62 protein-coding genes, 1 pseudogene and 1 riboswitch (1 of these 64 running past the window's edge) are annotated in these 57,404 nt (G+C 33.8%); of the genes and pseudogenes, 49 read left to right on the top strand and 14 right to left on the bottom strand.

All coding sequences use genetic code 11. The annotated features are described in order from the left end of the window. The 5 genes in view from LC095_RS14230 to LC095_RS14210 are tightly spaced (at most 15 nt apart) and all read left to right on the top strand, a layout consistent with a single transcriptional unit that may run on beyond the window. Positions 1-1,623: the 3' portion of an IucA/IucC family protein gene (locus LC095_RS14230; protein ID WP_226528774.1), read on the top strand. 96 nt of this gene lie to the left of the window's left edge; the window shows 1,623 of its 1,719 coding nt (coding positions 97-1,719); its start codon lies off the left edge, out of view; its stop codon occupies positions 1,621-1,623. Positions 1,624-1,638: 15 nt separating this feature from the next. Then, complete coding sequence (locus LC095_RS14225; RefSeq protein WP_226528773.1) at positions 1,639-2,871, top strand: AMP-binding protein; 1,233 nt, start codon at positions 1,639-1,641, stop codon at positions 2,869-2,871. Further along, positions 2,868-3,140: a petrobactin biosynthesis protein AsbD gene (gene asbD / locus LC095_RS14220; RefSeq protein ID WP_226528772.1), complete on the top strand. Its 273-nt coding sequence runs from the start codon at positions 2,868-2,870 to the stop codon at positions 3,138-3,140. Before LC095_RS14225 ends, asbD begins: the two co-directional genes overlap by 4 nt. Continuing rightward, positions 3,137-4,114, top strand: coding sequence for a DUF6005 family protein (locus LC095_RS14215; protein WP_226528771.1), 978 nt, complete (start codon positions 3,137-3,139; stop codon positions 4,112-4,114). Before asbD ends, LC095_RS14215 begins: the two co-directional genes overlap by 4 nt. After that, complete coding sequence (locus tag LC095_RS14210) at positions 4,111-4,944, top strand: sugar phosphate isomerase/epimerase family protein (protein ID WP_226528770.1); 834 nt, start codon at positions 4,111-4,113, stop codon at positions 4,942-4,944. The genes LC095_RS14215 and LC095_RS14210 overlap by 4 nt, the downstream gene beginning before the upstream one ends. Positions 4,945-5,475: 531 nt before the next feature. Here LC095_RS14210 and LC095_RS14205 read toward each other — a convergent pair. From LC095_RS14205 to LC095_RS14195, 3 genes are all read right to left on the bottom strand, one after another. After that, complete coding sequence (locus LC095_RS14205) at positions 5,476-6,570, bottom strand: GerAB/ArcD/ProY family transporter (protein WP_226528769.1); 1,095 nt, start codon at positions 6,568-6,570, stop codon at positions 5,476-5,478. 1,359 nt (positions 6,571-7,929) lie between these two features. Further along, a complete protein-coding gene (locus LC095_RS27265; RefSeq protein WP_226528884.1) occupies positions 7,930-8,073 on the bottom strand; it encodes a substrate-binding domain-containing protein in 144 nt (47 codons plus the stop codon). Between the two features lie 487 nt (positions 8,074-8,560). After that, complete coding sequence (locus tag LC095_RS14195) at positions 8,561-8,923, bottom strand: winged helix-turn-helix transcriptional regulator (RefSeq protein ID WP_226528768.1); 363 nt, start codon at positions 8,921-8,923, stop codon at positions 8,561-8,563. A 283-nt stretch (positions 8,924-9,206) separates the two neighbouring features. Here LC095_RS14195 and LC095_RS14190 point away from each other — a divergent pair, with 283 nt between their 5' ends. Next, positions 9,207-9,740: a type 1 glutamine amidotransferase domain-containing protein gene (locus tag LC095_RS14190; RefSeq protein ID WP_226528767.1), complete on the top strand. Its 534-nt coding sequence runs from the start codon at positions 9,207-9,209 to the stop codon at positions 9,738-9,740. Positions 9,741-9,797: 57 nt separating this feature from the next. Here LC095_RS14190 and LC095_RS14185 read toward each other — a convergent pair whose 3' ends face one another. After that, positions 9,798-11,687, bottom strand: a complete 1,890-nt coding sequence (locus LC095_RS14185) for a hypothetical protein (protein ID WP_226528766.1) — start codon at positions 11,685-11,687, stop codon at positions 9,798-9,800. Between the two features lie 446 nt (positions 11,688-12,133). On the opposite strand from LC095_RS14185, the gene LC095_RS14180 reads away from it, so the two are divergent. The 9 genes from LC095_RS14180 to LC095_RS14140 all read left to right on the top strand — a co-directional run bounded on the left by LC095_RS14180 (position 12,134) and on the right by LC095_RS14140 (position 19,310). Beyond that, on the top strand, positions 12,134-12,487 hold the full coding sequence (locus LC095_RS14180) for a winged helix-turn-helix transcriptional regulator (RefSeq protein ID WP_226528765.1): 354 nt from the start codon (positions 12,134-12,136) through the stop codon (positions 12,485-12,487). A gap of 249 nt (positions 12,488-12,736) precedes the next feature. Continuing rightward, complete coding sequence (locus LC095_RS14175) at positions 12,737-13,756, top strand: zinc-binding alcohol dehydrogenase family protein (RefSeq protein ID WP_226528764.1); 1,020 nt, start codon at positions 12,737-12,739, stop codon at positions 13,754-13,756. A 116-nt stretch (positions 13,757-13,872) separates the two neighbouring features. Beyond that, positions 13,873-14,841 carry a DMT family transporter gene (locus LC095_RS14170; RefSeq protein ID WP_226528763.1) on the top strand — a complete coding sequence of 323 codons (969 nt, stop codon included), beginning with the start codon at positions 13,873-13,875 and terminating at the stop codon, positions 14,839-14,841. 421 nt (positions 14,842-15,262) lie between these two features. Beyond that, on the top strand, positions 15,263-15,712 hold the full coding sequence (locus tag LC095_RS14165) for a RidA family protein (protein WP_226528883.1): 450 nt from the start codon (positions 15,263-15,265) through the stop codon (positions 15,710-15,712). A gap of 278 nt (positions 15,713-15,990) precedes the next feature. Next, positions 15,991-16,974, top strand: a complete 984-nt coding sequence (locus tag LC095_RS14160; RefSeq protein ID WP_226528762.1) for a ketoacyl-ACP synthase III — start codon at positions 15,991-15,993, stop codon at positions 16,972-16,974. 24 nt (positions 16,975-16,998) lie between these two features. Then, on the top strand, positions 16,999-17,583 hold the full coding sequence (locus LC095_RS14155; RefSeq protein WP_226528761.1) for a lysophospholipid acyltransferase family protein: 585 nt from the start codon (positions 16,999-17,001) through the stop codon (positions 17,581-17,583). A gap of 255 nt (positions 17,584-17,838) precedes the next feature. Beyond that, the gene (locus LC095_RS14150) at positions 17,839-18,195 is read left to right on the top strand and encodes a DUF4440 domain-containing protein (RefSeq protein WP_226528760.1); all 357 of its coding nucleotides are present in this window, start codon (positions 17,839-17,841) and stop codon (positions 18,193-18,195) included. Positions 18,196-18,353: 158 nt separating this feature from the next. Further along, a complete protein-coding gene (locus tag LC095_RS14145; RefSeq protein ID WP_226528759.1) occupies positions 18,354-18,629 on the top strand; it encodes a DUF3986 family protein in 276 nt (91 codons plus the stop codon). A 177-nt stretch (positions 18,630-18,806) separates the two neighbouring features. Next, positions 18,807-19,310 carry a hypothetical protein gene (locus tag LC095_RS14140; RefSeq protein ID WP_226528758.1) on the top strand — a complete coding sequence of 168 codons (504 nt, stop codon included), beginning with the start codon at positions 18,807-18,809 and terminating at the stop codon, positions 19,308-19,310. A 38-nt stretch (positions 19,311-19,348) separates the two neighbouring features. Here LC095_RS14140 and LC095_RS14135 read toward each other — a convergent pair whose 3' ends face one another. After that, positions 19,349-19,678 carry a hypothetical protein gene (locus tag LC095_RS14135; protein WP_226528757.1) on the bottom strand — a complete coding sequence of 110 codons (330 nt, stop codon included), beginning with the start codon at positions 19,676-19,678 and terminating at the stop codon, positions 19,349-19,351. Between the two features lie 344 nt (positions 19,679-20,022). Here LC095_RS14135 and dfr point away from each other — a divergent pair, with 344 nt between their 5' ends. The 3 genes from dfr to LC095_RS14120 all read left to right on the top strand — a co-directional run bounded on the left by dfr (position 20,023) and on the right by LC095_RS14120 (position 22,006). Then, positions 20,023-20,523, top strand: a complete 501-nt coding sequence (gene dfr / locus LC095_RS14130) for a DfrD/DfrG/DfrK family trimethoprim-resistant dihydrofolate reductase (protein WP_226528756.1) — start codon at positions 20,023-20,025, stop codon at positions 20,521-20,523. A 213-nt stretch (positions 20,524-20,736) separates the two neighbouring features. Further along, the gene (locus LC095_RS14125; protein WP_226528755.1) at positions 20,737-21,264 is read left to right on the top strand and encodes a hypothetical protein; all 528 of its coding nucleotides are present in this window, start codon (positions 20,737-20,739) and stop codon (positions 21,262-21,264) included. A 166-nt stretch (positions 21,265-21,430) separates the two neighbouring features. After that, the gene (locus tag LC095_RS14120) at positions 21,431-22,006 is read left to right on the top strand and encodes a hypothetical protein (RefSeq protein WP_226528754.1); all 576 of its coding nucleotides are present in this window, start codon (positions 21,431-21,433) and stop codon (positions 22,004-22,006) included. 756 nt (positions 22,007-22,762) lie between these two features. Here LC095_RS14120 and LC095_RS14115 read toward each other — a convergent pair. Continuing rightward, positions 22,763-23,197: an Lrp/AsnC family transcriptional regulator gene (locus tag LC095_RS14115; protein WP_226528753.1), complete on the bottom strand. Its 435-nt coding sequence runs from the start codon at positions 23,195-23,197 to the stop codon at positions 22,763-22,765. A gap of 368 nt (positions 23,198-23,565) precedes the next feature. On the opposite strand from LC095_RS14115, the gene LC095_RS14110 reads away from it, so the two are divergent. The 4 genes from LC095_RS14110 (at position 23,566) to LC095_RS14095 (ending at position 27,210) form a co-directional block, all read left to right on the top strand. Continuing rightward, a complete protein-coding gene (locus tag LC095_RS14110) occupies positions 23,566-24,126 on the top strand; it encodes a cysteine hydrolase family protein (RefSeq protein WP_226528752.1) in 561 nt (186 codons plus the stop codon). A 415-nt stretch (positions 24,127-24,541) separates the two neighbouring features. Continuing rightward, entirely contained in the window at positions 24,542-25,135 is a 594-nt protein-coding gene (locus LC095_RS14105) for a DJ-1/PfpI family protein (protein WP_226528751.1), read from the top strand. A gap of 149 nt (positions 25,136-25,284) precedes the next feature. Beyond that, the gene (locus LC095_RS14100; RefSeq protein ID WP_226528750.1) at positions 25,285-26,109 is read left to right on the top strand and encodes an AraC family transcriptional regulator; all 825 of its coding nucleotides are present in this window, start codon (positions 25,285-25,287) and stop codon (positions 26,107-26,109) included. 138 nt (positions 26,110-26,247) lie between these two features. Continuing rightward, complete coding sequence (locus LC095_RS14095; RefSeq protein WP_226528749.1) at positions 26,248-27,210, top strand: proline dehydrogenase family protein; 963 nt, start codon at positions 26,248-26,250, stop codon at positions 27,208-27,210. A gap of 229 nt (positions 27,211-27,439) precedes the next feature. Here the strand turns inward: LC095_RS14095 and LC095_RS14090 are convergent, their stop codons facing one another. Both LC095_RS14090 and LC095_RS14085 read right to left on the bottom strand, forming a co-directional pair. Continuing rightward, on the bottom strand, positions 27,440-28,591 hold the full coding sequence (locus LC095_RS14090) for an MFS transporter (protein WP_226528748.1): 1,152 nt from the start codon (positions 28,589-28,591) through the stop codon (positions 27,440-27,442). Positions 28,592-28,731: 140 nt separating this feature from the next. Beyond that, positions 28,732-29,034, bottom strand: coding sequence for an ArsR/SmtB family transcription factor (locus LC095_RS14085; RefSeq protein WP_047940192.1), 303 nt, complete (start codon positions 29,032-29,034; stop codon positions 28,732-28,734). A gap of 376 nt (positions 29,035-29,410) precedes the next feature. Between LC095_RS14085 and LC095_RS14080 the strand changes: the two genes are divergently transcribed. Further along, the gene (locus tag LC095_RS14080; RefSeq protein ID WP_226528747.1) at positions 29,411-29,845 is read left to right on the top strand and encodes a hypothetical protein; all 435 of its coding nucleotides are present in this window, start codon (positions 29,411-29,413) and stop codon (positions 29,843-29,845) included. Then, a complete protein-coding gene (locus tag LC095_RS14075) occupies positions 29,845-30,378 on the top strand; it encodes a hypothetical protein (RefSeq protein WP_226528746.1) in 534 nt (177 codons plus the stop codon). The genes LC095_RS14080 and LC095_RS14075 overlap by 1 nt, the downstream gene beginning before the upstream one ends. 305 nt (positions 30,379-30,683) lie before the next feature. Here LC095_RS14075 and LC095_RS14070 read toward each other — a convergent pair whose 3' ends face one another. Beyond that, positions 30,684-31,271, bottom strand: a complete 588-nt coding sequence (locus LC095_RS14070; protein WP_226528745.1) for an ECF transporter S component — start codon at positions 31,269-31,271, stop codon at positions 30,684-30,686. A 251-nt stretch (positions 31,272-31,522) separates the two neighbouring features. Between LC095_RS14070 and LC095_RS14065 the strand changes: the two genes are divergently transcribed. The 11 genes from LC095_RS14065 to LC095_RS14015 all read left to right on the top strand — a co-directional run bounded on the left by LC095_RS14065 (position 31,523) and on the right by LC095_RS14015 (position 39,979). Further along, positions 31,523-32,113: a DedA family protein gene (locus tag LC095_RS14065; protein WP_226528744.1), complete on the top strand. Its 591-nt coding sequence runs from the start codon at positions 31,523-31,525 to the stop codon at positions 32,111-32,113. A gap of 513 nt (positions 32,114-32,626) precedes the next feature. Further along, on the top strand, positions 32,627-33,334 hold the full coding sequence (locus LC095_RS14060; RefSeq protein WP_226528743.1) for a nucleotidyltransferase domain-containing protein: 708 nt from the start codon (positions 32,627-32,629) through the stop codon (positions 33,332-33,334). A 91-nt stretch (positions 33,335-33,425) separates the two neighbouring features. Continuing rightward, entirely contained in the window at positions 33,426-34,217 is a 792-nt protein-coding gene (locus LC095_RS14055) for a phosphotransferase (RefSeq protein WP_226528742.1), read from the top strand. Positions 34,218-34,421: 204 nt separating this feature from the next. Then, positions 34,422-35,942, top strand: a complete 1,521-nt coding sequence (locus LC095_RS14050) for a hypothetical protein (protein ID WP_226528741.1) — start codon at positions 34,422-34,424, stop codon at positions 35,940-35,942. Positions 35,943-36,076: 134 nt separating this feature from the next. Further along, the gene (locus LC095_RS14045; RefSeq protein WP_226528740.1) at positions 36,077-36,214 is read left to right on the top strand and encodes a hypothetical protein; all 138 of its coding nucleotides are present in this window, start codon (positions 36,077-36,079) and stop codon (positions 36,212-36,214) included. 103 nt (positions 36,215-36,317) lie between these two features. Continuing rightward, on the top strand, positions 36,318-36,599 hold the full coding sequence (locus LC095_RS14040) for a hypothetical protein (protein WP_226528739.1): 282 nt from the start codon (positions 36,318-36,320) through the stop codon (positions 36,597-36,599). Positions 36,600-37,064: 465 nt separating this feature from the next. Then, on the top strand, positions 37,065-37,418 hold the full coding sequence (locus tag LC095_RS14035) for a peptidoglycan-binding domain-containing protein (protein ID WP_226528738.1): 354 nt from the start codon (positions 37,065-37,067) through the stop codon (positions 37,416-37,418). Further along, positions 37,412-37,912, top strand: coding sequence for a peptidoglycan-binding domain-containing protein (locus tag LC095_RS14030; RefSeq protein WP_226528737.1), 501 nt, complete (start codon positions 37,412-37,414; stop codon positions 37,910-37,912). The genes LC095_RS14035 and LC095_RS14030 overlap by 7 nt, the downstream gene beginning before the upstream one ends. A gap of 299 nt (positions 37,913-38,211) precedes the next feature. After that, positions 38,212-38,577, top strand: coding sequence for a hypothetical protein (locus LC095_RS14025; protein WP_226528736.1), 366 nt, complete (start codon positions 38,212-38,214; stop codon positions 38,575-38,577). Next, the gene (locus tag LC095_RS14020; protein WP_226528735.1) at positions 38,574-38,795 is read left to right on the top strand and encodes a hypothetical protein; all 222 of its coding nucleotides are present in this window, start codon (positions 38,574-38,576) and stop codon (positions 38,793-38,795) included. Before LC095_RS14025 ends, LC095_RS14020 begins: the two co-directional genes overlap by 4 nt. Before the next feature lie 890 nt (positions 38,796-39,685). Beyond that, complete coding sequence (locus LC095_RS14015; RefSeq protein ID WP_226528734.1) at positions 39,686-39,979, top strand: CPBP family intramembrane glutamic endopeptidase; 294 nt, start codon at positions 39,686-39,688, stop codon at positions 39,977-39,979. A 167-nt stretch (positions 39,980-40,146) separates the two neighbouring features. Here LC095_RS14015 and LC095_RS14010 read toward each other — a convergent pair whose 3' ends face one another. After that, on the bottom strand, positions 40,147-40,326 hold the full coding sequence (locus LC095_RS14010) for a DUF4083 family protein (RefSeq protein ID WP_226528733.1): 180 nt from the start codon (positions 40,324-40,326) through the stop codon (positions 40,147-40,149). 359 nt (positions 40,327-40,685) lie between these two features. Between LC095_RS14010 and LC095_RS14005 the strand changes: the two genes are divergently transcribed. From LC095_RS14005 to LC095_RS13985, 5 genes are read left to right on the top strand one after another with little or no spacing between them, the layout of a single operon-like run. Beyond that, positions 40,686-41,048, top strand: a complete 363-nt coding sequence (locus LC095_RS14005; RefSeq protein ID WP_226528732.1) for a GntR family transcriptional regulator — start codon at positions 40,686-40,688, stop codon at positions 41,046-41,048. Between the two features lie 18 nt (positions 41,049-41,066). Further along, on the top strand, positions 41,067-41,756 hold the full coding sequence (locus LC095_RS14000; RefSeq protein WP_226528731.1) for an ABC transporter ATP-binding protein: 690 nt from the start codon (positions 41,067-41,069) through the stop codon (positions 41,754-41,756). After that, complete coding sequence (locus tag LC095_RS13995; RefSeq protein WP_226528730.1) at positions 41,753-42,589, top strand: hypothetical protein; 837 nt, start codon at positions 41,753-41,755, stop codon at positions 42,587-42,589. The genes LC095_RS14000 and LC095_RS13995 overlap by 4 nt, the downstream gene beginning before the upstream one ends. Before the next feature lie 13 nt (positions 42,590-42,602). Further along, a complete protein-coding gene (locus LC095_RS13990) occupies positions 42,603-43,802 on the top strand; it encodes a hypothetical protein (RefSeq protein WP_226528729.1) in 1,200 nt (399 codons plus the stop codon). 41 nt (positions 43,803-43,843) lie between these two features. Beyond that, positions 43,844-44,104 carry a polymer-forming cytoskeletal protein gene (locus LC095_RS13985; RefSeq protein WP_226528728.1) on the top strand — a complete coding sequence of 87 codons (261 nt, stop codon included), beginning with the start codon at positions 43,844-43,846 and terminating at the stop codon, positions 44,102-44,104. A gap of 300 nt (positions 44,105-44,404) precedes the next feature. Here LC095_RS13985 and LC095_RS13980 read toward each other — a convergent pair. Beyond that, positions 44,405-44,611, bottom strand: a pseudogene (locus LC095_RS13980) (pyridoxamine 5'-phosphate oxidase family protein); the annotation flags it as partial. Positions 44,612-44,891: 280 nt separating this feature from the next. Continuing rightward, positions 44,892-44,999, top strand: a riboswitch (SAM riboswitch). Between the two features lie 205 nt (positions 45,000-45,204). Here LC095_RS13980 and LC095_RS13975 point away from each other — a divergent pair. Beyond that, complete coding sequence (locus LC095_RS13975; RefSeq protein ID WP_226528727.1) at positions 45,205-46,485, top strand: Na+/H+ antiporter NhaC family protein; 1,281 nt, start codon at positions 45,205-45,207, stop codon at positions 46,483-46,485. Between the two features lie 718 nt (positions 46,486-47,203). After that, positions 47,204-48,388 carry an MFS transporter gene (locus LC095_RS13970; RefSeq protein ID WP_226528726.1) on the top strand — a complete coding sequence of 395 codons (1,185 nt, stop codon included), beginning with the start codon at positions 47,204-47,206 and terminating at the stop codon, positions 48,386-48,388. A gap of 179 nt (positions 48,389-48,567) precedes the next feature. Here the strand turns inward: LC095_RS13970 and LC095_RS13965 are convergent, their stop codons facing one another. Beyond that, positions 48,568-49,056 (bottom strand): pyridoxamine 5'-phosphate oxidase family protein, encoded by a 489-nt coding sequence (locus tag LC095_RS13965; RefSeq protein ID WP_226528882.1) that lies wholly within the window; start codon positions 49,054-49,056, stop codon positions 48,568-48,570. Between the two features lie 268 nt (positions 49,057-49,324). Between LC095_RS13965 and LC095_RS13960 the strand changes: the two genes are divergently transcribed. Beyond that, complete coding sequence (locus tag LC095_RS13960) at positions 49,325-49,588, top strand: hypothetical protein (protein ID WP_226528725.1); 264 nt, start codon at positions 49,325-49,327, stop codon at positions 49,586-49,588. A 118-nt stretch (positions 49,589-49,706) separates the two neighbouring features. On the opposite strand, the gene LC095_RS13955 is transcribed toward LC095_RS13960, so the two are convergent. After that, a complete protein-coding gene (locus LC095_RS13955) occupies positions 49,707-50,615 on the bottom strand; it encodes an endonuclease/exonuclease/phosphatase family protein (RefSeq protein WP_226528724.1) in 909 nt (302 codons plus the stop codon). Positions 50,616-51,077: 462 nt separating this feature from the next. Here LC095_RS13955 and LC095_RS13950 point away from each other — a divergent pair, with 462 nt between their 5' ends. Beyond that, positions 51,078-51,836, top strand: a complete 759-nt coding sequence (locus LC095_RS13950; RefSeq protein WP_226528723.1) for a GNAT family N-acetyltransferase — start codon at positions 51,078-51,080, stop codon at positions 51,834-51,836. Between the two features lie 394 nt (positions 51,837-52,230). Next, positions 52,231-52,839 (top strand): transglutaminase-like domain-containing protein, encoded by a 609-nt coding sequence (locus LC095_RS13945; protein WP_226528722.1) that lies wholly within the window; start codon positions 52,231-52,233, stop codon positions 52,837-52,839. 39 nt (positions 52,840-52,878) lie between these two features. On the opposite strand, the gene LC095_RS13940 is transcribed toward LC095_RS13945, so the two are convergent. Continuing rightward, complete coding sequence (locus LC095_RS13940) at positions 52,879-53,817, bottom strand: helix-turn-helix transcriptional regulator (RefSeq protein ID WP_226528721.1); 939 nt, start codon at positions 53,815-53,817, stop codon at positions 52,879-52,881. A gap of 160 nt (positions 53,818-53,977) precedes the next feature. On the opposite strand from LC095_RS13940, the gene modA reads away from it, so the two are divergent. The 4 genes from modA to LC095_RS13920 all read left to right on the top strand — a co-directional run bounded on the left by modA (position 53,978) and on the right by LC095_RS13920 (position 57,231). Beyond that, the gene (modA, locus tag LC095_RS13935; protein ID WP_226528720.1) at positions 53,978-54,763 is read left to right on the top strand and encodes a molybdate ABC transporter substrate-binding protein; all 786 of its coding nucleotides are present in this window, start codon (positions 53,978-53,980) and stop codon (positions 54,761-54,763) included. Further along, positions 54,760-55,428 (top strand): molybdate ABC transporter permease subunit, encoded by a 669-nt coding sequence (modB, locus tag LC095_RS13930; protein ID WP_226528719.1) that lies wholly within the window; start codon positions 54,760-54,762, stop codon positions 55,426-55,428. Before modA ends, modB begins: the two co-directional genes overlap by 4 nt. Before the next feature lie 206 nt (positions 55,429-55,634). Continuing rightward, positions 55,635-56,177, top strand: a complete 543-nt coding sequence (locus LC095_RS13925; RefSeq protein ID WP_226528718.1) for a sigma-70 family RNA polymerase sigma factor — start codon at positions 55,635-55,637, stop codon at positions 56,175-56,177. Further along, positions 56,161-57,231 carry a DUF4179 domain-containing protein gene (locus tag LC095_RS13920; RefSeq protein ID WP_226528717.1) on the top strand — a complete coding sequence of 357 codons (1,071 nt, stop codon included), beginning with the start codon at positions 56,161-56,163 and terminating at the stop codon, positions 57,229-57,231. The genes LC095_RS13925 and LC095_RS13920 overlap by 17 nt, the downstream gene beginning before the upstream one ends. The last annotated feature ends 173 nt before the right edge of the window (positions 57,232-57,404 follow it).

The raw sequence follows: 57,404 nt of genomic DNA, 5'->3' as shown, positions 1-57,404 counted from the left end.
GAAGAGGTAAGAAATGGAGTTTTTCACCTTTATGGGAAGAAGCAGACATATTGTTGCAATGGTAGAAGGAGTGCATTTGATCGAATTCGCCTAAACGAAGCAAGCATCTTTCAACTTTTACCTGATGATCAGGAAAAAGAAGTAACAATTGATGAGCTGCTTAGAGAGTGTATAAATGACGAATACATTCATAAGCGTGTTTTCCATGAGCTCTCACAGACGATAAAGCTTTGTGAATGGAATGAAACGCACCTAGCAATGCCATTATCTAGAAGGCATTCAAGTTATGAGGAACTGGAGTCTGAGGTTGTTGAAGGACATCCTTATCATCCATGTTTTAAATCTCGAACAGGCTTCACATTAGATGATCATAAAGCATATGGCCCGGAGGCAAAACAGGTTTTTACTCTAAAGTGGACAGCTGCAAAAAGAAACAATGTACATGTGTCATTACTTGAGGATGAACAAAAATTTTGGAAGCGGGAGCTGGGGGAAGACATGTGGCATGAGTTGAATGAACAACTTACTCAAGCAGGTGCAACATATAAAGAGTATACGTTTCTTCCAATCCATCCATGGCAATGGCAATCTCTATATCCGCAATTATCACATTTACTAGCAACAGGCGAGCTCATTCTATTGTCTGAAAAAGGTGATCAATACAGAGCTACACAATCAGTCCGTACACTATGGAATCAATCCAATCCGAACAAGGCGTACCTTAAATTGCCGATGAATATGGTCAACACTTCATCGTTAAGAACGATATCATCTCCTTCTATTTGTGCAGCACCTTTTATTTCAGAATGGCTGGAAAAGGTTCTACAATCTGATCCTTATTTAGCTCGTGATGCTTCACTTGTCGTGTTAAAGGAATATGCCGGAATTAGTGTTGAATGTGAGGAAGGCTCTAAGTTACATGGTCAGCTTGGCGTAATTTGGCGGGAAAGTATTAGAACATATATGAATGTAGACGAAGAGGCTGTCCCATTTACAGCCCTTATGATGAGTGAACAGGATGGACAATTATTTATTGAGAATTGGCTGGCTCACTATGGAGTTGAAAACTGGGTAGAGCGTTTAGTGGAAGTGAGTGTAGTTCCAATATGGCATTTGTTAGTCGCACACGGAATTGCCATTGAAGCACATGCTCAGAATATGATTTTGCTTCATAGAAACGGTTGGCCAACACGAATTGTGTTACGTGATTTTCATGAAAGTATCGAATATACACAAGAATTTGTCTCAGATACCAGGTTTGTTCCAGATTTTGAGAAGATTCATAGAGAATACCGAAATGCCCCTGCAGATCACTATTATTGGATGTCATCTGTAGAAGCATTGAGAGAATTAGTGATGGATACACTGTTTGTTTTTCATTTAAGTGAGCTGGCGTATCTTCTTGAAGAAAAAACTAGCCTCCATGAAGAATTGTTTTGGAAGAAAATAAAAATGGCGATCTCAAACCATTTGAAGAAACATCCGGGATTACAAGAACGTCATCAAAAAATCCAGTATGCAAAACCAGATATTTATGTTGAATCTCTAGTAACAAAGAAGCTTCAAAACGAGCAAAAAGAATATCGTCATTTAGTAAAAAATGTGTTTAGTCAAATTCATTAGCAGGAGGAATAATTCATGTTCTATGTGAATGACCAACATTACACGATAAAAGATGTACAAGAGCAGTTCCGTTTATTTGATCAAATACCATATATAAGAGATTGTAAGAATCACCTTTTAGCAGTTTGTCTGACAGATGCTTTTCAGTGGCTGTCGCTTCTCTTGTATATTCGGGAAAAAGGGGCATCTGTGTTTCCTATTCATCCATCCACCCCAAAGGACGGGGCCATTCGTCTAGCAGAGAAAGCCGGTAGAGATCTATTATTCTTCCAAACCCTTGATTCGGTTATTGATCTATCAAGTGTTAGGTATGAAGCAGCTGGGGGGCTTATTCAAATGAGCTCAGGAACAACAGGATCTCCAAAAATAATTGAACGTACGTGGCGTTCAATTGAGGAAGAGATAAATAGCTATGTTGCCTCATTACCTGTTGAACAAGGAACATCTTCGATTGTGGCATGTCCGATTACCCATTCATATGGACTAATTAGCGGTGTGTTGGCTTGTTTAAAAAGAGGAGTAGAGCCTATCGTGATCACAAATTTGAATCCAAAATATGTGATCAAAAAACTGCAGCAACACAAAAAACATATTCTTTATGCTGCACCTCCTTTGCTTCATACATTAAGTCGTTTAATGAAGAATGGTGAACAAATGGATTGTGTGATGACTTCCGGTACAGTTATGCCGTCCAATTGGCTGAATTCCATAAAAGCTGTATCACAGAAGGTTTTTCAGCAGTATGGTTGTTCTGAAGCGGGATGTGTTGCCATTCATTCTGACTTAATACATCCGGCTGAAATGGGGAACCCGCTGCCACATGTGAGAATAGAAGCTGGTGAAGAATACAACCCTGGAGAAGTTGTCATTCATACCTATGATAAGTCCATTTATACACGTGATTTGGGCTATCTAAAAGAAGGAATTCTCGTTTTTCTATCTAGAATCGATGACACCATCAATGTTGCTGGCTTAAATGTGTATCCACATGAAGTTGAAAATATACTACTTGAGGAACCGAGAATCAGCGAGGCTGTTGTTTACAAAATGAAAAACAAACTCTCAGGTGAGCGGGTATGTGCGCAATATGTTTCAAATGAAAGAATTGAAGAGTCTGAATTAAGAGATTGGTGCAGCCGATTTCTTGCTCCACATCAAATACCATTGGAATTTAAACAGGTAGAGGAGATTGGGAAGCTGCAAAACGGAAAGATTAGCAGAAATCAATTAGCGGAGTTACATATATGAAGAGAGAAGAAATGATGGAGATGATTTATCACATTTTAAAAGATAACCTGGAGCTTCCTACAATGACGTCATTTCATGAGGAAGCACGTTTAAATGAAGATCTATATATGGATTCGGTCATGATTCTTGAGCTCATTTTGTATATCGAATTGGACTTCGGCATTAAAGTTCCAGATGAAATGCTCGTTCCAAAGGATTTTCAAACCGTTCATACAGTAATTGAGTTTATTAAACGTCAACAATGTGAAGCACATGGAGGAATAAAATGATAAAGGTTCATTGCTTTGTTAGCTGTGTTTGTGAAGTGATCAAGAAAACGAAAGGAGTCGATCATAGACCCTATTATTTTGGTGTGTGGGATGCAGATTTTGATGTGGTAAACGGAAGGTTAACCTATCATTCCGATCAAATTGACCATGAGTTCTTTCAGACATGGTATGAACTGCTTTATGGAGTGAAGCTGTTTAAATGGTATGACGAAAAGAAGTCTAAATCTGCAAATATAAAAGAACTCCAAAGGTTGATAGAACAAAAAAACAACCACACATATGTCATGGTGATGCTTGATTTATCGATGCTGCCGGAACGGGAGAATAAATTTCATCAAAGACCGTTTCCTCATTATGTCATGCTTGAAAAGACAGAGAGAGAAGATGAGTGGTTCATGTATGACCCTGACTTTCGATGGGAAGGCATCCTCCCAAAAGAAAAAATTCTTCAAGCCATTAATGAACCGAGTGTTGAAGGTGGTTATTATTTTCACGCGTCACATATTCAACCGCCAACGAAAGAAACAATCCAAGCCTATTTTCATACATGCATCAAACATGATGTAAATCCGATAACAGAGGCAATTGGTGAGATCATACGTGATGTTGCGACAGGAAATCCTCACCAAATCAAGCTTGCGCAAGCTTTAAAACAGCTGCCTGTTTTAGCAATTAGAAAATATGCCTATGAACATGCTTTTGCCTATTTCTGGGAAGCACTCGATCTAGAGGAAGAAGGATTTGAACAGTGGTGTACAGAAATCGAACATCTTGTTAAAGGCTTTACCACGATTCAATACCGCGCAATGAAGTATGAAGTAACGAAAGAGCCTTTTATTCTTGATTTGATAGAAGAAAAACTGCAAGAACAAAATGAACTGGAGTTTAAAATAAAGAAAGGTTTGCAGATTTGTTTCAACAAATGGTTGCAAATGCAAAACCTTTCTCAAAAAGTAGGTGAACCAGTGCGATGAAGCTTTCAATTTGTACGATCTCTTTTCGACACCATCTGTATTCAATTGATCAAATTGCTCATTGGGCGAAGTCACATCAGTTTGACGGAATCGAGCTTTGGGGAGTACATGCCAAAAATTTGCGGGACGATACCCATTATGGAGAAGCATGGCTCAACGCCTATGGGTTAGAAACAAGTATGATAAGTGATTACCTTCCTTTAGATGCCGATATTGACACAATGATCAAAGAGACAAACGATCTTTCAAACATCGCGAAACATTGGGGCACAAACAAAATTCGAACATTTGTCGGACGAAAGGGAAGTGAACAAACAAGCCGTCAAGAGCGAAAAGAGTTTGTACAAAAGGTTCGTCTTATTTGTGAAGAATTACACGCAAAAGGACAATATCTTCTAGTAGAAACTCATCCCAATACACTGGCAGATCAACTTGATTCTACATTAAATCTATTACAAGAGGTTCATCATCCGGCACTTCGGATTAACTTTGATGTCCTGCATGTGTGGGAGTCAGGAATACATCCAATTAAAGCAATGAAAGAGCTTCTTCCATATATCTCTCATTTTCATCTAAAAAACATCTCGTCACGTGAAAAGCTATCAGTATTTGCACCTGACAATGTCTACGCTGCTGCAGGAACAAGAGAAGGAATGGTGCCGCTATTTCATGGGAAAGTAGATTACCAAGAGTTTTTAAGCGAAGCTATTGAAACAATGGACATCAACGCTTCTTTAGAATGGTTTGGAGGGAATGTGAAGGATGTGTTAAAGGAGGATGGGAGTGAGGTGCGAGAATTACTTGAGGGTTTGCTGGTGAAACCAAAATAGGGAAATAATTTACCTTTGGGAAAATGGATTACCGTCATTAACATCATTACCGGAGCAGATAAAAACGTCTTAATTGCTAGTTAGAACTGGGAATTAAGACGTTTTTTCTTATTATATATATTCATAAAAAGACCGAAAGGTATCATTAATAAGTTTTGGGGGGAGAACTGGATACTTGCAAATACATAATTTAAGTTGACTATTACGAACTGGATTCTTTGTATCTTTCACTATATATATGAGTAATTTGTATCCTCTATTCAGCAAACAGGCCATTTAATCGAATAAGAGTTTTGCATAAAACACCACTTTTTCATGCAGTTTCCAAGCTCCCTTCGAAGCAAAAACATTGATAAATCAACGATGTATAAAATTATGCATAACCATAAAAAACGACTACACGCCAAACCCTTGGATACATGGGTTTGGCGTTTTTCTAACTTCTTAAAATTGCAATTATGTGTACTAGATTTGTATTTCATATACAGTTTTCCAGCTTCTTTTCTATTTTAGGGACTTATAAGACAGCCCCTACTTTTTTCCAGTACCAAAACTTTTGCGAATCATCTCTACAGTCATCAACAAGAATGGGATTACCACTGCAAATAGAGGAAATATATATTTTAAAGCAAATCTCCCTTGTTCAAAATGCATGCTAACATCTTGAGCTATTAACAATGAAGTTAGAAAAATGATGACTCCGAGTGGAATCACAAGTTTGTTTTTTTGTATCCTAAACAAATCTACAGTACCAATTAGCGCAACATAAGAAAAAATGGTTACCTTAAAGAAATCATTAATAATTAAACTAGTTACTCCAAAAGCGTCTAACCGTTGTATAAAATCCCCTACATAAATATGCTGCACCATTGATAAATAAGGAAAAACTGATTGTTTTACCATCGTTACTCCAAGCACAGATATTTCAAGAAAGACTACAAAAGATATAATAACTCCACTCAAAAATATAGCGGTTGTTCCAGTTTTGAACCCTAACTTAGGGTTATTTAAATAGGGAAGAATCATAGTAAAACAGATCATTTCTCCAAAAGGAAACATCACTGTTTGCTCATAAACTGCAGTAAATATGGGTTTCCAACCATTTTCCAATACAGGTAATACCTTATCAATATTCACTACATTAGATAACAGCAGAAATATGATTCCCAAAATTCCTGTAAACAGAATGAAAATGAAAAAAATCTCTCCTGATCGTGATAACACTTCGATCCCTTTATATAAAGCATAACTAATAACCATCATCAGTATAATGCTAATAACTGAAATAGGAGTTACATTATAAGAAAGAACTAACAATTCTACACCATCTCTTAAATCCCTCGCAGCTCCATATATAAAAAAAAGAATGTATAATATTCCTACAACTGTCCCAATATACTTTCCGAAAATAATCCTAACGTAACCGGTTAACAGTAAATGAGGAAAATGATTGTAAAGGTAAGAATACATACAGAAAATAAATATACCCCCAACCATGCCAATTATTATGGCTATCCAGGCATCTTGTTTTGCATCTAATCCCAAAGGAACCATCATGGCTGTACCTAATTCAAAAAGTATGATTAAACAAAATAATTGGAAAGAGTTTATTTTTTCGGATTCCATAAATAATTATGCCCCCCCCCCTTCAAATGCTAAATTTGAAAATATTTTAAAATGGGTTATCTCTTATTTTCACGTTCACGATTAGATTCAATATCTTGCAAAGGCTGATAATACGTATTTCTGGAAATCCCTAGAACGTTACATAAGGTCTTAACAGCATATTGATCCTATAATCATCTATAACAGTAGTTAGCTCAGTAAGACTTATTTTCTCACGAATATGGCTATAGCCTTTTTTAAGATCTTATTTTCTTCCTGAAAGCGACGAATCAGTTTTTGTAGAATGGCAAAATCGTCTGGAGTAACGGAAGTTCCATCTTCCAATTCTATTGGGGGAAATTGATTAATCCATTTGTAAATGGTTACATCAGAAACGCAATATTTACTGTATAAATTGTTTACTGAACTACCAGAACGGTAAAGACCACCAATTTTTTTACGTCTTCATTAAATTTTTTGCTTGCATTATGATTTCCCATAAAGGACACAATCTTTCATTTTTATTATGATCAATTATTAGAAAACTTAACTAAGATGTGTCCATAAACAATACTAGCATTAACATTAATTTGGAATTAACCCTTGTTTGGGTGGTGATTGTATGAAATTTATACCAATTGGGCGGAAAAGCAATTATATTAACAAATGGTAAGCTGTGCTAAGCGTCACCATTCATATTCCTGCTAAAAGAATCCGCTATTCCACAATCGATCGGGCACTTTTGTGGAATAACGGTAAAAGACTTTTTCACCACAAAGCCTAAGTGTAAAACCTTTGGTAAGTTTGAAAAGTAAAGAACATTTTAAAAACAACTACGCAATTTTTCAACGACAGAATGCGGCTTCACGCCGTCAAAAGTAAACAAGTTTATTTTCACCTTACTTATAGCAGTTTTTGGGCTTATCACGGACGTATCCCAAGTGAAAGGCTTACAATTGTAATAGGAGTATTTAAAGCTCAACCTCCTACCATTATGGCAATCAAGTTAGGTATTAGCGATGTACTTTTATCGTTTTAGGTGTTTGATTTATAATGAAGAAGTTTTTTTGATTTTAGTTAACATTTCGTTTTCAACTATAGAATGGTCCGAATTGTAAAAAGCGTAATGGTTACCTACATCACGCTTTTAATTAAGCTGTTAATTGAGTTTGAGAATCCATTGTATCTCCTTCTGAACCGAATTCGTTACTAATAATAGCGGTATAAGTTGATCTCCTGAGTGTATAGTATTAAATACTAACTAGAATTTCTTTTAATAAACTCCCCGTTATATACCTTTTTGATAGGAGTTTGTTTTACACCATTAATCTTATTTACTATGTGATTTACTAAGTCATTAGACATATCTTGAATACGATTTCAGATGGAGGAAATTTGTGGATTCGTAACTAATGATATTGGATGATTATCAAAACCAACTATTGAAAAATGTTGAGGTATTTGAATGTTATTTCTAACAGCAGATCTTATTAATCCGGCTGCAACGAAATCACTTCCAGCGATAATGCCTTCTATTTCTAATCGTTAGTTTTTATCGAAGCTGAGTAAAAAATTGTGAAAACAAAAGAAGTATAAACAGCTACTTTACGGTTATCCATGAATATAGCTCGTGATGACAAATAGTCCCTAACCAAATATAATATATGCGGGTTAAGCCAACGAATTTAGCTTACAATCGACTGAAACGTTAAAAAGTTCTTATGTTGTATTAGAAGAGCTGGCCATATAGTTAGAGATCTGGAGGATCAAAGGTTATGTTAAAGAAGGATGGATGAATATTGATGGAAGTAACTTGGTGTAAAAGTTATAAAAAGTATATAGATGACTTTATATAGGATATAAAAGTTAAGTCCATACCCAATGGAGATCAAGGAGGAAAGGATTGGATGTTTATATAATTTAAGGAAATGAGAGGTACTTATCATCTCTAAAGAAAGGGTTCCATAAAGGAAACCTTCTTAATTATTGGGGAAATATACAATTGTTTGTTCTAGTTAATATTCTCCTTTTTTTCCTTGATCATAAGTTTTTTATAATTCTCCCCCCAGTCTTTCATTAAGAGAATAATTGGTTCTAACGTTCTCCCAAAGTCAGTTAAAGAATATTCTACTTTAGGAGGAATTTCAGGGTACACTTCTCTATGTATAATGCCATCATTTTCCAACTCCCTTAATTGTAAAGAAAGCATGCGTTGAGTAATACCTGGCATTAATGTTCTAAGTTTGTTAAATCGTTTCTTTTCATCAATAAGGTGGAATAAAATAACTCCTTTCCACTTTCCACCAATAACATCCAGAGTTGCTTCTACCGGACATCCCTCAGGACAACCATATCCACTTTTTCTATTTCTCATTTCTCAGTCACTCCTAAAACAATTGTTTTTTCTCTATAACTTTTAGATAAATAATACTGTTTTAATGCATACTAATCTTACCATGTTTAAGGAATAATTTTCTAAAATGAGGTAAATACAGTAAAAATATCCTATAAATTTAAGTCTTATGGATTAATAAAGGGTGTTCATAAGTATAAAAAATGATACTATCCTACATGATTGTGCGTACTTTTTCCTCCCTCCTAAAGTATTTAAAATTTGTTTGTATCATAAAAAATTACAGTAAGGAGAATGAGAAAAAATGAGAAAAGTAGCTGTCTTAGTAGGGGATATGTATCACCATGAAGAATTACAAGTTCCTGCAAATGCAATTGAGGAAGCGGGATATGAGATAACTTTAATTGGTAAAGAAGCAAACATTAAATTACAAGGTGTATATGGGGGGACTGTAGAGACTCAGTTAGGGATTGGGGAAGTAGACCCTCTGGATTTTGATGCTCTTTTCATACCTGGAGGATTTTCACCGGACATTTTGAGAGCTGACGACCGCTTTGTGTCATTTGTTAAGAAATTCGACTTTACAAATAAACCGATCTTCGCTATTTGCCATGGCCCTCAGCTATTAATTAATGCCGACATATTACAAGGCAAGCAAATGACTGGATACAAATCAATTCATATGGATTTGCGTAACGCAGGTGCTATTGTTTATGACGAACCTGTTGTTGTTTGGAATCATTCGCTAGTAACAAGTAGAACTCCAGATGATCTAAAACACTTTACAGTGGCAATTATCAGCGTATTAAACAAAAAAAATAAACTACAATATTCTTGAAAAAAGGGCTGTTTACGTAAGTAAGCAGCCCATTATCATTAAGGATTAACTATTCATTTATACTGTTACAAGTTCTCGGTGAGATTCTTTCAAAGCCTCTTGAATAGACAGTAATTGTTCAGCTAGCCTTTCATAGTCTTGATTGACCATAGCTTCGCGTAACGATACAATAAACTCTTCCCATCTACCGATAGATTGTGCTGCGATAGATGATGTACCAGCCGAGATTATACGACCTGCCCAGCCAATTAATGGGTGAGATTCATCATTAGGTAAAGAATCAATATGAGCTAATTCGTCGATAGTAGTAGCTAATTCATCTACATTTTCATCACGTAATTGTTTGTAAAGGACATCGCGTTTTTCATTATCTTCAGGTGTAATACTCTTTTCAAAATACATACGATCTAATCTACTTAATAAAATAGCGGCCTTTCCTCTTACATCTTTTATTGCTTCTTCACGTATATCTATAATTTTAGAGATGTTTTCTTCTTTAAATGGACCGTGATAACCTGTATCTTTGTCCATATAACGAAGAATTTGTGCTCCTCCTAAACCAATGCCATCAACCCCTGTGTAAATTACTTGTGGTAAATGATTAAATCTAAATCCAGCGGAAAAATAAGTGATTAATCCTTCTTCATGAGCTTTATGAACCAATGTTAGAGCCTCACTAAACGTTAATTGTTCGATTACACATTTGCTCGGGTAAGTATTAGCAGTTCCATCCCAAGTAACTTTATCAAATCCACCCGCTTTAACAATCTCTATTCCTAGCATTCCAATTTCGAAGCGACTGGTTATTAGTTTAGGTTTACCATTATTCTCTACCAAGGTTTCATCCCGATCATCTAGAATAGGGGTATTGATATTAAATGCAGCTGAAAGGGCTTGTGTATACTTGTCTCTTCTGATATTACCAGACATGTATTTTAAGAATGTGATAGCTTCGGAAGCTGTCATTCGTTCGATTGCTAATTTACACTCTGTTAAGCCATCCATAAAAATAGCTGAGCATGCTGCAGCAAGGGTATGAACGGTTTTTAAAGCAGAAGGTTTGAATTTGCTTTCAAATACAGGTCTACCTACATATGAAGAAGATGGTGCATCTTTACCAACATTTAATTTCACTTTTCCAATAATGTTGAAGTTAGGGATACGATACGGTTCCATTTCTTCACGATTTTGGTCTCCGCCTCTCTCAAGATGTTCAATGTGGACAATCACACCTTTTAAGTTGCTGTTTTTGTCTAAGGTACCATATAAGTGACCAATTCCTGGATCTGTAATCGATGCATATGTTTGAACATCACGGAAACCAGAATTTCCCCATGGAATAATGGTACTATCAAAGCGATTCCCTTTTGCTAATAACTCATAGGCAATACGAATACCTAGACGTTCTTCAAATGTTGGTTTACGTTCCTGTTTGCGTAAAGTAGAGATAAGAGTACTAATTAAATTTAAATATTCAGAAATTGATAATTCCCTTGTATTAGCTTTATTCTCACCAATTAAGTTGATAAGTATATGTAATGATTCATTATTTACATATACTTCACTTGTATTTTCATCACAGTTTTCAAACGTCTGTAAGTGAATATGAAGAATTGAAAAAATCTTATAAAAACTATCTAATAATTCAGTTGTATGAATATTTACATTCATTAGTTTATTAATTTCTGGAAGGAGTAGCATTTGAAATTCCTCTAAATTAGGGAACTCTTTCACAAGTAACTCCAGCTCTCTTTGTACCTTTTCATATAATTCTTTAGTATTGTAATATTCCTCAATAGCGTAAGGCGTATTTTTGATAAATTCATCATCTTTTGGATCAATCGCTTTAATTGCTTTGATTCTTAATTCCTCAATAGAATCTATTAACTCAGTGAGTAATGCTCTCTTAAAAAATCCCTTGTTAATGTTTAAATAACCTGTTTTCATTTTTAAAACCCTCCTGATTTTTTTAAAAGTTGCTGTTTTTGAAATGCAAAATGATTGCTAAAGGGTTTCAAAAGTAATAAAATGATAACAAATAAACGTTAGAAAACGTTTTCTTGTGTCGTTATCTCTTATGCGGCCAAACATTGCGAGATAACGACACACCTCATTTATCCTTTTCGAAACCATTAAGATTTTAATATCCCTCCTTTCTATTCAGTTTCCTAAACTCGAATTTTATGGTATGTTTTTCCTTGTTAGGAAATACAAACCAATTATATTGTTGTGAAATTTGTTTGAAAAGTAGTTACATTCTATTATTCTAATTACATTCGTTATACATAGTTACCTCTAGGAAAGTAGATTTTCGTGATAATTGAACTACTTCGTATTAAGTATTTTAACTTATCAGAGGGAGTGCTGTTACCTTTAAGAAAGCAGGGATATATATGAATATTCATAACCAAAATGTAGTGCAAATGACAAAATCAACTAATTGTCCTATCAATAGTGCTCTAGAGGTTATTGGGGGCAAATGGAACTATAAAATAATTTTGTCATTAAATGGTGATTGTAAAAGATTTTGCGAATTACTGAGATGTTTAGAGGGTATAAGTCCGAAAACACTAACCTCTTGTTTAAAGAAGCTAGAAAAGCAAAATATCATTAAAAAAACAATATATCCTGTTGTTCCAACTCATGCAGATTACCAGTTAACAAAAAAAGGTATCGATTTGCTTTATATCTTTGAAGAAATGCGAAAGTGGGGAGAAAAGTGGGATTACGAGATAACTAAAGAATAAAGAATCATCCTACGAACTAAATGAGTTAATAATTATAATCAAAAAAATAAACCTCCTTTTACACCTTCTTCTAATCTACCCACTCTTTCGTTACTTTCTTTCCTTAAAAGTTTTAGTAACCGCTTACTAAAAAGGTTTACTCCATAACTAACATTAATGTAACTATCTCACATAATTGTGCCTACTTACGTTTCACCACCTGAATTACTATAATTGTAGCTGAAAATACTTTTATAGGAGGCAATTACAATGAAAGCTATAGGTTTATACAAATACTTACCAATTGAACATAAGGAGAGTCTTATTGAGGAAAACATTGATAGACCAGTACCTACTCAGCGTGACTTACTTGTAAAAATCAAGGCAATTTCCATTAACCCAGTTGATGTAAAGGTTCGTTCACCTAAAGAAAAGGAGGAAGAAGCTCTAAAAATTCTTGGTTGGGATGCTTGTGGTGTAGTTGAAGAGGTGGGCCCGGATTGCTCAATCTTTAAACCGGGAGATAAGGTTTATTATGCAGGTAGTATCACTAGACCAGGAAGTTATAGTGAATATCAGTTAGTAGACGAAAGAATTGTTGGAAAAAAACCAGAAACATTAAGTGATGCAGAAGCAGCTGCTTTACCTTTAACTGCCATTACCGCATGGGAAGGTCTATTTGATCGATTAGGTATTGATTTGCATAACAAACAAGAGAATACGAACAAGACTATTTTAATTATTGGTGGAGCTGGTGGAGTTGGGTCTGCTGCTATTCAGTTGGCTAAATTGGCTGGACTAACAGTTATCTCAACAGCTTCTAGAGAAGAAAGCACAAAATGGGTTAAAGAACTTGGGTCAGATTTAGTGATTAATCATCATCAATCTTTCCGACCCCAATTAGAAAAGTTTGGTTATAGTGAAGTTGACTATATCTTCTGCTTAAATAATACAGACCAGCACTGGGAAAGTATGGGTGACGTCATTATTCCTCAAGGTAAAATTTGTTCAATTGTTGAAAACAGTAAACCACTAGATTTAAACGTTTTAAAAAGTAAAAGTGCTACATTTGTTTGGGAGTTCATGTTTACAAGAGCAATGTATCAAACTACTGATATGGTTAAACAGCATGAATTATTAACCTCATTAAGCCAGTTAATTGAAGAAGGTCAGTTCCGTACTACATTAAAAGAAACAATTTCTCCAATTAATGCCGATAACCTTCGTAAAGCCCATGAAATGGTGGAAACTGGTCAAATGATAGGTAAAGTTGTTTTAGAGAGTTTTTAATCTTTTAAAGACGTTAGTATAAAGGTATCTATTATTTCATTAATAAAAGCCACTTCTATCATCTCTAACATAGAAGTGGCTTTTAAGGATTATTCTGGAATGGAGAGAAGAAGAAGTTGAACAAGAACCAATTAATTAAAGGTACAATCTTATGTTTACTAACTGTTCTATCATGGGGAGGACAGTTTCCTATTATGCGGAGTGCATTAAAACAAATAGATCCATTTTCATTTACAGCTATACGTTATACAGCTGCTACTCTTATATTTTTATTACTTCTCCTATTATTTGAGGGTAAGAAAAGTCTAAAGGTTGAAGGGAATCTTCTTCTTTTATGGTTCTACGGTACGATAGGATTTGTGGGTTTTAATTTTTTAATGTTTTCAGGTCAAAAAATGGCGGGAGATACAGGTGCCTTATTAGCGTCTATTGTGCTGGGTTTAATGCCGTTGATTAGTTTAATCATCATATCGACCGCTAAGAAAAAAAGGCCAAACTCAATAGTTTTGCTTTCAATTTTTTTCTCACTCATTGGAACTTTACTGGTTGTTACAAAAGGAGATCCAGAAGCTTTTCTTTCTGCAGGGAATAATGTCGTACCCATGCTATGGATGTTAATTGGTGTGATTTGTTGGGTGTTTTACACGTTGGGGGCTAATAAGTTTAGTGGTTGGTCACCGTTAAGGTATACAACTTGGAGTTGTGTTCTCGGTGCAATCTCTATTAATCTTATTGTGCTTGCCTTTAGCTTATTTGGAATATTAGAATTGCCCACACTTACACTTGTTAAAAATGTAGGGCTTGAATTAGGTTATATGATCCTTTTTGCAGGTGTTTTAGCAGTGTTTTGTTGGAATGCTGGTAATAAAGCTCTTACACCAACAAATGGTATCCTTTTTATTAATCTAGTACCCATAACTACTATTACTATTTCGGTTATACAAGGGTATCAAATATCTTCTATAGAGATTGTCGGAACACTAATTATAATTAGTTCACTAATCATGAATAACTTATATCAAAGGAAAATGTTACAAGATAATAAGACTAATTTGAATGAGCCTATAGTTGTAAAAAAAGCATAGGTAATTAAAGGACTTCACTTATCAACATCCTATTTTAGTATGCTACCAGAGTTATATAAAGGTGAAAAAATAACTTATTGGAAAATAGATATACCATGAAAAAAGATAAGATTATTTAAAATGCATATTGTAGAATATTCACTGCAATAGCTGAACTTAAATAAAGGTAATATAATGACAGGGCAATCCGACAGCTTGGGTTGTCTTTCTGTATGTATTCTTAGTACTTTTAGGTGGTTTCATTAACACGGTGGTTTATTAAGCAATCGGGCCAGATTGGAGAAGCTCAATAGTAGATTTGTCAGTAGAAAAACGATGAAAAAATTTACATAACACTCCTCTATTATGTAAATAAATGTTAAGATTAACTTTATAACTTGGATATTTATACCAGTGATATGGAGGGATTTTAGTGACAGAAATGACTGCTGCAAAAAAACTAGAGAACTTGGGTATTAATTTGCCTGACGCAAGTGACCCTCAAGCTAAGTATTCTAACTTTGCTATAGTAAATGGATTAATGTTTGTATCTGGAAAAGGTCCTACAGGCAATCCTAAAGGAAAGTTAGGTGGGGATTTCTCAACTGAAGAAGGGTATGAATTTGCACGTGAAACTGGAATTGAAATCCTTGCTGTATTAAAACAGGCTTTAGGTTCTTTAGATAAAGTCAAGAGAGTAGTGAAAATTCAGGGATTTGTAAATGCAATGCCAGAGTTCGAAGATCATCATAAAGTTTTAAATGGTTGTTCTGAATTAATGCTACAAGTATTCGGAGATAAAGGGAATCATGCCCGTTCGGTATTAGGTGCAGTTTCTGTTAGAGACAATCTACCGATAATAATTGATTCTATTTTTGAGTTAGAGGAATAGAAATTTTAAGGTCAAGGTGATAGACACCATAGACACCATAGACACTATTACCTTTTCTATGAAATAAATGAAGATAAGAGACTATCTCTTATTCAACAAAAAAAGCGCGTTTGAATAAAATGTACTTTTAAATGATGAAAATATGGAATAATAAGGAAGATTAAGTTATAATTTCTTATATGAAAAAACAATCATTCCAGTTTCGGTTTGATTGTTTTATTTTAATTAAAAATTAGTACCTGATACTAGTTGTAGATAATAAAAAGGTGGTAACCGATATGCTTAAATCAAAAGCACGTATAACAGCAATAGGCTCTTATGTTCCAGAGAAGAAACTAACGAATGATGAACTCGAAAAAATAGTTGAAACATCTGATGAATGGATTATCCAGCGTACTGGTATTAAAGAAAGAAGAATTGCAGGAGAGAACGAATATACAAGTGATATAAGTTTTAAAGCAATCCAAAACTTAATTGAACGCTATCCAATATCTATTGAGGATGTCGACCTGATTATTTCTTGTACATTGACACCAGATTTCAAGACACCTAGTGTGGCTTCAATGATTCAGGCTAAATTAGGTTTAAGGAATTGTGGAGCAATTGATTTAAATGCTGCTTGTGCAGGGTTTACATATGGATTGCATGTTGCAAATGGCTTAATCACATCTGGATTACATAAGAAAATATTAGTGGTAGGTGCAGAAACCCTGTCTAAAATAACAGATTATGAGGATCGAACGACTTGTATTTTATTTGGTGATGGAGCAGGGGCAGTTCTTGTAGAATACGATGCAGATCAACCAAGTTTCATTTCAGCACATTTGGGATCGGAAGGAGAAGGCGGTAAACATTTATACTGTTCAAATTTATCAGACCAAATGTTTGAACAAGAAATAACGAATACGAATAAAATTGTTCAAAATGGTCGTGAAGTTTATAAATGGGCTGTAACTACTGTACCTCAAGGAGTAGAAAATGTTATGAGCAATGCTGCTATCGCTTTAAATGAGGTAGATTGGTTTGTTCCTCATAGTGCTAATTTAAGGATGATTGAATCCATATGTGAAAGAAGTGGGTTACCAATAGAAAAAACGTTATATAGTTTAGTTGATTATGGAAATACTTCGTCTGCAACAATTCCCTTATCTCTTGACAAAGGAGTCTTAGAGAATAAATTAAAAAAGGGAGATTTGGTATTACTGTATGGTTTTGGTGGGGGACTAGCACACGCAGGGTTATTAATTAGATGGACTTTATAGGTTTATGTGATTTTAGGAGGAAATATGTACAAGTTCATTAGTACTTTCCTATATGTATTAACAAAAATGCTGAATTTGCTAAAAGTAAAAGGAAAAGAAAATTTACCTACTCACACTAGGTTTGTTGTTACATGTTCACATAAAGGGTGGGTTGATGTTATCATGCTTGCCTTAGCTCTTTATCCAATACCAGTTCATTTTATGGCTAAGAAAGAACTCTTTAACTCAAAAATTACAGGTGAATTTTTACGTTCAATTCATGCTTTTCCTGTAAATAGGGAAAATCCTGGTCCTAGTACATTAAAAATTCCGTTGAAACTATTAAAGGAAGAGAAATGTGTTGGTATCTTTCCAAGCGGCACAAGAACCACTGAGGAAATTCCATTAAAAAGAGGGGCAGTAACAATTGCTTTAAAGGGTAATGCACTTTTAGTTCCTGCGGCATATAATGGGCCAACTACCCTTAAGGACTTACTACGAGGTAGGAAATCAACGATAATGATAGGTTCTCCAATAGACCTGAAAAACGATGGAAGGAATCGTGATGAAGTAATAGAAAAGTATTTAAAAAGACTAGATAGTGAAATTAAGCTTTTGGAGAATAGCTAGAACCCGTAACTTTCTCTACTAATAAGCGTGTCAATAATCATCCTTCATCGACAAAATATAAAGAGAATTCTTAATGGCACAAAGAACAAAAAATTTCTGAAAAATATGTTATTTAATATGCTAGATGGGTGTGTTAGTTCATAACACTCTTCAGCGAAACCCGTTAATAGTAATTAATTTGTGATCTTCAGCAATATAAGCGCAAGAGTTGAAGAATAAGAAAGGCAAAGGCTTTATATAGGGAGAGAGAGCTTGATGGAACATTCTTTACTTAAAGAACATATTCTTCATCTTGAAAAGCGATTAATGAGTTATGATTATAAAGAATTAGAAGAGCTTCTTGCAGATGACTTTTTGGAATTTGGAAGTTCTGGGAATTCATATGATAAAATATCACAACTTGATGCAGTTAGAAACAGAACCACTACTAATAATTCCATACAATTTACAGTAGTAGATTTTAATATTAAATTGTTATCATCTGCTGTTTTATTAGCAACATATCGAACATTTAGACATAACGATAGTAAACTTGCATTACGAAGTTCCATTTGGAAATTAAATGAAGGTAAATGGCAAATGATATTTCATCAAGGAACCCTTACCACATAATAAGTTTCTACATAGCACATAGGTATTAGAATATGAAGTATTGTACTTAAAGTAACTGGTTGTTAGTTCAATAAGTGCAAGCCAGCTTTCAAAAGTCTTTAATCTTCAACCATCGGGCGCTTTAATGAAACATTTAATGAAATTGAAAGAGGTATGAAATGGATATATTATATGATGATCGATATCATCTGCATTTAGGTTATTACGGAAATAACTTTGATTATGAATCTATAGCCTTAAAAAGAAAATTAGAAGATGTATGGGATATCTTCTTTGATTTTAAACAGTATAGATTGAGAGATATTAGCCCAGAAAACGAATTATCATTAGATGGATTTGGAAAAAGGATTTTTTCTATCCATAATAAAGAACTTACTTATGATATAGGGGCACAAAAATTTGAGCAATGGTTATCGTTACATAAAATCATTTAATGATAATCAAAAAAATAAAATTATTCCAGAATCAAGCGCTAGAGTAGAAGAAGTAAGTGGGTTGCTTAATAGGCAGCCTCTTTCTAATATATCGTACTTTAACGGACAGGTACTTGAAGAAGAATACTGGAAAAGGGATCGGGGAGAATATACCTAAATATAATTTAGGGTGATGTAATGAATAAAAAGCTTTCTCTTTTGCTACTTATGTTTTGTGTCATAATATATGGAACAAATAATGTAACTGTTTTTGCCGATTTAAAAAGAGAAAAACCTCCTAAAAGCGTATGTATAGAAGAATTTGAAAAGAACATGAAAGAATTTAATAACAAAGTGTTAAGTGATATTGTTAAAACCTATAACTTAAATTTATCGGGCTATGAAGAATTTACACATGATGGCTTAAATTTAAAAGTAGGGGATAACCTTAATGATCGTTCCGACAAAATTTCCTTACAGCATTTATTTGTAGGAAGAAGTATTGGTTCGATGAGATTGTTCTTAGAGCATGGTTTAGAAGGTACGAAGGGTTATTTTCTTTATAAAAGAACCGATGGAAACAACGTCATAAAGGAATTGCATAAAGAAGGTAAGGCTTGGGTGGTTATGTCGGTACGAGAAAAGAAAGCAAAAAGGCTTCGACTAAAGCCAATTAATTGGAATAAGTGTTCTGAAAATTAGAATATATCATATAATATTTTGCTCTTTGCAGCTAGGATTTAAAGGTTTTCATTACACTCTTGTCCATCAGGACAACCAAAAAGCGAGTACTTTGTCTTAAAGTTAGGTTCATTTCTAAACATATTAATTTCTACAGAGTATACATCCTTACCTATGTTATTAACATCTATAGAGCAAGTATGAAATTTTCCTTTTACAGGTTTTGCTAGATCTTTTCCTTTTTCAGCTTCACCTATCTGAACTGACCACTGTTTTGAAGATTGTTTAACTGGTAATTCTTCAAAGGTTAGGGCTTTTGTTTCTAAGGGTGTTGCCGCAATCAATAAAAGTAATAAAGTACATATTGAAATCGAAAATTTTTTAACCATAATTTCCTTATATTAGATATAGCCTTAAATTTCCCCAATATTGAATATATTAACGAAAAAACATTTTGTAAAAAAATGTAAGTCTGATAATTATATGTAGTACCTTAATCTTTGAGATATTAATGATTTTTGACATTGATCTTCAGCAAACTAAGCGCTGTTCTTGAAATAAGGATAGACGCTTTTTTATTTACAATGCCAGCCAGACTGGAGAAGATCAACGTTGAAATAGGAGAGATTGTGTAGGATCGTATTCAACGTAAAGATACAGCATCGTGGAACAAGGAGGTTTAATAGTAATAATAAAATACATGGTAAAATAGTTGAAAAAGGCTGTGTTATATATGAAAGTTTCTTTAATTGTTGCAATGGATAAAAATAGAGTGATTGGCAAAGAGAATGACATACCTTGGAGAATTCCGAAGGATTGGGAATATGTTAAACATACCACAAAGGGACATTCAATTATTTTAGGTAGAAAGAACCTAGAATCAATTGGAAGAGCTTTACCTAACAGAAGGAATATAATTTTGACTAGAGATAAAGGGTTTACCTATAATGGTTGCGAAATAGCTCATTCAATAGAAGATGTTTTTGAGTTATGTAAATACGAAGAAGAAATTTTTATTTTCGGAGGAGAACAGGTTTATAATTTGTTTTTCCCTTATGTCGAGAAAATGCTTATCACAAAAATACAACATGAATTCGAAGGAGATACTTTTTTTCCAGAAGTGAATTATGATGAATGGAATGAGGTATTTGTCCAAAAAGGGATAAAAGATGATGAAAATCCTTTTAACTACTATTTTCATGTGTATGAAAGAAAGAACATATTAAGTAAATAACATCTTCAACAATAGAAGCGCATTTCCTGAATAAGGATCTACGCCTATTCTGCATGCAAGGCAATTTTGTGGAGTAAAGGAAAGAGAGCATTCCGCAAAAGGTTTGCTGAATGCTAAACTAAAGTGGAGGATTCTTTGAGCTATTATTTTATTCCTTAGATTATTATTCTAAGGGTTTTTAGTTTATATTGTTCATTTATGAGGAGATTGTATATGAAAGTAAGAAAAAGAAAACAATACATTTTAATTATTACACTGATAATTGCGTTATCAGCTTGTTCCCTCAACCCTGATTTGGAATTATATGAAGGTGAAGCTTTAAGAATAGCGGTAGTTGGTGAACCACCAGATATTAAAGAGGAACAAGTGAGATTCAGTGAAATTTCTTTTGATGAATTATTAAGTAAAGAGTTAGATTCATTTGATGCAGTCTTTATTATGAAGGATCATCTCTACAAAGCTGCTGAAAGTCAATATACAGATGTTTATCTAAATACCAATATCCCATTCTTTTTTATATCTGCTAAAAGCCATATTCCTTTTACTGTAAAAGATACAGAATATGATGAGTCTTGGAATTGGACTCCTGGTAATAGTTATACTGTCGGGGTTCTTAGGTCTGAAGAAGGAGACTCATTAAGAAATTGGGAATTCGGATTGTATAATGATGAAAAGACAGAAGAACACATAAAAGAAATGTATTCAAGAACCTTCAAAGAAATAGAAGGACTTGAACTATAACTTTATAAAAAATGTTCCGTAATAAAGCGCTTTTCTGTAGTAGGTAAGCGTATTTTTTGGTACAAAAGATTGAGATGTAATTCAGATATTAAACAATTGTTCCCAGGTTATTTGTATTTAAAGTATAATAAAAATAGAAATATTTTACAGATTAAAGGGGGATTTGATGAAGTTTCTTACAAGTATTTTCATAGTTATCATATTGTTAGCAGGTTGTTCAAGTAAACCTTCCTTAGAACTAACAGGTTCATCTGTTGAAATTAGGGATAATAAGTCTGGAGGAATTGAGATTACTTCTGGAGAGCAGACAGGTGAAATAATACAACCCATAACACTTAGTTACAATTTCATTTTAAAGAATACTGGTGGGAAGAATCTTGGTGGAATGGAAGAACTTAATAACGAGACATACGAATTTAACGACGGAATAAAAGTTTATATCGAACCTAATGAAAAGTTAAAAGTGGTTTCGGAAGAAGTATTGGGCATTAATATCTATGACGAAGGCGAAGAAAAAAGTTTAAATATAGGAAAAACGAGTGTGCCTGTTCTTGAACCTAATCAAGAAGGAAAATACACTTTTGATTTTACTTTAGGTGCTTTAGAAGAGAATCCTGAAATACAACTTGCCCCGTCATCCGAACAATTAGAGAAGTTGCAAGAACATGCTTTGGATGCAACTTTAATTGTTTCTGTTGAAGGTGAAGAAATCGCACGTTTTGACCTTAGTAATTCACATTAAGTTACCAAAAAACCTTTTAATAAATACACTTTTGATCTTAAACAAACAAAGCGCCTTTCTGGAACAAGGAAAGGTGCTTATTTTGTTCGCCCAGCATGGGCGAACTCTAACGGGTGAAAGTCCCGAGTATTGCCTGGTAGCGGCAAATACATAGCTGAAGGCAAGGGTGTCCATGGTGACGTGGAATCTGAAGGGAAGCCCAAAGGCAAACCGCGACAAAAGTGGTTACCGACCTACGAGGAAAGGAAATAACAAGCATGAACGAAAGAAACCTACTCGACAAGATACTTGAGAAGGATCTGGACCAGGCAGTCAAGCTAAATTAAAAGAATCGAAAAAATGGTTGAAGAAGAATAGAGTTAAAGACATTCATATGATTATGGATCAATTTAAATGCTCTCTTATAGGATATTATAACAATTATTGCATCCCTGATAATTTGCCAAGTGTCAGCAAATTTAAATTTAGAATCGTGTATTTACTGTTCAAATGGCTCAATAGAAGAAGTCAGAGAAAATCCTTCACGTGGGACAAGCTACAACTATTTCTCAATAATTACCCACTACCATCACTAATAAGCTCTCAAAACTAGGATTCTACTACCTTTCAATTCCCAAATGTGTTTATCTGAATCTATTAAGGATATTGAGGTGTAGCCATATAGCTGCTGAAAGATTCAATTAGAATAACTCAAGGAGAGGAGAGGAAAATAAGAAAGTATCTCTAATAGTTAATTAATTTTTGTCTATATTTTTATTAATCAATAGTAAAAGGGTCAATTACTTTTTTTTCATGAGAAGATAACACGATATTTGTTGAGGGCGTACCATATTGCATTGAATCATCAATAAATTGTTCTAAACTTTCTACAGAATACGTTGCTAATTTGACAATATAGCTAATTTCCCCTGCTACTCTGTAACACTCAAGTACATCTGGATGGTTGTGGCAAAAATGGGATAATGATTTACAATCTTTTGATTCAAACAATATAAGTGCAGATATTGGACGGTTCATTTTTTTAAGTGAAACATGTGCATGGTAACCTTCAATAATTTGTTGCTCTTCTAATTTTCGTACTCTCTCAGTAACGGACGGAGAAGATAAGTGAACAGCTTCTGCTAAATCCTTCATTGAAATTTTTGCATTTGACTGTAATATCCTCAAGATGTTTTCATCAATTTGATCCATAAAATATCCAACCTTTTTTTATAATGTAGAATAACCTAAATTCGAAATTAATTAAAGACAAACAATCAAATATCCTTATAAAACTTATTCATAGGCCTTCTATATTTTTATAAAATAAGGTATCGATAGGGAATTTGTGAAATAAAGAGGATATTATTATTGAATGACGGATTTGAAGCAAAAAGAAGCAATTGCTATTAGCTGTATTCCATTATTATTACTTGAAAAAAGCGGAATTCCTACACATAAAAAAGCCACTACATAAAATCATTCAACAAGTAAATTTAATTAACGTAGAACAATAATCTGCATCTAAAATTTGGTTATAGGTATTAATGAAGAGTTAAAACATTGTTGGAGGGAATTTGATGGATGAAAAGAAAAAAGCATTAATTTTGATTGATGTACAGAAGGCTTTCGATGATAAAAAATGGGGAGAGCGAAATAATCTAAATGCAGAAGTAAATATCAGTAAGATCCTACAATTATGGAGGGAAAAGGGCTGGTTAGTAATCTACATACAACACATGTCTGATAATCCTAATTCAGTATTTCATTCGATGAATGAGGGCTTTGCTATTAAAGATATAGTAGAACCTATTAAAGATGAAGTGATGATTACAAAGAAAGTAAATAGTAGCTTTATTGGTACTAATTTAGAAGAGCAATTAAAAGAAAATGAAATATCAACAGTTATAATCACTGGATTGACTACACCTCATTGTGTATCAACAACTGCAAGAATGAGTGGAAATTTAGGTTTTAGTACATACCTGATTTCAGATGCTACAGCAGCATTCGGTTTGAAAGACCAAAACGATAGATTTTATGATGCAGAAACTATACACAATATATCTCTAGCTACATTGCATGATGAATTTGCCACAATACTTACAACTGAGCAACTAATTAAAGATTTTATAAAATAAGCTTATTCAATTATCAGGAGTGGTTATGGCGAATAATGGCTAAATTTTTTAGTTCGTCATTATTAATTCATTTTGTATGTACATGTTTATATTGAAAGAATACGTTTAAATACTAACCTTTTTAAAAAGTCGTTGATCTCAGTTCTAGTTTGTAAAAAGTAGGTCCATGGTAAGTCCGTTTCATGAGCCTCCATCAATATATAATTTTTCCATTCACCATGTTTCATGCGGTTCAGTTCGCGAGAGGCATGGAAAAGCTATATTTGATTATCTCTATTAATAAGGTATTTGAGTCTTGCAAATTTGATCATCTGACCCATAAAAGGATCATTAGCTTAAAGTCATGTCGTATTTTTAATCATTCTATTTATATATATAAATGTTACAAATAGTTTATTTTCAGGAGGTTTAAAGCATGCAACAGCGTACAGTTGGTATTTTACTATTTAACGATGTTGAAGTATTAGATTTTGCAGGACCATTTGAAGTTTTTTCTATAACAACTTTACCTATTTCGAATGAAAAGCCGTTTATTGTCAAAACAATATCAGAAAATGGAGACTTAGTTACTGCAAGGAATGGTCTGAAAGTTTTTCCTGATTTTAGTTTCACTAACCATCCTTCATTAGATATCGTAATTATTCCTGGGGGGTATGGTGCTGAACAGATTGAAATAGACAATCCTACTATCATTGAATGGATTAAAGCCCAGCAATCAAGAACAGAGTTTCTGACTTCAGTCTGTACTGGTGCGCTGCTTCTTGCAAAAGCAGGAATTCTTGATGGAAGAAAAGCGACAACACATTGGATGGATATTGATCGATTAGAACAGGAATTTCCTAAAGTATCAGTCCAGCGTGAGGTTAAATTTGTCGATGAAGGATCAATTATAACATCTGGAGGAATTTCAGCAGGAATTAATATGTCATTTCATCTGATATCTCGACTGCATGGAAAAGATGTAGCTGTTGAGACGGCAAAACGAATGGAGTATGAAATTACGTTGTAATTTTCGGCTAACTACCGAAAGAAGGATGATACTTCTATGTGGGAAATACTAGTTGGAGGTTTACTTTTTATTAGTCAATATCTTACAAGAGAGCCTTAATCATATGTGTTACACTAACGATCAGAAATAAAGCAAAAGGAGGTTGTTTGTTGGGACAAGAAGAAAGAACAGTGCGTTATGATTATGATTTACAAATAGAAGCTTATCGTTTTGAAGGTATCATGCAAAAATTTCCGAACCACTTCCATGAATATTATGTGATTGGATTTATAGAGAGTGGACAAAGACACTTATCTTGTAAGAACAAAGAATATGTAATAGGAACTGGTGATATTATATTTTTCAACCCTCTGGACAACCATGCCTGTGAATCAATTGACAACGAAACATTAGACTATCGCTGCTTGAATATCAAGCCTGAAATCATGCGGAAAGTAGCAAAAGAGATTACAGGAGAAGATTATCTGCCTTCCTTTGCCTCTCCGGTTGCCTATCGTAGTGAAAAAGCTCAATTGTTGAATAAACTTCACCAGATGGTTATGGATGAAATATCAGGTTTTGAGAAAGAAGAAACTTTTTATTTTCTTATTCAACAGCTTATTGAAGAATATACTGAATCCATCGAAGATACAGAACCGAGAGTTACTAAACAAGAAATTGAAAATGTCTGTCATTACCTAGAAGTACATTATGCAGAACATATTGCTTTAGATGATTTAGCAAAGATAGCTAATATGAACAAATATTCTTTGTTACGCTCATTTACCCGAATTCGGGGGATTACCCCGTATCGTTACTTACAAACGGTACGTATTAATGAAGCAAAGAAACGATTGGAACAGGGTGTAAAACCCCTTGATGCAGCAATAGAGACAGGTTTTGTAGATCAAAGTCATTTTAGTCATTTCTTTGTGGAATTTATTGGATTAACACCCGGACAATACAGGGATATTTTTATTCAGAATGATAAATGATCTGCTTTATAATTTCCCGCATTCATTACCTTTCATTTAGGATTCACTCAAATGTAGGAGTTTGATTTTCGTGCGTAAAAAGTCATCGTCGGAAAAATGTAATCCCAAATATGATAAAAATAGGGATGTGATTATTTTATGTTTAATGAAGAAAGTCGCTTTTCCAAAGCTCTCAAATCGATTGCTAGAGATCAAGAACTAAAATCCTATGTTCAACATTCAAAAGAACTTTTTCCAATTTTTATGAAGGGTGCTAACCGATTTGTGGCTGGACAAACACGTACGAAAGGGATTGAACGTGTTATAAATCTATATAGCAAAGGGTATCAGGTTTCATTAGAATTTATTGGTGAAAATACAACATCCGAAGCAGAATGTATGCTTGCCAAAAATGAATTCAAAGACTTAATAAAAGATCTCGGGAAAAATCACATGAAGGCTACCGTATCCTTTGATCTTTCCCATATTGGAATGATGATATCTGATTCAGTAGCATTTACTAATTTAGAAGAATTAGCAGGAGAAGCACAAAAATATAATATTCAACTAATGATAAGTATGGAAGAATCACAAAAAACAGATAAAATTTTATCACTATATAGAAGAATTTCAAATTCATTCTCAAATGTTGGGATAACATTACAAGTTCATTTGAAGCGTTCATCTATTGACCTAAAGGACCTATTAAAAACCTCGGGTAGAATACGTTTAGTAAAGGGGGCTTATCAAGAGTCTGAAGGTATATATATTCCAAGATCCGAAGAGTTAAATAAACGGTATATAGATTTTGTATCTATGTGTATAAATAGTAATCATCCACTGTCTGTTGCTACACATGATGAAAATATATTGATGGACTTAAAAGCAAAAGGGTTTCTTTATAGCCCGAATGTTGAAGTAGAGATGTTAGATGGGGTTCGACCTGATCTATTAAAATCTTTAAAGGAGGATAATATTCAAGCTAAAGTTTATGTAACATATGGTAGTGAATGGTATTTATATTTAGTTCACCGTATTGCTGAATATCCCCCGAATATTTATACTTTTATTTCAGATATGATTGAACAAAATACCGATAGAGAAAAAATAAATACATACTAGCATTATTCAACTATTGGGCACTTTAGGGAAAAAGGATATGAAACGACCAGACTAGAAATCTGGTCGTTTTTAATGGTAATTACATATCTAATTGGATTGTTAATTTAGCTGCTAATTAGTATACGATTTTCATTGTTTTTTTACTTTTTGTACGCCAAAAGAAACCCGTTACAGTCCAACTGCAACCTTTTATACTTGAAATCTTTTGTTCTTACTACATTGTTATCATCTATTTATTTAAGTTGCCACGGGATGACTTTAATACCATAAAAATGGCTATAGCTAATCCGAGTACTCCTACCCAAGTGATGGAACCTAGCGATACCTTTTCTACAAAAATGCCACCAATTCCAGCACCTGCAGCCATCGATAATTGCATCATTGACTGGTTTAGCCCTAGAAGGACACCTGATGATTCTGGTTTTATGTTTGCCAAGTTGAACTGTTGTGCTGGAGCTGATGTCCACGCTGCAAAAGACCACAATATTAGTATGATTAAAACACCAACATAAGTGTGAGTAATTAATGATAAAAGAATAAGCATGACAATGTGTAGAAGCATCGAACCTATTAGTGTACGTGACACACCCCATTTGTCTGTACTAAAACCACCGAATTTTGAGCCGAATAAACTAGCGACACCGAATATAAGCAGAACTCCACTTAATAATTTTTCATTGATACCCGAAATGTTCAAAAGGTAAGGAGATAAGTAGGTGTAAGCGACTGAATACCCGCCAAGCCAGAAGAAGGTGATTGATAAACCAATTGCTACTTTTCGATCCTTTAGAAGGGCAAGTTGTTGCATTAATGGAACCGATTTATCTCCTTTAGTTGGTGGTATTACTAATGAGATGATGATCATCGCTAAAAATCCAAGTAAAGCAATTCCGCCAAATACTGCTTTCCAGTCGAATGCATCTGTGATCATTCTCCCTAGAGGAACACCAATGATTAAAGATGCTGTAAAGCCCATGATTACAGTAGCAATTGCACTACCTTGTTTACCTTCAGGTGCTATTTTTGCCGCGATAGTCAGAGCTGTAACGACGACCATTCCAGCCCCTAGTGCCATTACTATTCTTGATAAAATAAATAAGGGGTAACCTGGCAATACGAATGCAAGTATGTTTCCTATCACAAAAAAGCCTAGAGATACGATCATAAGCTTGCGTCTATCCATGCCTGATGTTAGTGCCATAAGAATGGGTGTAAAGATTGCATAGACAAGCGAGAATATGGTTATTAATTGTCCTGCAGCCGCTAAAGTGATTCCCAGTGAATCTGCAATGTGATCCAATATACCAGAGATAATATACTCTGATGTTCCAACTAAAAAACTAATAAGTGCTAAAATATAAATTTTAAATGTGTTAGACAAAATAATCGCTCCTTTGTATATTGTATCTACATATCTAGAAAAGACGATATGTAATTGATAAATATAAACATATCGGGATATTTCGATATGTTTAGTTTAAATAAAGCTGAATCCTTAGAGAGGATTCAGTTACATTTACTTTAGATCTCTTGCTCAAGAATAGCTGCAATATTTTTTATGGCTTCCTCGTCCCTTTTGTAATACGTATACTTTCCAATACGCTCTGTCTTAATCAACCCAGCTCGCAAAAGTATATTTAGGTATTGAGAAGCGGTTGATTGCGTCATTTTTAATTGCTCTGTTATTTGACTAACGCATACCCCTGTTTTTCTCATATCAATCCCTTCATGGGGTACAAAATGACGTTCAGGTTCTTTTAGCCAGTGTAAAATTTGCAACCTTGATTCATTTGATAAGGCTTTAAAGATTTCAATAGGTTTCATGGTTTTATTATATCTAAAAAATACGATATGTCAATTTGTGTTTCGTGATTAATTAATATTCGAATTTTACGGTTGAGGATTAATTGGACTTATATTGAAATGCACAGGTGAAATAGAGGGGATAAAGTGAGAATTGATTAGCCTTTTACCGACTGGGCTAAAACAATGAAGAAATTCGAGCTAGAGGGTGTGAGCAATTTATTAATTAATGTGATGTTTAGATCACATTAGTAATATGCTAATTCTTGAAACGTCACGAGTTGATGCATTACGCTGAAGTAAAAGGGGCATGATAAAAATACAAAAAAATATATGTTGGAAAGGACATTTTAAATTGGTAGTCGTGACATTTCTCTTTTTCGCATGGTTCTGTATTATGGTTCAAGTTAGTCTCTCAAAGAAGCTGCCATTGTCTGTTAACCTCCTTTTGTTTATGGCCATTGATGCTATCTTAACAAACAAACTGACGATTTCCGCGTTCAATCTAAATCTATTCAAAATTAATACAAATAGCATCCCTCACTTCCTGTCCATGATCCTACACAACGATTTCACTGTTACTTTTGTTCTTCTTACCTATGCTAACGTGTTTCTAACGACATCCAAATCCAGCATCCGCTGGGGGATATCAATCTATACGTTTTTGTTCCAAATATTCATCGGAGCGATGCTTCGATGGAATCACGTACTTACTGATAAGGGTTGGAATTTCGTTATGGAGTCAGTGATGATCGTGATTGTTATGACTTATACATTGCTTTTAGGAAGACTCTTTCAACGTATGGCGTCTAAGGAAGGATGGATTCGCTGATGGAAAACATCGTTTATGATAATCAATTCAATGGGAATGAGTGGTTCGTTATCGGTATAGGTATCATTGGTTTTGCATCGATTTGGTTGTTTCCACAGCGATATTCTCCTTTACAAACAACCTTTAACATACTTATAGGCGTTGCATTCGGACTCGTTTTTGATCATACGTTAAAGATACCTCCACTTGAACTTTACGATTTGGGAGACCAATCAAAATATGAATTAATGGATATTTTTTCCTATATGATGTATGCGCCGTTTGGATATTGGTTTATTTATGGGTATGAACAGATGCGAATGTTCAAAATAAAGATGATTGTTTATATCCTATTTTGGGCTGCAGTAGCTGTCGGGTTAGAATGGCTAGGTGTACAGATAGGAGTATACCATTACAAACACGGTTATAAATTGATTTTTTCCTTTCCCATTTACTTGTTCTTGATGAGTATTCATATTTTATTGTATCGTTTGGCGTTTGCACAAGATAGAAGGCAGATTAATAGCAAAGGACAAATTTATAACAAACAATGATTTTTCTAAGACCATGTAACATGATTATTTTGATTTAAATATATATCATCAACAGAATCTTCTTTTTTCTTCAGGATTATCCTCAACTTAGTTTTGTAAATGTTCAACATATGTAAATGATAACGCTGATCGGTTGATATCAATGAGTGAGTTATCTGTAAAATCACACCCAATACGGCATCATTATTCCCGTTATTATTAGTTGAGGTGGTTTCCTTTCCTCCCACCAACCTAACCTAAATAAAAGAATGACGAAAAACCTTAAATCATATAAGTTTTTCGTCAGCCTTAAGCAGCCAATAGCGCTATTTTTTTATCGATTTTAATAACGGTTTTGAAATAACCGGTGCCAATACTCCTGAAAGAATCGCTTCAGTAATTCCATTAGTGGCTACAATGGTCATCAGTGCAGGCAAGAGTTGCTCCATGTCCAACTCCAAAAAGTTCGCATAGGGCTCCCGATAAAATAAATAAATAAATCCAAGTACTAACACAGTATTTGTTAAAGATCCCAGCACACCGGCAACACTCATTCTTACTGTTTCATTGAGCTTCCCGCTGAGTATTCTGTGGAACACATATGCCGCAACCACACCAATTAAAATACGAGGCAAAACGGACACAAGCGGATTCGTGAAAACAATGGGTGCAATTACGCTTGTCGGAGCGACGAATGCCCTGATGAACGTAATGATTCCCCATATGCCGCCTACAATGGCTCCTTCCTTTGTTCCGAGAACGATTGCTGCGATAATGACGGTTACCTGAATAATCGTCAAGCTAAGCGGCCCAATCGGGATATATCCTAAAAACGGGATTGTCGTTTGAATAATGATGATGGCAGAAAGCATCCCTAATAGGACCATTCGGAATGTCTTATTATTTTTGTTCATGTATAAACTCCTTTTAACTAGATAATGTATTCTTCATGATCATTCTACAAATATAATTGCTTAACAACTTTATAAGTCATTACAAATTTATAATCAATAAAAAGCAACTGCAAGTGTTATTTTTTATATGGCCAAAATGCTCCGACTTTATTAAGTATGTGATATAATTTACTTTTGCGCATTTTAAAAACTAGTTTTTGCTGATTCAAAGTACTTTGACCATATAAAAACTGTAAAGGAGGTAATCCTCAATGGATGCTCTAATCTTGCAAATGATGGAAGCTTTTAAAGAGTTATCATATATTGGCATTATGCTTGCTTTAACTTTTGAATTTGTTCCTGCAGAACTTGTACTCCCATTGGCTGGTTACTGGGTTTACGAAGGAGATATGAATTTATTTGGGGCCATTTTTGCCGGATCTATTGGTGGTGTACTGGGGCCACTTACTTTATATGCATTAGGTCGATATGGTGGTAGAGTAGCGATCATAAAATTCGGGAAGTACTTTTTCATAAAAGAAGAGCATATTAATAAATCAGACCAATTTTTTGAAAAATACGGTGGAAGTGTCGCATTTTTAGGTAGATTTATCCCAGGTGTTCGGACGGCTATTTCGATTCCGTGTGGAATGTCTAAGATGAATGTGTGGAAATTTATTCTTTATACCTATTTGGCAATGCTTCCAATCACTGCAATATATGTCTATTTAGGCTATCGTCTTGGACCTCAGTGGGAAAATGCTGGTGAAATCTTTAGTCAATATGCTAATTATTTGTTAATTCCAATCGTTTTACTCATTGTATGGATGATTGTAAAGAGAAGAAAATTAAGCACACAGTAACGATTTTAAAAAAGAGACTAACTCAAGGGTATATGGCACCCTGAGTTAGTCTCTTTTCTATTCCACTATTTTTTTGTAAAACCCTTCTTCCTCCGCAACGAGCAATATATTGAATAACTAGCAAGAAGAATATGTTAAAATTAGGAAAAGGTTGTGATTAAGGTGGTGCTTGCTGTACAGCAATGCCATATTATCTATATGTCTTTTAGCTAGATCCTAAAACACTACTTTTGTTACTCAACTAAAGGAGCGGAGATTTAATAAGAGACGAATTGATTTTATTGTGGGCCTGGGGGATTGAGTAGAATCTGAAAATGTTTTTTGTGTTTTACTTATGATATTTGGGGCCATTTTAATGGCACTTACAATTGATGACTTCGGTAAGAGTGGCAATACTATTTTGCATGTAATAGGGTTTGGATGTTATGTAGGAGCAATTTTTATTGCAAATAGAAAGAAGAAAAACAAATAGACATTTACAGTTTAATAGAAAGAGTGTTAGAGGTGAATCTTATGGAGAAATTAGATTCAATAGAAGCAGCGAATCAATTTATTGAAAAGTACTTTTCAAATTGCCAAGGGGCTTTATTAGCAGGAAGCGTAGTTAGGGGGGAGGCAACAGAAACATCAGATCTAGATATCGTTATTTTTGATAAAAGACTTTCTTCATCATATAGGGAGTCAATGTTTGCCTTTGGTTGGGCAATAGAGATTTTTGTCCATAATTTATCTTCTTACAAATACTTTATTGAAATGGACTGCAAAGCAGCGAGGCCTTCTATGCCAAGAATGATTTCTGAAGGGATTATTATAAAAGATGAAGGAATCTTAAAATCTATAAAAAAGGAAGCTGAAGATATTTTAGATAAAGGCCCTGAAAAATGGTCTGAAGACATGATAAGGACGAAGCGATATTTTTTAACGGATGCACTTGATGATTTTTTAGGATGTATGAACCGAGCTGAAGAAATATTTATTGCTAATACCATAGCTGATCTAGTTCATGAGTTTGTCTTAAGAACAAATCGTCGGTGGATTGGTTCTTCCAAATGGATTATTCGCGCTCTGAATCAATATGATGAGAAATTTACAGGAGAGTTTGTAGAAGCCTTTAATGCCTTTTATCTGACAGGTGAGAAAGATAAAGTTGTTCAATTAGTTGATAAGGTATTAGAACCGCATGGTGGACGTTTGTTTGAGGGGTTTTCATTAGGGAAATGATAAGACATTCCATATAAGGTGTAGATAAAGGGAGAATAATAAATAGATAGAATTGGTAAGTTAGTAATTAGACGAGTAAGGGTGATGCTATATGAACGATCAGGAACGCGAAGAAAAGCTAAAAGGGGGCAATGTCTCCAGCATTTATCGTTCGGGGAATACTGTTCGACGAGACTTAAAACCTGAAAGCTCTAGAGTACACAAACTGCTAAAGCACTTGGAGAAAAAGAGATTTCATTATGCGCCAAGATTTTTAGGAATTGATGAAAAAGGAAGAGAAATATTGTCCTTCATTGAAGGAGAAGCTGGAAACGATCCTTTAAAAGAATATATGTGGTCTGATGATGCCTTAAAAGATATAGCCAAAATGCTCCGTTCCTATCATGATGCGGTAAGTGATTTCCCATTTACTGAAGAATGGAAACCGTTAGACAATACACCAGATAATGTGGAAGTGTTATGCCACAATGATTTTGCTAGATACAACATTGTTTTTAACAAAGAAAAACCGGTAGGTATCATTGACTTCGATGTTGCTGCACCTGGTCCAAGAGTTTGGGATATAGCCTATACTCTTTATACGTGTGTACCCTTAAGTAGATTCTACCTTTCTGAAACAGGTGAGGAAATTCATTATCAAACACAACGGCATGCTAATCGAATAAAACAAAGAATCAGGTTGTTTTTTGAAGCTTATGGGAAGGAACGAGAAGAAGATTATTTAGAAATGGTCATAAGAAGAGTAGAAGGGTTATGTAAAACAATTAACAGAAAGGCCAGTGAAGGTGACCTTGCGTTCAAAAAGATGATAGATGAAGGACATCTTGAACATTATGAAAAGGATATTTCATTTATACGGAAATTTGGATCAGAATGGACATGAATGTTCAATAAGGGGCGCTTATGTGGGGAATTGCTCCTTTTTCATGTAGGCGACATTGTTGAACAACAAGGATTGAGAATTATGTTAAAATTAGGAAGATATAGTATTCTTATACAAAAGATATAACGATAGATTTTAATGTGTGGCTGGTATTTGGTCAGGTTCTTGAAGATTTGCATAAATAAGTTTTTTGAGGAGTTATTAATGAAGGCATTTTTAAAAGGTATCGCGTTATTATCTATCCTAATTTCCCTAGCGATAGTATTGTATTTTATTGTATTATCACTAAATGGCGTAGAGGGCTTAGCAATTAGTTTCGTAATAAGTATGATACTTATTATTCCTATTAGTATCAGTATGTATGGAATGATTAAAGGCAATATCGCTATGTTGAAGATTCGGAAAAGAATAGGTTCCTTTGTACTATTTGCTGTTTCTATTTTTTATCTTTTGTTTGTAATTGCGTTAGGGTTATTAACTATAATTCTAGAAGAAACTTCTATAGATAGAGTTCCGAGTTTGAAAGAAAGTGTTCTTGCTGCAACCAATGTCTTTATTCCAGTTGCATATAAAGAAGGGTTACTTACTGAAGAATATAATGGAATTACTTTTCACTTTCCTAAAGGGGAAGAGACATCCATTGATACAATAAAGAGTTTATATCCAAATGTAAAAGAAGAACTAGATTTACTATACGGTGCTGATACCCCAGTCGATTTAACCATCATGATATATGAAAGTGTTGATGAACTAAATTCTCGAACAAATAAGGAGAAGTTAAGTGGATTTTATGTTCCAAGTAACCAATCCATTCATATCGTAAGTGAGAAAAGTGTTGCACCCTACGAATTTCAAGACTCTTTTACTCATGAATATACTCATTATCGTACAGACCAATTTTTAGAACATCATCATATTTCAAGTACGAGTATCCCACAATGGTTTAATGAAGGTATATCGGAATATATTATGAACCTGCATACGTCTGTTGAAATAGATCTTAATAAAGAGATCAATTTTAAAGATATTGATACGAATAACGATTTTCATGAAGCAAGACGAGATGGGTTTGATCCATATCTTCAAAGTTATTTTGCAGTCAAAGAACTTGTTATTGAACATGGAAAGGACGTTATCCCAAGCATCCTCATCCGTACAAAAAATGATAAGGATTTCTATACAGTCTTCCAAGAAACAACAGGCTTGAAAATAGAAGAGTTTCAAACAACATTTTTAAATAGACGAGAAGAGATAAAAGTTCTGTCCGAACAAGCAGGTGAAGCAGAAATAAAGAAGGAATTTAAAGTTGCAGAGAATTTATATTTAAAGATTGCTAGTTTGGATCCCTACGATGTGAATGTCGAGCGAAGCTTACCCTATGTATATATAAAACAAGGTGAATTCGAGAAGGCGATGGATACGCTACAAAAAATGAAGGAAACGGATGTTAGTGAACTATATATGATGTCAGAGTTATCTCTATTAAAAAGCCTTGAGGATTCCTTAAAATATGCAGAAATGGCAGAAGAGGCAATTAGAAAGTACAATGAGGAATCTCATTATACATCTGAATTTGCTGATGCAATCCGAAATAATATTTCTGAGCCTGTTATTGTTTATAAAGAATTACTAAACAAGGAATTAATTGGTTACAAAGAAATACAAATAGAACTAGTTAAAAGACTTAAGCAGGAATATCCTAATGAAGAATGGATACAAGATTAAGATTCATAAATAAAGAATAATAGATATCAATCTTTATTTCATTCTACAATCGTGAGCATTTTTTCAAGAATGACTGTGTTTCTTCCTTTGTTTTATTGACTATATTTAATTCGATGTAAGAAGGTGTAAAAATGATGATCCTTTTTGGTATTTTAATATTTGCAGGAATTTTTGCTGTGTTTGATGCTTTAAGAAAAGTTAATAACAATATTTTGGACCAAACAGAAGAGATAAAGAAATTACGTGAAGTAATAGAGAGTAATAAAAAATAGATAGTCTTATTCACTCCTCTTTATAAATATATTCCGATTCGCTAAGAGTAAAATGTAAAATTAAACATGATTAGGTAATTCTATAAGTAAGGAAGTCATTGTTTTGAGTGAAAATAATCAATTTGAAATTGAAAGGTATAAACCTAAAAGTTGGGATGTCATTAGAACGCAGGATGAGGGGATATTTATTATTACAAATGGGAAGGTTTTTGGACCCACGGCTTATATTCTTCATGGACCAACTGTAGATAATACTAGCACTTATATGAAATATCAAGATGTAAATTTAGAAAAATTAGTTTGGAAAATTAATAGTGAATACACGATAATTTCAGTGGAAAGAGGTTTTAAAGCCTTAGTTAGAGCTTCCTTTAGAATACTGTAATTATAGAAAATTACTTTAATGTTTTATCCGTATAAAAGCGGAAATGTAACGGCGAACGGAATAATCTTCGCCGTTTTTTTGTGTGCCCCGCAGTCATACAATATAAGTGGTTAAAATCCACTCGCTAACTTTATCTTTTTTAAGTTCCATAGCCGAAGGAGAAAGCTTCCTTCATGTTGAGGAGCATTGACAGGTGTTCCCCCGCGAAGGGGAATCCGAAATATCTGCAGACAAAGTCCAGCCCGAAATGTAATGTGAACCAGAGGTGGCGGTAATGTTTGAATTTAACACTTTATAAACGGCGAGTTTATTATACTCGCTGTTTTTTTGAATTGATTAATAATGAGCTCTTCTAGTATTAAAAGCTATATGAATTTTTCAGTTCGTCTAAGGATAGAGTTTAAATGAACTCTGGAAATATAGTTCTTTTGTATCGAATTTTATTCTCTCAATTAATAATAAGTTATGACCGAAACTATGAAAACTTATACAAAAACTACAATAGTTAATAAACCTAGTACCAATTCTACTGATTGGACAGGGCAGACTTTAAAAAAAGGAAGTAAAGGAGAGGCTGTTAAAGATCTGCAAAATATGTTAGAAAAGGCAGGTTTTGACGTAGGAAAAGTTGACGGTGTATATGGAGAAAAAACCGTAGCAGCGGTAAAAGCCTTGCAAAAGAAAGTAGGAATCAGTCAGGATGGGATTGTAGGTAATAAAATAAAAAGTTATAAAAAGCCGAGTACTTCAACAACTTCCTCTTGGACGGAGCAAACATTGAAAGAGGGGAGTAGCGAAAAAGCCTGTAAAACATGTTAAAAGAAGCAGGTTTTAACGTAGGGACTGTTGATGGCAAATTTGGAAGTAAAACTGAATCAGCAGTAATTGCTTTTCAAAAGAAAATTGGAATAAAGGCGGATGGCATTGCTGGGAATCAAACATATTCACATTTGAAGAGTTATAAACCTTATAAAACATATTCACCTCCGAATCCTAAAATCGATAATTCATTAACTATATACGCATCACATGAGAAAATTGTTGAAAATAAAAATTCCACTTGGAGTGAAGTTTCAAAATCATTAAAAGGAATAGGTAAACTAGGGTTTGATTTTCTAATTGGAGATGATTTAAAAACACAAGTAGACCCAAAGGCAAATACTATAGATAAAGTTATTGCTGGGTTAAGTTTTATTCTAGGAGGTAAGGCAGTAAATCTTGGATTGAAATTAGTAAAGACGGGAAGTAAAGTAGCTTTAAAAATAGATAAGTCACTATTAGCAGAGGCTACTACAAAACCTAACAAAGTTTAAAGGCGATGAGGCGATAATTCATTTTGAAAGACATAGCAAAGAAATTATGACTGCTATGGGTAAGGGTCAATATAATTTAAAGAATTACCTTGAAGATGCAAATTACGTGAAAAATACTGGGAAGTATGTATCAGAATTAAATGGTTACGTAAAATTAATTGGTGGAATCGGGTAGTGCAAAATATGCATTTGTTGAATTAGACAGAAATACTGGAAATTCAACTACTTTCCATATAAAAACCGCAAAGGAACTTTCTAAAAAAGCACCAAGTTTGGGAATAAAGTAAAGGGGATTAGAGATGAAAATAACGAAAATTGAATGGCTTTCAGGAGAAATTTTAGAGGCAGAAGTAGAAGTTACTGATGGTGAACATTTTGTAAAGTGTTTTGCGCATCCGTTGCAAAAGGATGAGGGAAGTGAACTCAAGGATCCAATCTATTGTTACGATGTTACTCAAATAATAAAAGCAGAAGAAAATAAATATGAAGTTGTCAAATTAGGTAATAATTTTAATTATCTATTAACAGGACAACTAATTGATAAAAATAATGAAATTGTAAAATTAGGAGAATTCTTATTTGAATTAGATAGTAGTCTGATTCCCGGAGATATAAATGAAGGGGATTATATATCCTTTAATTGTGAAAGATTAGATATAATATGAATAAAAACGGCGAATGGATTGATTTTCGCCGTTTTTATAATTTATTTTTGAATTCCATTGAAAAAGTAGCATCTACTCACATTTTATTATTGGTAATATCATCTACTATTGATTTTCAGCAATCAGGCCAGATTGACGAACAATTCCTGTTATTAGTGAGATTTGAATTAAAAGAATCACTTGAATTATCGGAATTTAAAAATACAATTAAGAATTAATTAAAAAGAAAACAACGTTCTTGGGTATCGTTAAAAGGGAAGAGAATTTTTCTATTAGTGTTCCATTCATTGTTTGTAACTTCGATTTTGATACTGATGATGGTAACTCCTATATTTTTATTCGAAATGACTTGGGGGTTTATAAGAGTATGGGCACCCACTTCAGTATCGGTACTATATTATAGTGTAATAGGAACAATCATCATTTATTTTTTATATGTATTATGGCTAATTATTACCAAAAAGGTATTTTTATTAGATAAAAAGTAGTATTCATAGATAAAATAATGAGCTACTTTATGTTGAATATAATAAAAATTATGATCTCAGCATCAAAGCGCCATTCTTGAATAAGGAGATTGATGAACAACACCTGCCAGTTCAGTTGGATATATATGTTAAAATAAAGTGATTTCGTGAAAATATTACTTACATTAACGGACAGGATAGTCGAACAAGAATTATATCTTTTCTGTTTTTGTTAAAAAATACTAATTTTGAGGAGAAGCCATAATAAAAATGAAAATACATAAAGATAAAGAAAGTATACTAAATGGTATTAGTAATCTAAAAATGGTAGTATTCTTACTTATATACATCATCTTATGGTATGGTTTGAAACCATTCTTGAACTTGGTATCAAATTACTATTTATACTCCGATTATACGCCTTTAATAATGGGATTTCCCTTACTGATTTCCTTATTATTATTTCCATCTATTAGAAAAAGCGTCCTTGTTGCTTTCAGTTTTAAGGATTTTAAAGAGTATAAAATATATATTGCTTTAATATTATGCTTTTTTTAATAATGATTTCGGAAAAAATAATTTTTCTTAATGGAATTTTTATTAGTGATGGACTGCGAGTTATTTATGAAAATGACCTATTTATGGCTACTAAACCATTAATATGGTATATGCTGACTATATTCTTCACTCCAGTCTTTGAAGAAGTATTTTTTAGGGTAATTCTGTTTGGGTGGATAAATGATAAATTAGGAGTATGGATAGCTGCCATAATATCTTCAATTGCTTTTGGAGTTGTTCACGGTGATTACGCTGTCTTTGGGGGAATAATGGGTTTGATACTCTTGGTGATTTATAGATATTCTAAATCAATACTACCAGCAATTGTACTTCATTCATTGTGGAATACATTTATATTTTATAGAGAATATTTTTAGCTGTAGGTTAAACTTAGTTAAACTAACGGTTCAATAATTTTATCTTGATCTTCAGCAATAAAGCGCTTTTCTGGAACAATGAAAAAGTGCCTTTTTCTGATTTGAAAAATATAGAATTGATGGAAATTGCGAAGCAAAATAAAAAGTTAGTAAGGATAAAAAATTCACTATTTCTTATCCTGTTCAAGTATTTCAATTATTCTATCAAGCTTTTGCTCGATGTCGTCAGATTTATTCGGTTGCTGTTGCTTTGTGATTAGTGAACGAACAACAAAAAAGACAACAAAAAACATACCAAAAATAAAAAGAAACATTATCAGTTGAAATATTACATCACCAGCATTCAAGTTCAAATTAATTCCTACCTTTACAATTTTTAGGTATATTATAACAAGATTTTTTACTGCGCAGTTCGCATAAATAGTGAACGAGTGATCTTCAATAATTGAGTGATTATCTTGAAATAGGCGTCTTTTTATTTTTTTTCTTCTCTATATCTATGTATATACCTATTTAACACATTTACAAAAACTGGTTGACAATGAACTGATTTAAACATTAGAATATACATATATTAGCGTATTAAGGCAATAATACACCAAGTGTTACATTGTTCTAATACATTAACTACATATTTTTTTGTCTATGGTGTATTAATAACATAATACATTAATACACATGATAAAGAAATTTAGGAGTTGAGGTCATGAATTTCAATAATAGGGAGCCTGTGTATATTCAAGTTATTCGCCATTTTAAAGAGCAGATGGCATCTGGGAATCTTGAACCAGGGCAAGAAATCCAATCAAGAAGAGAATTGGCAAGCAAGTTGAAAATTAATCCAAATACTGTTCAAAGAGCTTATAAAGAAATGGAGGATCAGGGTTTGATCTATACGGAACGAAATTCCCCAAGTCGCATTACAAAGGACAAACAAATCTTACAAGAAGTAAGAGAAGAACTGATATTACAAGCTGTAGATTCTTTTATAACCTCGGTGCGCTCTATTCAAGTCCCATTAGATGATGCATTAGAATTGATCAAACAAAAGTATCAGAATGGAAAATGAATAATTGGGGGTATTAAAATGATCGAGGTAAAAAATATTAGAAAAAAATATGGTGGAAAAACTGTATTAGAGGACATATCTTTTACTGCTGAAAAGGGAGATATAACATGCCTAATTGGATTAAACGGTGCTGGTAAAACCACTATTTTAAATGCCATCATGGGTCTTACACCTATACAAAGTGGTCAAATTCTCATAAACGGAGAAGTGTTACATAAAGCAAGTTATGAAAAAATTAGTTATATACCTGATACGATAAGCATGTCCCCACAAATGAAAATTTCACAAGGTTTGCAGTTTATGGATGATTTTTATTCTTCATGGAATCACAAAAGAGCAAGTGAACTTCTAGATTTTTTTACATTAAGTGAAAATGAACGAATCTCTAGACTATCTAAAGGGAATATTGCGAAATTGAATATCCTTCTAGGGTTATCCCTTGATGTAGAATTCATTATCATGGATGAACCATTTTCAGGTATAGACTTGTTTAGTCGTGAACAAATTGGAGAAGTATTTACTAGTGATCTTATTGAAGATCGGGGAGTAATTATGACAACTCATGAAATTAATGAAATAGAGCATTTAATCGATAAAGCAATTCTATTATACGACGGAACTGTGTTAAAGGAATTTTGTACTGAAGAAATTCGTGAAAAAGAAGGCAAATCTGTTGTAGACGTTATGCGGGAGGTGTATCAAAAATGAGCAAGTATATTAAGTTAGTTCACTTTGAATTTAATCGTTTTTCAAACATTTTCTTTATCTTGATTGGAATAACAATTGTCTCTCAAATTATAAGTGTTTTTACTTCAGCAAATAATTATCTACGTAATCTCAACCAACTGGTTTATAGAGAAGGCATGACAAAAGAACAATTTATTGAACAATATGATTATATGTCTCTTCATCAGCTTACTGCTAGTGTTTGGTTTATTGGGCCGATTGCCTTATGCATTGTGACGTTATTAATCTATTTGTTTTTTATTTGGTACCGCGATTGGTTGGGAAAAAACTCATTCATTTACCGCCTGTTAATGTTGCCAACTTCACGTGTAAATCTTTATATGGCTAAGGTCACAACAATAATGCTTTTGGTCTTTGGATTAGTTGGTTTACAACTATTATTACTGCATATTGAAAATATGATTTTAGGGATAATAGTTCCTTCTGAATACATAATGGATTTACCAGTCTATGAAACGTTTACTTATAGGTATGAATTCTTGGTTAAACTTTTTCCGAATACATTTATGCAATTTTCAGTTTATTATAGTGTGGGTTTAATGGGTGTGTTAGTTTTATTCACCGTAATTTTATTTGAAAGATGTTTTCGTTGGAAAGGCATTGCCATTGGAATTATCTATTGCATACTGTCAGCGCTCGTTTTCACTTCACCGCTAATAGTTCAAAGCACATTTTTAGATAATTTCTTTTATCCAATTGAGCTGTTAGGGCTTATAGTAATTACGGGTTTGATAGTTACTACAGCTTCTATTATGGTAAGCCTCTACTTACTAAATAATAAAATTACAGTTTAAGAGGAGGAAGAAAATGAAAAGATATTGGAAGTTGATTTCAGTTGTTCTTGTTATAGTTTTAGGTATTGGTATTCATTATTATCAATCTGCTACTGCAGCGAGTAACAATCCACAGTTTTCCATAAATAAAATAAGTGGAAGTAGTGATGAAGGAAACAATATAAAAGTTTTCGGAGAGATTTCCACTACAGAAGGATACCATGAAAATTTGTATATAGATGAAGAGGAGACTGTTTATCAAAAAGAAATTTCTTATCTTGAAGATTTAAATGGAATGTTCTTTACACCAGAATTAAAACGACTCCAAAATGACTATCGAAACTTTATGCGTGGAAAAGATTTGAGACCTGTTCAATTCTTTGAAGATGAAACTTACATAGCCTATATGACTACTGATATGGTTTTTAGTGGAGAGAATTTCGGTCCAAGCAAAACTACATTTAGAGGTGAAGTCTTAGACAAACAAACAAATACTGTTGTTGATATATATGAATCTATGCCAAACCAAAATGTTTATGATTATGCTTTTGTTGAAGATGTTCAAATGATCAATGGCGATTTAAAGGTTGTTGTTCGCCAAAGTAAAAGAGTTGTTGACGGTGATCAATATAGTGAAGAAATCCATGTCTACACTTTTGATACTGATAGTCAAATGTTAATTAATGATGAAACACTTGTTTCTGAAACCAATGGACAAGATATACTATCAGATTTTGATGATATTGATTATCAAGAATATCTATTGATCCAGAAATCTAATGAAGAAGTAACAGATAGTAGTGAATCTACAAAAGAATCGAATAGTGAGTTAATTGCCTATAACTTTGAATCAAGTAAGTTAATTGAATTACCCATTAGTAAGGAACAATTAAAATACAATACCATTATTATAGATGGCTCGAAAGTTTATATGTTCAAAATTGCAAAGGATAGTCTTGAAACATTTGTATATTCAATAGACGAAGGGAAACTTATGCCAACAAAAACACTTAAGATTAATGGCCTTGAGGTAAGTAGCAATCCAATTATAAAAATAGAGAACAATAAATTATATGTTATAAACACAAAAAAAGATAGAGAAACAGAAGCATCCATTGTCGTTACCGACTTAAGAACATGGAAACCATTGTATGAAGGCGCTATTAAAAATGAAAATTTGTCTCAATATCAAGAAGATTACACTTTACATTTAAATAGTCTATATATTGATTGACTCCAAATTTACTTCTCTCAATTACTTAAGGGGGACTAACATTGAACTTCTCTTTTGAAATTCAAAAAGGTGAGGTAATTATAGAAGCAGATACGAAAGTTTTTGGGGAAATTGAAGGCAATGTTATTGTCTTATCAGGAGCTAAATTAGATTTATTTGCCCCAGTGAAAGGAGATGTTAGATTAATGAAATATTCTAAAGCATCCATTAGAGGGCAAGTTTGTGGAAATCTATATAATGAAGGAGCCGTTGAGTGCGAGGTAACAGGTACAGTAAACGGAAGGATAATTAATAAAATATAAATAATGAAAAAGGATTTTTTATAGTAATTGAAGTTGTTTATAGGTAAGATTACTTCTTGGTTTATTACTTATTATTATTTGAAGTAAGTTCATTCAAATACAGTAATTACATATAAGAACAATACTTTAGGATCAAAGTACTGTTCTTTATTTTTATGGTGAAATATTTATTTATTTGAAAATAATATACTGCACTATAATTGTGGAATAGCGTTTTAAAGGGGAAGTTTGCTATCAAAAAAAGACATGCTTTGACATAGAAAATAAATTGTCCACTAACCAGATAATCCATTTTCGCTGCTATTTATTCAATTCAACCGTTTCATTAACATCTGTCGATTTAGAACTTTGTCCTGTCATGCGTATATAGAAAAAGGCGATTTTCTTCGTGAAATTACCGGTTTCCCAATACTCGGCTGCTTCCGCTTTTACCTTTATCAAGACAACGTTAGGATCGTCATAAGAAGTTTACATAATTTTCTCATATACTTTGCTCCATAATTCCTTAATCAAGGTGAGTCTTTAGTATCTCTTGTGAGAGTTTTTCATGCTTCTTCTGTCTTTCACTAATCGGTCGATTTATCCATATAGTGTACTCACTCTTGAAAACATCTTCTCCACTCGGAATTGGGAGCGATTTTCATATATAATTCATACTTTTCCGAGGGTATAACAGCAGTGGAATTTTCAATTCTGTCCGGAACCTAAAAATATCCATAAAAATTTTGTTGATATAATAATAAAAATCATGTAATCTTCTATACTGTGACAAAAAAAAGATTTTTTCTTCTTATCAAGAGAGATGGAGGGGCTGGCCCGATGAGACCTCGGCAGCGGAACTTAGTAATTAAGTTGCTGTGCCAATTTCAGCAAGCAAAGGCTTGATAGATGAGAAGAGTGTTTTATAGATATAAGGCCTCTTCTTGTTGTTATAAGTTGAGGCCTTTTTTGTACTATCAGAAAGTATATAAATTTTATGGATGATAGTATAAGAAAAATTAGAGCTTTCACCATTAGGACTTGGTGATAAGCCAAGTTTTTCTAATGGGGCAAAGAATGGTCAAAAGACCTGTCCCAATTTATTTTTTGGAGGTGGAACAATGAAAAAAGGAAATCCATGGGCGTTAATTCCATTTGTTGTCTTTTTAATTTTATTTATTGGTTCAGGAGTTATCACAGGTGATTTTTATGCCTTTCCTGTCATAGTAGCCATTGTGATATCGGGCGCTGTGGCTCTGGCGATGAATCGAAAAGAATCGTTTGCGCGAAAGGTTGATATTTTTTGCCAGGGCGCAGGTAATGTAAATGTCATGCTGATGGTTCTTATTTTTCTCTTGGCTGGGGCCTTTTCAGAAACAGCAAAAGGCATGGGGGCAGTAGACTCCACTGTTAACTTTGCTTTATCGGTTGTCCCGCAAAACCTGCTTGTTGTAGGCTTGTTCATTATTGCCTGCTTCATCTCCCTGTCAATGGGTACGTCGATGGGAACGATTGTAGCATTGGCGCCAATTGGAGTCGGAATAAGCGAGCATACCGATCTTTCCGTTGCTTTAGTAATGGCGGCGATTATTGGCGGTTCGATGTTTGGCGATAATTTATCCTTTATTTCAGATACAACCATTACTGCGGTTAGATCACAAGGAGTACAAATGAAGGATAAATTTAAGGTGAATTTTTGGATTGTGTTGCCGGCAGCAATTGTAACGGGCATTATTTTAGGGGCTATTACAATGGGTGAAACGGCACAAGTGGAGCATTTAAGCTATAATTGGGTAAAAATTGTTCCCTATGTATTGGTCATTATTTTTGCGTTAGTTGGAATGAATGTTTTCCTAGTTCTTACATTAGGAACTGTTCTCGCAGGGGGTGTTGGCTTAGCGGATGGCAGCTATCATTTAATGAGCCTTTTGCAAAAGATTGGCGAAGGGATGGCAGGCATGTATGAAATCGCCTTTCTTGCGATATTAATAGCTGGAATGGTGGAGGTTATTAAATATAACGGAGGAATTGACTTTCTTCTTCACCTTGCGACACGAAGGATTAAATCGAAAAAGGGTGCGGAATTTGGGATCGCCGGTCTTGTGGGCCTAACTGGTTTATCCACGGCCAATAATACAATTGCTATTTTGATTGCCGGCCCGCTTGCAAAAAATATTGCTGATCAGTATGGAATTGAACCGAGAAAGTCAGCCAGTATATTAGATATTTTCTCCTGTGCGATCCAAGGCCTTCTGCCATACGGAGCCCAACTTTTGGCATCTGCAAGTGTCGCGGGAATATCTCCAGTGAGCATCCTGCAATACTCTTTCTATCCAATCCTAATAGGAATCTGCGGAATTATCGCTATCCTAATTGGATACCCGACAAAAAAGAAAGCTTAACTTGATTATCTTAAAGCAACGGGGGCATGTCCCCAGGTTTTATTCTTTCAAATATAGATTTCGCGAGAAATATCAATTAATACAACTAAATTCGAGTATGAAAAAACGTCTTAAACCCTTGAAATTATGGGGGTTTAGACGTTTTTTTATTTTAACAGAAAAGAGCGTCTTGGAGGATAAACAGCAGGGGCTCTATCTATATCGCTTTCTTTCACAAACGGTCCAGATTGTGTAGCTATAGCTCAAGTCATTTATTGCATATTACTCAAAATTACTTAAAATCAATAACTATTTAAAATAATCTTAACCGTTGTTTTTCCTTAGTCATTACTTTGGTCATCACATCGACAATTATCTAAAAAAACAAGTGGTGCACTACACTTGCAGAAATTTCACGTTACATTTTCTTACATGATAATGTGAAGATATTAAAAGAAGTGATATTTTAATAGTAATGAGAAAATTCAGACAAATTAGGAGGGAATCACAATGAAAAACATCGGTCATTTATCATTTTTAATATTAGTAATAAGAGTAATATTTTCAAAAAAAGCACCTGTTTTATATTAATTATTAATTGAAATAAGTATTTTTATCATAAAATTATTGATCAACAAATGTGCTCAAAGAGAATTGTAAATATGTATAATTTTGATTTAACTAAATAGTATCTTGGAACTTAAACATATAGCACCAAGAGAATCACAAGGTGGTTTTTATGAAGAATACAAATGGTCAAACATCGGTATTAGTTCTATCAACTATGTCAATGATTGTCTCATTTACCGTATGGTCGGTTTTTGCACCGATTGCTACAGAAATTCAAAAAATTTATCAGTTAAGTATTACACAAACAAGCATTCTTATTGCTACCCCTGTATTATTGGGGTCTTTAATGCGTATTCCAATGGGGATTTTAACCGATCGATATGGCGGGAGAAGAATTTTCGCGTTGACTATGTTACTTCTTATTTTCCCCATGGTTGGAGCAGGTTTTACAAATTCTTTTGCCATGTTGTTATTTTGGGCATTTTTTATCGGAATGGCAGGAACAACATTTGCTATTTCCATAACCTATGTATCTAAATGGTATCCACCACAAAAACAAGGTTTGATCTTAGGGATTGCAGGGATCGGAAATTTAGGATCAGCTGTTGCAAATTTCTTGATACCATCCATTTTTAGCTCTTATGGACTTTCGTGGGTATTTTGGAGTCTTGCTATTGCTATGGCCTGTATGTCAATTCTTTTCTGGGTAGGAACAAAAGATGGACAAAGGACAAATGAACATAAGACTTTAAAGGAATCTCTTTCCGTATTAAAGTTTAAAGAAACATGGTATTTATCGGCTTTTTACTTTCTTACATTTGGAACGTTTGTGACTTTCAGTATTTATTTACCTACATTTTTGAATGATCTCTTTAGTATTACAGCCCTTGAAGCTGGAATGCAAACAGCTATATTCGTCGTATTGGCTACGCTTATACGTCCAGTTGGAGGTTATCTTTCCGACCGTTTTGGAGCAAAAGGATTGTTGACTCTAGTTTTTAGTGGAGTAACATTTTGTGGGTTGATCATTGCTTTTACTATGGAAAACTTCCTTTTCTTTAGTATAAATTGTTTGGTCATCTCTATATTGTTAGGAATAGGAAATGGTGCAGTTTTCAAGATGGTACCTGAAATCTCTGCTGGAAATACAGGTGTGGTAACAGGAATTGTCGGTGCAATTGGAGGAGTCGGAGGCTTTTTTCCTCCAATTGTCCTTGGCTTGACAAAAGATTTAGCAGGAGATTATGTTTTAGGTTTTCTGTTACTATCGATTCTTTCCCTTTTTTGCTTAATCCTTAATCATAAGGGAGCTAATAATGCAAGTATAAAAGTAAGTGCTCAGAAAAGTGCATAATCCACATATCAAAAGCATCTGCACATTTAATGCAGGTGCTTTTGATATGTGGGTAAGCAAAGACAAAGAAATTGAACATAAGGAAGCTGTATTTATCGTATGCCCTGAATTGCTAGGCTAGTAACATAATCAAAATAACAAAATGGATTGTCCACTAACCAGACAATCCATTTTCGCGGCTATTTATTCAATTCAACTGTTTCATTAACATCTGTCGATTTAGAACTTTGCCCTGTCATGCGTTTATAGAAAAAGGCAATTTTCTTTGTGAGATTACCGGTTTCCCAATATTCGGCTGCTTCCGCTTTAACCTTTATCAAGACAACGTTAGGATCATCATAAGACGTTTGCATAATTTTCTCATATGTTTTGCTCCACAATTCTTTTTTCTTGTTTAAATTCTCAACGATTTCCGCTCTTCCTCGGACGGAAACATAGGATTTACCTGCATATGCGACATTTACATCATGATCATGTAAAATTTCATCGTATTTATTAGTCTCTTTTTTAGTGAAAAACCATAAGTCACCATCAAACTCTACTTCTTGTGTTTTCATAGGGCGAGAAATAAGCCCTTCTTCAGTTACCGTAGTTAGCATGGCCGTGTCTATGTCTTTGATTAACTCTCTTAAAGTTTCCATTTCTTCTTGATTCATCATGTTAGACATTTCCATCACCTCATTCATGTTTATAGAGGTATACTACCCTTTACACCAATTTTTAATCAGGTGTAAGGGATTACTATACTAAATCCAACAAAAATGGTCAGATAATGGAATAAGGTTATTGAAACAAAAGGACGATTAAAAATGTTTATTATCATTTTAAAATCTAAGTTTTAACTATTATCATCTAAGAGTATATATCAGTTGAGGATTGAAAAGATTATCCTGTAAAATGGAATCAAGTGTTAAAATGTTCAAGAGGGCGATATTGATGTTTTTCTTAGTACCTTTCCTAATCGCTTCGATACTAGGGATTATTATGTCAATGGTTACGTGGTGGTTTAGCAAAAATGGTTATTCTTTATTTGTTAGGATGTTGCCTGGAACAGTATTAGGTGTATTTGCCATAATCTGCTTCTATGTTGGTTTTGCTTTTATTAGGGGTTTCGAAGGTGGAGTTTATGGGATTCTTAGTTTCTTTTTAATCATTTTTGCCATTATATCCATAATTATTGGTAGGAAGGATTATATTTAACGATAATAATAATTGTTCCCTAAATTGATATATAACAACAACATTAAATTTTAACAGAGCAAAAAAAAGAGTCTCAACCCTTTTTTTGAATAACAGATTGAGACCTATCGATTGAAATTTAGTATGACAATGTTACATCTGCACTGACTGGGTAATGATCACTAGGGAATTGTCCATTTTTATAATCATTTAAAATCTCAATTTTATGTGTAAATACGTTTCCTTTCGCAAGAACCCAATCAATTCGTTTTTCGGGCCCGCCACCAGTTGGATCATTGAATCCATTAAAGGTTCCGAGGTTTTCATTGATTCTAACCTCAGCAGTATTCCATAAATCAACAAATGCTTCTTCACTTGTTAGTGTTTGATGTGGAACACTATCAGGGCTTGTATTAAAATCTCCTGTTAAGATAATTGGAAGTTCTGGATCGAATTCATTTATTTTTTCAATAATTAATTCTGCACTCTTTTCTCTCGCATTTGCAGATTGATGGTCGAAATGAGTATTCACAACATAAAAGCTCTCCTTGCTCTTATGATCAAGGAATTTTGCCCAAGTTACCATTCGCGGAATATTGTTACCCCATGACTTGGATCCAATCACATCTGGTGTATCAGATAGCCAGAAGTGATCGTACTCTAGGGGGGTAAATTGCTTTTCATTATAAAAGATAGCAGAGTATTCGCCATTGCTTCCTCCCTCTCGACCTAAGCCAATCCAAGCATAATTTTTTAGATTTGTTTCAAGATCCTTAAGTTGTTGATATAAGACTTCCTGAGTACCAAAAATATCAGGTCGTTCCTTGCGAATCAGTTTTTTGATAGCCGGAACTCTTTCTGCCCAGGTATGAGGTGAGGGATCATTGCTATTTAAATACCTTAAATTATATGTCATCACCTTTAGATCTACCTCAGTGACTTGTCCTGCCTTTTCAGAAGCTAGCACACTTGATGTAGCTGAAAAGACACTGGAAATCAACATTGTTACAATGGCCAATAAAAAAACAGGATTTAAAACTTTTTTCAACTCAATCTCCTCCTTGTTATGTATTACATAGAAAGTATAACTTTACTATGTAAACACTTTATTAATGACAGATTTAGTATTCATGAAGGCTGTTTTTAAGAGAAGAATATTGTAGAATCAACGGATTCATCGGAAAAAATAAGAAAATTGGTCCGGGCAATTTTAGAGGATTGTAAATATTTCAGTGAGGTATGACCTATTTGAATTTACCTTAGTAATATTCTTTAACAATATGACTATTATACTAATGGTTTATCATTACTTTTAACTCCTTTTAAAGTCAATGACTATATTGTTAAATTACCTGCTTTATTGCTACTAATGAATTTTTGGAAAAGGGCGTTTAGTGTTTAATATACAGCAACAAATAGTGAGGAAGAAGTAAAGAAATATTTATCAATCCATATTTGGAACTATTACATGTTAATGGGTTCCATAACTAAGAATAAGAGGAGAATCATAATGAAGCAAATTACATTTGAACACATTTATAAGCTGGGAATAATAGTCGCTGAAAATGATCTATTTAGACACTTTCATTACCCTAAGATGTTAAGTAGGTATGATAGTAATTTCATTGAATTTAAAACGTTACCATCCTTAACTGAATTTCAAGATACCGAAGCTTATTTGAGGGAATATCATCTGAAGAAGGGGCAAAAACATGTGAAGTTCTATTTTCCTGCTAATATAAAGCCAACAGGAGAACTAGTTGCTTACCTGACTGATATGGGATATGAAGTAGGTTTTCTAGAACTATATGCTATACAGCCGAAACACTTTCCTGAAGTGTCAGACAACCCGGATATAGACATTCAAGTAGTGACGGATAAAAGTTTAGAAGCACTTCTTACTCTACAATACAAGCATGACGTAAACTATGGAAGTGAATTTGCTGGTCAGAAGGCTGATCTTATAAAACGTCAATTTGAAGATCAAAATATTCAGCAGCTTCTTGCCTTTTATAAAGGGACTCCAGCAGGCTATGTAGATGTCATTATTTCTAATGAAACAGCAGAAATTGATAATCTAACTGTTGATGAGCGTTATCAAAACAAAGGAATAGGGAGCAGATTACAAAAATATGTAATGGCATCATTTCCTGAGAAAACTGTCATATTAGTAGCTGACGGAGAAGATACCCCTAGAGAAATGTATAAAAAACAAAACTATCAGTATCATGGATTTAAATATGAAACTCAAAAAGTATATCAAGATTAGCTTTCAATATAGGGTTTCACAAGTTACCAACCAAACATAAATGAATTTTTTTGTTTATCGAGCACTGTTCTTGAATTAGAATAGTGCTTTTTATATTGAACCGCCTATCATAAAAAACTGAAGGTTGAATAAATAAACAATAAGTGGTATAAATATACATATTTGAATTATGGGGGGAAGTGAAATGCTAACTAGTGAACAAACAACATGGACAAATAATGATGGATTTACTATTAGTATAGTATCAATAAAAGCTTTTTGGATATTGAAGTAATCGGGAAAGCAAGTGTCTGGAGCGCAATGGAGCGAACTAATTTTCACCTTTACCTGCATTAAATAACAACAATGTACACGAAAACAGCCAAATTTTATTAGGACCGGAGGGAAATGGTTAATGAACTTAGTCTGTGAATCTGTCAATTTGGAAGATTATTTACTGGAATTAGAGGATGTCGATTTTTCTCATCATATCATTAAAGAGAAAGCAAAGGAACTTTTTAGCCCGACTCAAGCAGATGTAGAAAAAGCAAGAACTGCTTTTGAATTTGTACGCGATGAAATTCCACATTCCTGGGATATTCAAGGCACACGCGTTACATGTAAAGCATCAGACGTATTAACATTTGGTGAAGGAATTTGTTATGCAAAGTCCAATTTATTAGCGGCATTATTGCGCTCCCAAGGAATTCCAACAGGTTTTTGTTATCAGCGGTTAATGTTGTTTGATACGCCTGAAAAAGGATATTCACTTCATGCATTGAATGCTGTTTATCTTCATTCTTTGGGAAAATGGATACGGATAGATGCTCGAGGAAATAAACCGGGTGTTGATGCTCAATTTTCAACCGATCAAGAAAAAGTAGCGTTTATGGTAAATGAAGAAGTTGATGAGAGGGACTATCCAATGATTTATTTAAAGCCGAACGAAAAAACAGTAGCTGTATTAAAAGAAAATCATGATGCGTATGAGCTATATACACAACATTTACCTGAAGATTTGTAGAGCCAAATAAGCTAGGGTACTCAAAAATAACACAGCGCCCTAGCTTGTCTTATAGATGATTTGTCCAGTTTGTGAGATATCATAATCGCCTAAAGCTTGAATTTCCTTTTTGAATGATGCGGAATTTAATATGTCTGTTAAGATGTTGAATATTTCAATATTTTCTTTATTATTTATCATGACAAGGTCGTATCTTTCAGTAATTAAAGGGATGAAATCCAGTCCAACAATTTTGGCAGCTTTTTCCGTGCCTACCCCTACATCTGCTTCACCTGAAGAAATAGAAGATGCCACACTCAAATGGCTCGTTTCTATACGTTCATATCCTTCAATATCTGAACCTGATAGGTGATGAATTCTTAATTGCTCTTCTAGAAGTATTCTTGCTCCTGAACCTATTTCACGGTTGATCAAGCGAATATTTTTCTTTTTTAAATCAGGCCAATTTGAGATGTTAAGGGGATTTCCCTTTTGTACCATTAATCCTGCTTTTCGAGAGATTAAATTTATAATTGTATACTGATACCCAATTAAAATTTTTCTAACATAGGGAACATTGTATTCGTTTGTATCACCATCGAACATATGTAAACTGACAATATCACATTCCCCTTTATACATCGCCAGGAGACTGTTTAAACTTCCCTCATACGATCTTAAGGCTTTGTAATTCCCTTTACTTTCTAAATGTTTTCCAAGGATGTCCAACACCATATCTTGACCACTAATTAAAAGATTACGTGTACCTGTATCGTTTACCTGATTTTTTCTTGAAGGAGAAGGAGGTAGTGTTGAAGCAGGCGGTTCTGTCTTTTTTCCACTAATGAAGGAATCCAAATCCTTCGAATTGATTCTCATTTGTCTTCCAACCTTAAATGAAGGGATTTCCCCTTTTTTTAACAGGTCATAAACAGTAAGTTTTGAAACTTTTAATAGGTTTGCTACTTCTTCAACAGTATAGGAAATTTCACTTGTCATTCGTTAACCACCTCAAAGCTATTGTAACGATAAATTGCTCATTAGAAAACAAGTATAAAAAGGAATGGAAATAAATCTAACAATAAAGATGAATATTCGTTATAATTAGATATATTTAGTTATAACTAATTCTAATTAATATAGAAAGGGATTAGATTTTATGAAAAAGTTATCTCTTTTAATACTTGTGTCGATCATCATGTTAAATGCCGCAGGATGCACATCTTCGGGACAAGATACAGCAGAATCTAAAAATGTAGACCTAACCGTTTCAGCAGCAGCTAGTTTAACGGATGCTTTACATGACATTACAACATCATTTGAAAAAGAATATCCTAACATTAAGGTTACATATAACTTCGGAAGCTCCGGTACATTGCAACAGCAAATCCTGCAGGGAGCACCGGCTGATCTTTTTTTCTCAGCAGCAGAGGATAAGTTTGATGTGTTGGTAAATGAAGACTTGATTGATGAGAAGAATGGAATCGATTTAGTCGGAAATCAACTTGTTTTAATTACCCCAAAAGAAGGTAAGACTGATATTCATTCATTTCAAGATTTAGATAAGGTCCAAAAGATTTCAATCGGTACCCCTGAGACAGTTCCAGCCGGAAAATATGCTCAAGAGATGTTGGAAAATATTGATGAGTGGGATGAGGTTAAGGATAAAATGGTTTTTGCTAAAGACGTAAGACAAGTTTTAACATATGTAGAAACAGGAAATGTGGATGCAGGTATTGTGTATCATACAGATGCCTTCATTTCATCTGAAGTAAATGTTATTGCAACAGCAGAAGAAGAGACACACACGCCAATTGTTTACCCATTAGGCATCCTGACTGAGAGTGATCATCCAAAAGAAGCGAAAGTATTTTATGACTATATGCAATCTGAAAAAGCGTTAGCCATTCTAGAAGAATACGGGTTTTCAAATTTACTAAAATGATCGCTAATGATACGTTTTGGTCACCTGTTAAACTTTCATTAGAAGTTGCTTCTTTTTCACTCTTCATCGTACTCATTGTTGGAATAGTGGCCGCAAAATTCATGGCTAATAAAACATTTAAAGGGAAATCAATTATTGAAACAATATTGCTATTACCACTGGTTTTGCCTCCTTCTGTTGTTGGGTTTTTATTGATTGTTATATTTGGTACCAGATCATTTTTAGGGCAGGTAATTGAACAGCTGTTTTCTCAATCCATCATTTTCTCCTGGTGGGCAGCTGTTATATCTGCGGTAGTTGTTGCTTTTCCCCTTATGTATCAATCAGCTAAAACAGGATTTGAAACAATTGATCGGGATATTGAAGATGCTTCAAGAGTGGATGGAGCCAACGAATTTAGGGTATTCACATTAATCACCTTGCCATTGGCTTCAAATGCCATCATAACAGGAGCCATTTTAAGCTTCGCACGGGCTCTTGGTGAATTTGGTGCGACACTTATGTTTGCGGGAAATATCCCTGGAAAAACACAGACCATTCCTACGGCGATCTATGTTGCGATGGATTCGGGAAATATGAAGTTAGCGTGGTCATGGGTTTTTGTCATTTTATTCATTTCGTTTAGTATGTTAATCTTGATGAATGTGATTAAAAGGCGATATTGAGGCTTTCATTTAGTAGTAAAATTTAATAATAATAAGTGAGTTAAAAAAGTATTAACGTTCTTGTTAATACTTTTTTCGTTTATTTACCCTTATGTCATTCTAGAAAATTTATATTATACATCCACAATATTTTATAAAAAAATGAAAAAGTGAATCTTTTTGCAGGTCTATCTTTCTCTAATTAATGAGAGGAGGGAAATCACGTAATGAAACATGATATACATACTGTGAAAAAGGCAATTAATGGGGATGCAAGTGCTTTTGAAGAATTGCTTTTTAAAGAAGAAAAAATGCTATATTACAAGGCACTTTCCTACGTTGGCAAAAAAGAAGATGCTTTGGATGCTATTCAAGAAACGACGTACAATGCATTCCTAGGTATAGGTCAATTACGAAATCCAGAGTATTTTTCAACTTGGTTGTTTAGAATTTTAATACGCGAATGTTACAGACTGTTAAAGGAACGAGACCTTGTGATTCCTTATGGTGAGAGAGAGCTGTTGGAGAGATTAGATCGCACACAGGACGTAGAGATAGATTCTTTTCATTTAAGTGAAGCATTATCGAGACTAAGTTCGTCCTATCAAACATCCATTATCTTGTTTTACTATCATGATTTGTCTATTAAAGATATTTCTGTGGTCATGGAAAAACCAGTTAGTACAGTAAAAACGAACTTACGTAGAGCGAAAAAAAAATTGAAACATGAGTTAGAAAGGAGTTATAAATTAAATGAAAAAGTCACATGATCCTTCAGAGGAGTTTCCACAAGATCAAGTTCGTGCAGCCATTCGTTCGGGAATTATTCAGGCTAAAGAGCAAGTAGATACGTTTTCTCCGCGAATGAAGAAGAAGAAAAGAAAGATACTATTTACTTTGTGTAGTGTGGCAACTGTTTTGGGAATTTTTATTTGCTCCTTATACTATTCTCCAGCTTTGGCAAGTAGTTTGTCCCAAATACCGATTATCGGTTCTGTATTTGGGAACTCTGATCTAATTGGTTTACAAAAAGCTCAAAAAAATGGGTTAACAAGTAAAATTGGAGAGACAGAGACGATCAATGGAATTTCCGTTACACTTGATGAAATTTTATATGATCAGAATAATATCACGATTGGTCTTTTCATTGAATCTGATAAGGAACTTGATGAATTTTATTTTGGTGCTGGAATGGATTTTACGATTAATGGGAAAAATCCTGCTGGTTCCACTGGTAGTTACGGTGAAGATATTTTATCGGCAACATCTCGGACCGCCATTCAAGAAATAAATGTGAGTGAGGAAATGCCGGAAGAGTTTGAACTGGGACTAATCCTTCGTGGAGAGAATGGGGAAAAATGGTTTTTCTCAACTCCTATTGAAAAAATCACCGGCATACAAAAAATTCCTCTCAATCATTCACAGACAGTCGATGGTTTGATTCTTACTGTAACAGAATTTTCTTTTAGTGAAACAGGTGCGAGTATAACCTATGAGAGCTCAGAAGAAGAAACAGATTTCGATTTAAGTCGCGGAGGTAATATAGAATTTAGGGTAGTTGATGAAAATGGAACTGAACTTACAGGTCGATCTGGTGGAGCTACAGGAGAATTGGTTAAGGATAAAATTGAATTCAAGAGTAGTAAGCAATTTGATCCTATTGATCCTACTGTTACTGAATTAACAATTACTCCTTATCTAGTCATTCCGTCAGGCGGAGGAGGAGTGGAAATTGATGAAAATGGCAAGGAAAAAGAGTTAGAATATAAAGGGAATCTTATAAAGCCGGTTGAGTTTGACTCTTTTAAAATAAAAATTCCATAAAAAATAAAAGATAAAAAGAGCTGGTACCAGCTCTCAGCTTGTAGAGAAAGTGGATGTTTTTCTCTACAAGCTTTTTTATTTTCTTAAAATGTTCTTATAAAGATTAATAAATTTCCTAAGATAACCAAAGAAAAAGCTTCTCACACACCTAGCTTAACCTAGCTAGGTGTGTG

The organism is Metabacillus niabensis, from assembly GCF_020524345.1.
In the GTDB taxonomy this organism is placed as follows: domain Bacteria; phylum Bacillota; class Bacilli; order Bacillales; family Bacillaceae; genus Metabacillus; species Metabacillus niabensis_B.
This window is presented reverse-complemented; position numbering and strand designations above follow the sequence as displayed.

What these genes read in the sequence shown, in the direction of transcription:
- LC095_RS14140 (WP_226528758.1), top strand. Translation starts at nt 18,807, where the DNA reads ATGAATAAAAAGCTTTCTCTTTTGCTACTTATGTTTTGTGTCATAATA.
- LC095_RS14120 (WP_226528754.1), top strand. Translation starts at nt 21,431, where the DNA reads ATGAAGTTTCTTACAAGTATTTTCATAGTTATCATATTGTTAGCAGGT.
- LC095_RS14160 (WP_226528762.1), top strand. Translation starts at nt 15,991, where the DNA reads ATGCTTAAATCAAAAGCACGTATAACAGCAATAGGCTCTTATGTTCCA.
- LC095_RS14095 (WP_226528749.1), top strand. Translation starts at nt 26,248, where the DNA reads ATGTTTAATGAAGAAAGTCGCTTTTCCAAAGCTCTCAAATCGATTGCT.
- LC095_RS14155 (WP_226528761.1), top strand. Translation starts at nt 16,999, where the DNA reads ATGTACAAGTTCATTAGTACTTTCCTATATGTATTAACAAAAATGCTG.
- LC095_RS14180 (WP_226528765.1), top strand. Translation starts at nt 12,134, where the DNA reads ATGAATATTCATAACCAAAATGTAGTGCAAATGACAAAATCAACTAAT.
- LC095_RS14150 (WP_226528760.1), top strand. Translation starts at nt 17,839, where the DNA reads ATGGAACATTCTTTACTTAAAGAACATATTCTTCATCTTGAAAAGCGA.
- LC095_RS13920 (WP_226528717.1), top strand. Translation starts at nt 56,161, where the DNA reads ATGAAAAAGTCACATGATCCTTCAGAGGAGTTTCCACAAGATCAAGTT.
- LC095_RS14015 (WP_226528734.1), top strand. Translation starts at nt 39,686, where the DNA reads ATGGCTACTAAACCATTAATATGGTATATGCTGACTATATTCTTCACT.
- LC095_RS13940 (WP_226528721.1), bottom strand. Translation starts at nt 53,817, where the DNA reads ATGACAAGTGAAATTTCCTATACTGTTGAAGAAGTAGCAAACCTATTA.
- LC095_RS13995 (WP_226528730.1), top strand. Translation starts at nt 41,753, where the DNA reads ATGAGCAAGTATATTAAGTTAGTTCACTTTGAATTTAATCGTTTTTCA.
- LC095_RS14065 (WP_226528744.1), top strand. Translation starts at nt 31,523, where the DNA reads ATGGATGCTCTAATCTTGCAAATGATGGAAGCTTTTAAAGAGTTATCA.
- LC095_RS14205 (WP_226528769.1), bottom strand. Translation starts at nt 6,570, where the DNA reads ATGGAATCCGAAAAAATAAACTCTTTCCAATTATTTTGTTTAATCATA.
- modA (WP_226528720.1), top strand. Translation starts at nt 53,978, where the DNA reads ATGAAAAAGTTATCTCTTTTAATACTTGTGTCGATCATCATGTTAAAT.
- LC095_RS13945 (WP_226528722.1), top strand. Translation starts at nt 52,231, where the DNA reads ATGAACTTAGTCTGTGAATCTGTCAATTTGGAAGATTATTTACTGGAA.
- LC095_RS14050 (WP_226528741.1), top strand. Translation starts at nt 34,422, where the DNA reads ATGAAGGCATTTTTAAAAGGTATCGCGTTATTATCTATCCTAATTTCC.
- LC095_RS14060 (WP_226528743.1), top strand. Translation starts at nt 32,627, where the DNA reads ATGGAGAAATTAGATTCAATAGAAGCAGCGAATCAATTTATTGAAAAG.
- LC095_RS13925 (WP_226528718.1), top strand. Translation starts at nt 55,635, where the DNA reads ATGAAACATGATATACATACTGTGAAAAAGGCAATTAATGGGGATGCA.
- LC095_RS14165 (WP_226528883.1), top strand. Translation starts at nt 15,263, where the DNA reads ATGACTGCTGCAAAAAAACTAGAGAACTTGGGTATTAATTTGCCTGAC.
- LC095_RS13970 (WP_226528726.1), top strand. Translation starts at nt 47,204, where the DNA reads ATGAAGAATACAAATGGTCAAACATCGGTATTAGTTCTATCAACTATG.
- modB (WP_226528719.1), top strand. Translation starts at nt 54,760, where the DNA reads ATGATCGCTAATGATACGTTTTGGTCACCTGTTAAACTTTCATTAGAA.
- LC095_RS13965 (WP_226528882.1), bottom strand. Translation starts at nt 49,056, where the DNA reads ATGTCTAACATGATGAATCAAGAAGAAATGGAAACTTTAAGAGAGTTA.
- LC095_RS14110 (WP_226528752.1), top strand. Translation starts at nt 23,566, where the DNA reads ATGGATGAAAAGAAAAAAGCATTAATTTTGATTGATGTACAGAAGGCT.
- asbD (WP_226528772.1), top strand. Translation starts at nt 2,868, where the DNA reads ATGAAGAGAGAAGAAATGATGGAGATGATTTATCACATTTTAAAAGAT.
- LC095_RS14020 (WP_226528735.1), top strand. Translation starts at nt 38,574, where the DNA reads ATGAATAAAAACGGCGAATGGATTGATTTTCGCCGTTTTTATAATTTA.
- LC095_RS13950 (WP_226528723.1), top strand. Translation starts at nt 51,078, where the DNA reads ATGAAGCAAATTACATTTGAACACATTTATAAGCTGGGAATAATAGTC.
- LC095_RS14045 (WP_226528740.1), top strand. Translation starts at nt 36,077, where the DNA reads ATGATCCTTTTTGGTATTTTAATATTTGCAGGAATTTTTGCTGTGTTT.
- LC095_RS14115 (WP_226528753.1), bottom strand. Translation starts at nt 23,197, where the DNA reads ATGGATCAAATTGATGAAAACATCTTGAGGATATTACAGTCAAATGCA.
- LC095_RS14135 (WP_226528757.1), bottom strand. Translation starts at nt 19,678, where the DNA reads ATGGTTAAAAAATTTTCGATTTCAATATGTACTTTATTACTTTTATTG.
- LC095_RS14105 (WP_226528751.1), top strand. Translation starts at nt 24,542, where the DNA reads ATGCAACAGCGTACAGTTGGTATTTTACTATTTAACGATGTTGAAGTA.
- LC095_RS14070 (WP_226528745.1), bottom strand. Translation starts at nt 31,271, where the DNA reads ATGAACAAAAATAATAAGACATTCCGAATGGTCCTATTAGGGATGCTT.
- dfr (WP_226528756.1), top strand. Translation starts at nt 20,023, where the DNA reads ATGAAAGTTTCTTTAATTGTTGCAATGGATAAAAATAGAGTGATTGGC.
- LC095_RS14030 (WP_226528737.1), top strand. Translation starts at nt 37,412, where the DNA reads ATGTTAAAAGAAGCAGGTTTTAACGTAGGGACTGTTGATGGCAAATTT.
- LC095_RS14175 (WP_226528764.1), top strand. Translation starts at nt 12,737, where the DNA reads ATGAAAGCTATAGGTTTATACAAATACTTACCAATTGAACATAAGGAG.
- LC095_RS13960 (WP_226528725.1), top strand. Translation starts at nt 49,325, where the DNA reads ATGTTTTTCTTAGTACCTTTCCTAATCGCTTCGATACTAGGGATTATT.
- LC095_RS14000 (WP_226528731.1), top strand. Translation starts at nt 41,067, where the DNA reads ATGATCGAGGTAAAAAATATTAGAAAAAAATATGGTGGAAAAACTGTA.
- LC095_RS13990 (WP_226528729.1), top strand. Translation starts at nt 42,603, where the DNA reads ATGAAAAGATATTGGAAGTTGATTTCAGTTGTTCTTGTTATAGTTTTA.
- LC095_RS14210 (WP_226528770.1), top strand. Translation starts at nt 4,111, where the DNA reads ATGAAGCTTTCAATTTGTACGATCTCTTTTCGACACCATCTGTATTCA.
- LC095_RS14125 (WP_226528755.1), top strand. Translation starts at nt 20,737, where the DNA reads ATGAAAGTAAGAAAAAGAAAACAATACATTTTAATTATTACACTGATA.
- LC095_RS14035 (WP_226528738.1), top strand. Translation starts at nt 37,065, where the DNA reads ATGACCGAAACTATGAAAACTTATACAAAAACTACAATAGTTAATAAA.
- LC095_RS14005 (WP_226528732.1), top strand. Translation starts at nt 40,686, where the DNA reads ATGAATTTCAATAATAGGGAGCCTGTGTATATTCAAGTTATTCGCCAT.
- LC095_RS14080 (WP_226528747.1), top strand. Translation starts at nt 29,411, where the DNA reads ATGGTTCAAGTTAGTCTCTCAAAGAAGCTGCCATTGTCTGTTAACCTC.
- LC095_RS14025 (WP_226528736.1), top strand. Translation starts at nt 38,212, where the DNA reads ATGAAAATAACGAAAATTGAATGGCTTTCAGGAGAAATTTTAGAGGCA.
- LC095_RS14190 (WP_226528767.1), top strand. Translation starts at nt 9,207, where the DNA reads ATGAGAAAAGTAGCTGTCTTAGTAGGGGATATGTATCACCATGAAGAA.
- LC095_RS14215 (WP_226528771.1), top strand. Translation starts at nt 3,137, where the DNA reads ATGATAAAGGTTCATTGCTTTGTTAGCTGTGTTTGTGAAGTGATCAAG.
- LC095_RS14145 (WP_226528759.1), top strand. Translation starts at nt 18,354, where the DNA reads ATGGATATATTATATGATGATCGATATCATCTGCATTTAGGTTATTAC.
- LC095_RS14195 (WP_226528768.1), bottom strand. Translation starts at nt 8,923, where the DNA reads ATGAGAAATAGAAAAAGTGGATATGGTTGTCCTGAGGGATGTCCGGTA.
- LC095_RS14075 (WP_226528746.1), top strand. Translation starts at nt 29,845, where the DNA reads ATGGAAAACATCGTTTATGATAATCAATTCAATGGGAATGAGTGGTTC.
- LC095_RS13975 (WP_226528727.1), top strand. Translation starts at nt 45,205, where the DNA reads ATGAAAAAAGGAAATCCATGGGCGTTAATTCCATTTGTTGTCTTTTTA.
- LC095_RS14055 (WP_226528742.1), top strand. Translation starts at nt 33,426, where the DNA reads ATGAACGATCAGGAACGCGAAGAAAAGCTAAAAGGGGGCAATGTCTCC.
- LC095_RS14225 (WP_226528773.1), top strand. Translation starts at nt 1,639, where the DNA reads ATGTTCTATGTGAATGACCAACATTACACGATAAAAGATGTACAAGAG.
- LC095_RS14185 (WP_226528766.1), bottom strand. Translation starts at nt 11,687, where the DNA reads ATGAAAACAGGTTATTTAAACATTAACAAGGGATTTTTTAAGAGAGCA.
- LC095_RS14085 (WP_047940192.1), bottom strand. Translation starts at nt 29,034, where the DNA reads ATGAAACCTATTGAAATCTTTAAAGCCTTATCAAATGAATCAAGGTTG.